The sequence below is a fragment of the Streptomyces sp. NPDC052012 genome (assembly GCF_040689265.1).
Lineage (GTDB): Bacteria > Actinomycetota > Actinomycetes > Streptomycetales > Streptomycetaceae > Streptomyces.
In genome coordinates this window covers 86,099-142,920 of record NZ_JBFAXA010000013.1, presented here as the reverse complement: position 1 = coordinate 142,920, position 56,822 = coordinate 86,099, and the positions used below count along the sequence as shown (strand labels likewise).

Below are 56,822 nucleotides of genomic sequence, written 5' to 3'. Positions count from 1 at the left end.
ACTACCCGAGCCGCCACGACCTGCCCGGGCAGCTGCGCGAGACCCCGCTGCCCGACTCCCACCTCATCGGGACGAAGGTCGGCGGCTGGCCCGCCTGGACGCAGCCCGCCGACTGGCCCGACTGCGACAGCGGACACCGCATGGAGCACCTTCTGACCATCACCGGCGACATCCAGCTGGGCGACTGCGGCGGCGTCTACTTCTTCCACTGCCGCCGGTGCCCCGGCCTGCCCTGGGACTGGCGCTTCGACTGCCACTGACCCACAGGGCAGAGGGAGTGCCCGGGTGCCGGGCGCTCCCGGCCCGTCACGGGCTGGAGACGGCCAGTGCGTGACCTCCGAGCACCACGGCGGTGATCAGGCAGACGACGGTGACACCGGCGGCCACACGCCGCCCCGGACGCCACCGGCGCGGCAGGCAGAGCACCAGTACCGCCGCGACCCACGCGACGGACACCACCCGGGGGAGCCACGTCGCGGCCCGGTCGTTGACCAGGTGACAGTGCTCGGCCCGTGGCCCGCCCACGCCGAAGTAGAACAGACAGTCGTTCCCGAAGTTCTCCGACAGCAGCGCGGTGAGCCCCCACCACACCGTGGTGAGGACGGCCGCGCCCACCGCGACGGCGAGGAACGAGCACCCGCCCGGACCACGCGACGCGACCGCGTCCGCACGCCGCCTGCTGATCACCTACTGACCACCTACTGATCACCGGCTCGTCTCACCGGCCGGCGGCCAGGCCCCTGACCCGCGGTCGTCTCAGTAGCCGAAGTTCTGCGTCCACCACGGGCCGCCCGAGCCGAAGTGCACGCCCACGCCCAGGGTCTTGAAGTCGCAGTTCAGGATGTTCGCCCGGTGGCCGGGGCTGTCCATCCAGGCCTGCATCACGGACGCGGCGTCCACCTGGCCGCGGGCTATGTTCTCGCCGCCCAGGTCGGCTATCCCGGCCCGCTGCGCGCGGTCCCACGGGGTGTCGCCGTCGGGATCGGTGTGGTCGAAGAAGCCCCGCCGGGCCATGTCCTCGCTGAACGCCGCGGCCAGGTCGCCCAGGGCGCTGTTTGCGGTGACCGGGCGGCAGCCGGCCTTCGCCCGTTCCTCGTTGACCAGCGCGAGGACCTGCGCGGCGGCCGCGGCCTCCGTCGCCGTCGCCACCGGGTTCTTCGCCCGCTCCGACTTCCCCGGCTTCTCCGCCTGCTCGGGCGCGGCCTCGCGGGTCGGCGCCTCCTCGGGCTCCTTGCTCGGCGTCTGTACGGGCTGCTTCTTCTCCGGCGTCTTCGTCGGCGCGGCCTCGGGGGTCGACGGGGACGGGTTCGGCGACGTGGAGCGCTCGGAGTCACGGCTCGCCGGGTTGCCGGCCTCGCGGCCCGGGCTCTCCAGACTGCCGGAGGTGCCGCCCTGCTCGGTGGGGGAGTTGGTCGGCGAGTCCCCCGCCTGCACGCTGTCGCCGGCGGTGCTGCCGCCGCCCAGCTTGTAGTTCTCCAGCCCCGGCACCGCGCCCGTGGCGACCGCGACCGTGCCGAGGGCGACCGCGGCGGAGACGCCGAGCAGGCCGGTGCGGACGGGCGCCGGGCCCTTCTTCCGGCGCCGGTGCACACCCGCACGCGGGGCGCCCGCGTCGGGTGCGTAGGTGTCGTCCGGGAAGGGGGCGCTGCGGAAGGCCCCGCCGGTGAAGTCGCGGTTCGAGAAGCTGCTGTCGGAGAAGCCGGTGGCGGTCGGCAGCCTGCTGGTGGACCAGCCGTCGTCCAGGAGGCCGCGGTCCGCGAGCCCGCGGTCCGGGGAGTGGCCGGCGTCCGCGTGGTGTCCGGTGTCCGGGAAGCGGCTGTGCGAGAAGCCGCCGCTGTCGGAGGAGTTCGGGAAGCCCGAGAAGCCGGTGCCGGCGAAACCGCCCTCCGCGACCGCACCGCCCGAGAAGTCGTCCGAGAGCCCGTGCCCGGCGAAGGCGGCCGTGCCGGCGCTTGCCGCGCCGTCGTCCGTCGCGAAGAGGTAGGCCTCGCTCTTCGCGTACGTCTCGGCGTACGCCTCCGGGTTCAGATACGGCGCGATGCCCATCGTGGGCGTGGTGTCGTCCGGCTGAGCGGTCAGCGGGTCGTAGCCGCCGTCCAGGGAGCCGTCGTGATGAGTGACCCCCGTGGCGCGGCCCCTGGCGGCGCGGCCGGCGGCGGAGCGTCGGTGGCGTCCCATGTCCTGGCCTTCCTCGTCCTTGCGGTCGACTCGTCCTCGCGATCAACACGAAACTCACACGAACGAGTGAGTTTCATATGAGATTCATTGGGTCGGGACGGTACCGCATGGCGCCAGGGGATGGAGTGTCCGGTGTGACATTGTCCGGTTAGGTTGCAGTCATGAGCGAGGATGTGCGACTGGTCGCCTGGGTGCGAGGCCGTGTCCAGGGTGTGGGTTTCCGCTGGTTCACCCGCGCCAAGGCGCTGGAGATCGGCGGCCTGAGTGGTTTTGCTCTCAATCTGGGCGACGGGCGGGTCCAAGTGGTCGCCGAGGGCTCCCGTGACCGCTGTGAAGGCCTTCTCGACTGGCTCCAGGGCGGCGACACGCCCGGGCGCGTGGACGGGGTCACCGAGATCTGGGACACACCTCGCGGCGGCTACGACGGCTTCGCCATCCGCTGACCCCGCGGTCCGTCGGGGGCGCGGCCGGCCCCGGCGGACCGGTCCTTCGGCTCCGCAGAACGGAAAAGTCCTGGTGGTTGCCAAGGAGGGCTTGCCGTGGGAGGCTCCAGCCGCAAAGATGATCGCCACGCCCCGAGGACCCGCAGGAGTCGCGGCGCCGCCGAATCCGGCCGTGCGCACCCGGTTGTCCGCCAATACGGGGCGTGATCGTGTTGACCGTCAAACTTTTTGGTGAGACGCTGAAAGCCCCGCGCACCTTAGCTGTTTGGCATGGCTGAACGGCAGCACAACTCCAGGCCTGCCAAGCACCGCGGGTGCGAATCCCTCACGACCCACACCGCATCGGTCGGTCACTCAGTGTGGAGGACCATCCATCATGGCAAAGGCGCTTCTCGGTTACGTCGGCGGCTCCGACCCTCGACTCCTCGCCGAGATGCGACGGCTCCAGCAGCGCGTCCAGGACCTGGAATCCGAGCTCGTACGCATCCAGGCCGAGAACGACGCACTGACGGCTGCCGCTTCTCACGACAGGATCATGGAGAGCGTTGACGCACACCAGGCGGAGCCTGCGCTCACCTGATCACTGCACCGCTCCACAACAGCACAGCAGTGGTCGGGCCGCCCGTCACAACCGCCACGTTGTTCAGAAGTGCAAGGGACGCCTCGGCGTCCCTTCTTTCTTGCCCTCCCGCGCCCCCGCGCCCCGGGCCCGCCCGTCGAGGCGGTGCTTGTTGTCCCGCGCATCCTTTCACCGTCTTTAACGTCTGGTCTGCCCTGCACGTTCACCCGTGAAACCGCGCGTTCATGGAGTGAGACATCCCCCGCCGGGTAGAGTCCGGCGGCGTGCACCTCAAGGCCCTGACCCTCCGCGGCTTCAAGTCGTTCGCCTCGGCGACCACGCTCCGGTTCGAGCCGGGCATCACGTGTGTCGTGGGACCGAACGGCTCGGGCAAGTCCAACGTGGTGGACGCGCTCAGCTGGGTCATGGGCGAGCAGGGCGCCAAGTCGCTGCGCGGCGGCAAGATGGAGGACGTCATCTTCGCCGGCACCACCGGCCGCCCCCCGCTCGGCCGTGCCGAGGTGTCGCTGACCATCGACAACTCCGACGGGGCCCTGCCCATCGAGTACGCCGAGGTCACCATCACGCGGATCATGTTCCGCAACGGCGGCAGCGAGTACCAGATCAACGGCGACACCTGCCGCCTCCTCGACATCCAGGAACTGCTCTCCGACTCCGGCATCGGCCGCGAGATGCACGTCATCGTCGGCCAGGGCCAGCTCGACTCCGTGCTGCACGCCGACCCCATGGGCCGCCGCGCCTTCATCGAGGAGGCCGCCGGCGTCCTCAAGCACCGCAAGCGCAAGGAGAAGGCGCTGCGCAAGCTGGACGCGATGCAGGCCAACCTCGCCCGCGTGCAGGACCTCACCGACGAACTGCGCCGCCAGCTCAAGCCCCTGGGCCGGCAGGCCGCCGTCGCCCGCAGGGCCGCCGTCATCCAGGCCGACCTGCGCGACGCCCGCCTGCGCCTCCTCGCCGACGACCTCGTACGGCTCCGGGAGGCGCTCAAGGCCGAGGTCGCCGACGAGGCGGCCCTGAAGGAACGCAAGGAGGCCGCCGAGCAGGAGCTGAAGAAGGCGCTCCAGCGCGAGGCCCTGCTGGAGGACGAGGTCCGCCGGCTCACCCCGCGCCTGCAGAACGCCCAGCAGACCTGGTACGAGCTCTCCCAGCTCGCCGAGCGCGTCCGCGGCACGATCTCGCTGGCCGACGCCCGCGTGAAGAGCGCCACCTCCGCACCGCCGGAGGAACGGCGCGGTCGCGACCCCGAGGAGATGGAGCGCGAGGCCGCCCGCATCCGCGAACAGGAAGCCGAGCTGGAGGCTGCCCTGGAGGCGGCCGAGCGCGCCCTGGAGGACACGGTCGCCCACCGTGCCGAACTGGAGCGCGAACTCGCCCAGGAGGAGCGGCGGCTGAAGGACGCCGCCCGTGCCATCGCCGACCGCCGAGAGGGCCTCGCCCGCCTCAAGGGCCAGGTCGGCGCCGCCCGTTCCCGCGCCGCCGCCGCCCAGGCCGAGATCGAGCGCCTGGCCGCCGCCCGCGACGAGGCCCAGGAGCGGGCCGTCGCGGCCCAGGAGGAGTACGAGGCGCTCAAGGCCGAGGTCGACGGCCTCGACGCCGGTGACGCGGAACTCGCCGGACAGCACGAGGCGGCCAAGCGCCGGCTCGCCGAGGCGGAGACGGCCCTGGCCGCCGCCCGCGAGGCTGTCACCGCCGCGGAACGCAAGCGCGCCGCCACCCAGGCCCGCCACGAGGCCCTGGCCATGGGCCTGCGGCGCAAGGACGGCACGGGCGCACTCCTGACCGCGAAGGACCGCCTCACGGGCTTGCTGGGTCCCGCCGCGGAACTGCTCACGGTGACACCGGGCTACGAGGTCCCGCTGGCGGCAGCCTTCGGCGCGGCGGCAGACGCGATCGCGGTCACCAGCCCGTCCTCGGCGGCCGACGCGATCCGCCTGCTGCGCAAGCAGGATGCCGGCAGGGCAGCTCTGCTGGTGGCAGGTCCGCAGGAGGATGAAACACAGGGCGCCGCAAGCTCCCTCAGGGGCGCGGGGAACCGCACGACCAGCCACAACGCACCCGCACCCGCCGACCTCCCCGCCACCGCCCTCCCCGCAACGCGCCTCATCACCGGCCCCAGCGACCTGATGCCGGCCGTCCGCCGCCTCCTCCACGACATCGTCGTCGTCAGCACCCTCGAAGACGCCGAGGACCTGATCTACACCCACCCCCACCTCACCGCCGTCACCGCCGAAGGCGACCTCCTCGGCGCCCACTACGCCCACGGCGGCTCCGCGGCCGCCCCCAGCCTCCTCGAAGTCCAGGCCTCCGTGGACGAGGCCGCCGCCGAACTGGAGGAACTGGCGGTCCGGTGCGAGGAACTCGCACAGGCACAGGCCGCCGCGGCGGAACAACGCAAGGAGGCCGCCACCCTTGTCGAGGAACTGGGCGAACGCCGCCGCGCCGCCGACCGCGAGAAGAACACCGTCGCCCAGCAGCTCGGCCGCCTCGCCGGCCAGGCGCGCGGCGCCGCCGGTGAGGCCGAGCGCTCCACCGCGGCGGCCGCCCGCGCCCAGGAAGCCCTGGACAAGGCCCTCACCGACGCCGAGGAACTCGCCGAACGGCTGGCCGTCGCCGAGGAGATGCCGTTCGAGGAGGAACCCGACACCTCCGTACGCGACCGGCTCGCGGCCGACGGGGCCAACGCCCGGCAGACCGAGATGGAGGCCCGCCTCCAGGTCCGTACGCACGAGGAGCGGGTGAAGGGACTCGCGGGGCGGGCCGACTCCCTCGACCGGGCCGCCCGTGCGGAGCGCGAGGCGCGCGCGCGTGCCGAGCAGCGCAGGGCCCGGCTGCGCCACGAGGCCGCCGTCGCCGAGGCGGTCGCCTCAGGCGCCCGGCAGCTGCTCGCGCACGTCGAGGTGTCCCTCGCCCGCGCCGATCAGGAGCGCACCGCCGCCGAGGCCGCCAAGGCCCACCGCGAGCAGGAACTCGCCCGCGCCAGGACCGAGGGGCGCGATCTCAAGGCGGAACTCGACAAGTTGACGGACTCGGTCCACCGCGGCGAGGTGCTCGGCGCCGAGAAGCGGCTGCGGATCGAGCAGCTGGAGACGAAGGCGCTGGAGGAACTGGGTGTCGAACCGGCCGGGCTGATCGAGGAGTACGGCCCGCACCAGCTCGTGCCGCCCTCGCCCCCCGCCGAGGGCGAGGAGCTGCCGGAGGACCCGGAGCACCCGCGCAACCGGCCCCGCCCCTTCGTGCGGGCCGAGCAGGAGAAGCGACTGAAGGCCGCCGAGCGCGCCTACCAGCAGCTCGGCAAGGTCAACCCGCTCGCCCTGGAGGAGTTCGCGGCGCTGGAGGAACGCCACCAGTTCCTCAGCGAGCAGCTGGAGGACCTGAAGAAGACCCGCGCGGATCTGCTCCAGGTCGTCAAGGAGGTCGACGAACGCGTCGAGCAGGTCTTCACCGAGGCCTACCGGGACACTGCCCGGGAGTTCGAGGGTGTCTTCTCCCGCCTGTTCCCGGGCGGCGAGGGCCGCCTGGTGCTGACCGACCCGGACAACATGCTGACCACGGGCGTGGACGTCGAGGCGCGTCCGCCGGGCAAGAAGGTCAAGCGGCTCAGCCTGCTCTCGGGCGGCGAACGGTCGCTGACCGCCGTCGCGCTGCTCGTGTCGATCTTCAAGGCGCGGCCCAGCCCGTTCTACGTGATGGACGAGGTCGAGGCCGCCCTCGACGACACCAACCTCCAGCGGCTGATCCGGATCATGCAGGAGCTCCAGGAGGCCTCGCAGCTGATCGTGATCACGCACCAGAAGCGCACGATGGAGGTCGCCGACGCGCTCTACGGCGTCTCCATGCAGGGTGACGGCGTGTCCAAGGTCATCAGCCAGCGTCTGCGCTAGAACGGCGCAGCATCTTCAAGTTCTGAACACATGGTGGGTGAGCTGCGGGTAAGCGGCCCGTAAGGGGCTGTCTTATTGCTCACAATCTCGCCGCCGTCTCACCTATTGACTTCAAAAGTTGAAGGAATAGTCTCTGCAACGTCGCTTTTACCTTCAGGTACGTTCAGGTGGACCCGTGACCAGCACAGCGCAGAGCCCGAAGACAGGAGCCGCCTCGGCTCATCCCGATCACCTCGGGCATGTCATCTTCATCGCGGCGGCAGCCGCCATGGGCGGTTTCCTCTTCGGCTACGACAGCTCCGTGATCAACGGCGCCGTCGAGGCCATCCGCGACCGCTACGACATCGGCTCCGCCGCGCTCGCGCAGGTCATCGCCATCGCTCTGATCGGCTGCGCCGTCGGCGCCGCGACCGCCGGCCGTATAGCCGACCGCATCGGACGCATCCGGTGCATGCAGATCGCCGCGGTGCTGTTCACCGTCAGCGCCATCGGCTCCGCCCTGCCCTTCTCGCTGTACGACCTCGCCTTCTGGCGCGTGGTCGGCGGCTTCGCCATCGGCATGGCCTCCGTGATCGGGCCCGCCTACATCGCCGAGGTCGCCCCGCCCGCCTACCGCGGCCGCCTCGGCTCCTTCCAGCAGGCCGCGATCGTCGTCGGCATCGCCGTCTCCCAGCTGGTCAACTGGGGCATCCTGAACGCCGCCGACGGCGACCAGCGCGGTGAGCTGCTCGGCCTGGAGGCCTGGCAGCTGATGCTCGGCGTCATGGTCGTCCCCGCCGTCCTGTACGGCCTGCTCTCCTTCGCCATCCCCGAGTCGCCCCGCTACCTGATCTCCGTCGGCAAGCACGAGCGCGCCCGGGAGATCCTCGCCGAGGTCGAGGGCAAGGACATCGACCTGGACGCCCGCGTCACCGAGATCGAGACGGGTATGCACCGCGAGGAGAAGTCCAGCTTCAAGGACCTGCTCGGCGGCAGCTTCTTCTTCAAGCCGATCGTCTGGATCGGTATCGGCCTGTCGGTCTTCCAGCAGTTCGTCGGCATCAACGTCGCGTTCTACTACTCCTCGACGCTGTGGCAGTCGGTCGGCGTCGACCCGACGGACTCGTTCTTCTACTCCTTCACCACGTCGATCATCAACATCGTCGGCACCGTCATCGCGATGATCTTCGTCGACCGGATCGGCCGCAGGCCGCTCGCGATCATCGGCTCGGTCGGCATGGTGATCGGCCTCGCGCTGGAGGCCTGGGCGTTCTCCTTCGACCTCGTCGGCGGCAAGCTCCCGGAGACCCAGGGCTGGATCGCTCTGATCGCCGCCCACGTATTCGTTCTCTTCTTCGCCCTGTCGTGGGGTGTGGTCGTGTGGGTCATGCTCGGCGAGATGTTCCCCAACCGGATCCGCGCCGCCGCGCTCGGTGTCGCCGCCGCGGCGCAGTGGGTGGCCAACTGGGCCATCACCGCGAGCTTCCCGTCGCTGGCCGACTGGAACCTGTCGATCACCTACATGATCTACACCGCGTTCGCCGCGCTCTCCATCCCGTTCGTCCTGAAGTTCGTCAAGGAGACGAAGGGCAAGGCGCTGGAGGAGATGGGCTGACCGGCCCCGCACCACCGAAGAACCCGAGGAGGAAGGCTCCAGTCCCCGCTGCCCCACTCCTCGTACCCCCCACCACCGCCCCGGCCGGGTCCGCCCGCGCCGGGGCGGTGCCCTGTTCCGGTACGACCCGGCCGTGTCAGCGACTCAGCCGTCCAGCCGGGGCACGACCCGCTCCGCGAACAGCTGCAGGCTCCGCCACCCCTCGTCCACCGGCATCCCGCCCGCCAGCGGATGCAGGACGTATGTGTCGTGCCCCAGCGCCAGACACTCCTCCGGCGTGACGATCCGGTACACGCCCTCGGCGCGCAGCTCCTCCACCGTGGCCGCCGCCGACCGCACCGCCGAGCGGCTCCCGGACGGCTGCCAGGAGGCATAGGTCCGCGCCTCGTGCAGGAAGTGCGCCCCGCAGCGCGCCCAGGCCCGCTCCGGGTCCTCGGCGAGGTGCAGCAACGGCGTCTCGGCGGCCGGCATCATCGTCCAGCCCTCGGTGCCGTACTCCACGAGCCGCGCCTTGTAGTACGCCTCCAGCTCCGGCAGATGCGCGCTGGGGAAGAACGGCAGCCCGAAGCGGGCGGCGCGGCGCGCGGCGGCCCGGGAGGAGCCGCCGACCAGCAGCAACGGGTGCGGATCGGAGTACGGACGAGGGGTGACGCGTACGGTCCGGCCCCGGTGGGTGAACTCCTCGCCGGTCCACGCGGTGAGCAGGGTGTGCAGCAGCTCGTCCTGGAGCCTGCCGCGCTCGGTGAAGTCCACGCCGAACAGGGCGTACTCCTCCGGCCGGTACCCGATCCCGGCGACCGTGATCAGCCGGCCGCCGCTGAGCAGGTCCAGTACGGCGATCTCCTCGGCCAGCCGCAGCGGGTCGTGCAGGGGGCCGATCATCGCGGAGACGGTGACGCGGAGACGCCGGGTCGCCCCGAGGACGGCGCCCGCGAAGGCGAAGGGCGCGGACAGCCAGTTGTCGGGCACCCCGTGGTGCTCCTCCGTCTGCACGGTGGTGATCCCGCGGTCGTCTGCGTACGCCGCCATCTCCAGGGCGGCCCGGTAGCGGGCGGCGAGCTCGGCGGGGGAGGCGCCGGGGGCGACCAGGTTGAACCGTACGACCGTGACGGGCATGGCCCTCGTCCCCTCCGCGCCGAGCCGGTGACTGTGGGGCGGACCGTAGCTGACGTGTCGTCAGATCGCCAGGTCGCCGGCACCCTGCGCCACGGTCCGTCCGGGGGCGTCGCCATCGGTCCGTCCGGGGTGCCCATGGCTGATACTGGACGCGTTATGGACATCGTCATCCTTGCTGTAGTCATCGCCGTGGTCGTGCTCGGCGCGCTCGGCGGGCTCATCGTCGGCAGCCGGCGCAAGAAGCCGCTGCCTCCGCCGCCGCCCGCCGCGCCCGACATCACCGCCCCTCCGGCCGAGCCGCACGTCGGCGACGAGGCCGAGACGCCGCGGGAGGAACCGCGGCGCACCATCGAGGAGGTTGATCTTCCGGACGGCGGCGGCGCGCCCGTCGCCGTCGAGGAGCCCCCCACCGTCGAGGCTCCGCCGATCGAGATCCCGGAGCCCACCGCCGGCCGGCTGGTCCGGCTGCGCGCCCGGCTCTCCCGTTCGCAGAACGCCCTGGGCAAGGGCCTGCTCACCCTGCTGTCCCGCGAGCACCTCGACGAGGACACCTGGGAGGAGATCGAGGACACCCTGCTCACCGCCGACGTCGGCGTGCAGCCGACGCAGGAGCTGGTCGAGCAGCTGCGCGAGCGTGTGAAGGTGCTCGGCACGCGCACGCCCGCGGAGCTGCGCGGGCTGCTCCGCGAGGAGCTGATCAAACTGGTCGGTCCCGACATGGACCGCACCGTGCACACCGAGAACGCGGCCGGCGGTCCCGGCATCGTGATGGTCGTCGGCGTCAACGGCACCGGCAAGACCACCACCACCGGCAAGCTCGCCCGCGTCCTGGTGGCCGACGGCAACACCGTCGTCCTCGGCGCCGCCGACACCTTCCGTGCCGCCGCCGCCGATCAGCTGCAGACCTGGGCCGAGCGGGTCGGCGCGCACACCGTGCGCGGCCCCGAGGGCGGCGACCCGGCCTCCGTCGCGTTCGACGCGGTCAAGGAGGGCATCGAGATGTCCGCCGACGCCGTGCTCATCGACACCGCCGGCCGGCTGCACACCAAGACCGGCCTCATGGACGAGCTCGGCAAGGTCAAGCGCGTCGTGGAGAAGCACGCCCCGCTCGACGAGGTGCTGCTCGTGCTGGACGCCACCACCGGTCAGAACGGTCTCGTCCAGGCGCGGGTGTTCGCCGAGGTCGTCGACATCACCGGCATCGTGCTGACCAAGCTGGACGGCACGGCCAAGGGCGGCATCGTGATCGCGGTCCAGCGCGAGCTGGGCGTCCCGGTCAAGCTGATCGGCCTCGGCGAGGGCGCGGACGACCTCGCGCCGTTCGAGCCGGAGGCCTTCGTGGACGCGCTCATCGGGGACTGAGCCCCGGGGTACGTCCACCGACAGCGACAGCGAGGAAGCGCCCGCTCCGGAGACATCCGGGGACGGGCGCTTCGCCGTGCGCGGGGGAGGTGTGCGACGGGGGCGCGCGGTGGGGCGTGCGGCGCTACGCCCGTGACCGGTGGGCCACGTAGGCCAGCGTGCCCAGAAGCAGGCGGGCCTCCGGGGGGCGGGAGGCCGAGTCCAGGGCGGGGGAGCGGAGCCAGCGGACCGGGCCCAGGCCGGCGCGGTCGGAGGGCGGGGCCGTGATGTGGGTGCCGGGGCCGAGTCCACGCAGGTCGAGGGCGGTGGGGTCGTCCCAGCCCATGCGGTAGAGCAGCTCGGGCAGCGCGGCCGCCGCGCCGGGGGCGACGAAGAACTGGGCGCGGCCGTCCGGGGTGGCGGCGACCGGCCCGACGGGCAGGCCCATGCGCTCCAGCCGGGCCAGCGCGTGACATCCGGCGGGCTCGGCCACCTCGAGCACGTCGAAGGTCCGGCCGACCGGCAGCATCAGCGACGCGCCCGGGAACTCGGCCCAGGTCCTGGTCACCTCGTCCAGCGTCGCCCCCGCGGGGATCACCGGCGCGAAGTCCAGCGGATGCGCGCCCGGTGCCCGGCAGCCGGCCCGGCCGCACGAGCACGCACCGGCCGCCGTGCGGGCGCCCGGCACCACGTCCCAGCCCCACAGCCCGGTGTACTCCGCCACCGCGGTGCCGTCCGACGGGCGGCTCCGGCGACGCGAGCCGGACCGGATGTCGCGGATGCCCCGACTGATACCGATCGTGAAGCCCATGCCCCCTCCAACGGGTCCGACGCACCGGTGGTTACGCAGCGGACAGAGATTGTGACTCTCCGTCCTCAGCTTCCCCGCGCCGCTCGATTCAGTCAGCGCCTTGACGCGCCAAGGGTGGTGCGCGGAGCGCCGTGCGCCCCTGCGTACGTCGCTGCACCCACTCCTGGCTGTCCTATGTCAAGTGAATCGTGCGCCGGCGACCTTGAGTTCATACGAAGGGGTGGCGAATGGTGGCGATTGCGCATCCGCCATGGCTGGACGGGTGATCGTAGGATTACTTTGAGTGCACGGCTTCTTGGGGCACATGCACTCGTGGGTATGCCGGAGGCAACTCGGCTTTCCGTTCGAAGGGTGACAACCGCCGGACGGGCGGCCTCGACAACCGGCATTCTGATAGGGCTTGGCGCACTCGGCGACAAGTGGTCTTCAGGGATGGGGGCGTTCCAGTGAGCGGCAACGGCGGTAGCGGAGCGAACGCTGCGAGTGCGGAGAAACGCCCGAACGAGCTCCTCGCCTCGTGGTTCGTCCGCAGCGGCTGGTCCAAGGGCGAGCTCGCCCGCCAGGTCAACCGCAGAGCACGCCAGTTGGGCGCCAACCACATCTCCACCGACACCTCCCGCGTGCGCCGCTGGCTGGACGGCGAGAACCCGCGCGAGCCGATCCCCCGGATCCTGTCCGAGCTGTTCTCCGAACGCTTCGGTGTCGTCGTCTCCGTCGAGGACCTGGGCCTGCGCAACACCCGCCCGGCACCCTCCGCGACCGGCGTCGACCTGCCCTGGACGGGCCCGCAGACCGTGGCCCTGCTCAGCGAGTTCTCGCGCAGCGACCTGATGCTGGCGCGGCGCGGCTTCCTCGGGAGCTCGCTGGCCCTCTCCGCGGGCCCGTCCCTCATCGAGCCCATGCAGCGCTGGCTCGTCCCGACCCCCTCGGCGCCGCAGCAGCGCCCCGAGCCCGAGCCGGTGTCCTCCTCCGCCCGCGCCCGCGGCCGGCTGTCCAGGCCGGAGCTGGACCTGCTGGAGACCACCACCGTGATGTTCCGGCAGTGGGACGCCCAGTGCGGCGGCGGCCTGCGCCGCAAGGCGGTCGTCGGCCAGCTGCACGAGGTGACCGACCTCCTCCAGGAACCCCAGCCCGAGGCCACCACCCGCCGCCTGTTCAAGGTCGCCGCCGAACTCGCCGAACTGGCCGGCTGGATGTCGTACGACGTGGGGCTCCAGCCCACCGCGCAGAAGTACTTCGTGCTCGCGCTGCACGCCGCCAAGGAGGCGGGCGACCGGCCGCTCGGCTCCTACATCCTGTCCAACATGAGCCGCCAGATGATCCACCTCGGCCGCCCCGAGGACGCCCTGGAGCTCATCCACCTCGCCCAGTACGGCAGCCGCGACTGCGCGAGCCCGCGCACCCAGTCGATGCTGTATGCGATGGAGGCCCGCGCCTACGCCAACATGGGCCAGCCCGGCCGGTGCAAGCGCGCGGTCAGGATGGCCGAGGACACCTTCGCCGAGGCCGACGAGTGGGACGAGCCGGACCCCGACTGGATCAAGTTCTTCTCCGAGGCCGAGCTCTACGGGGAGAACTCCCACTCCTTCCGCGACCTCGCCTATGTCGCCGGCCGCAGCCCCACCTACGCCTCCCTCGCCGAGCCGCTGATGAAGCGGGCCGTGGAGCTGTTCTCCCAGGAGGCCGGCGAGCACCAGCGCTCGTACGCCCTCAACCTGATCGGCATGGCCACCGTGCATCTGCTCCAGCGCGAGCCCGAACAGGGGGCGGTTCTGGCCACCGAGGCCATCAAGGCGGCCAAGAAGGTCCGCTCGGAGCGCGTCAACACTCGTATCCGAAAGACGGTGGACACCGCCGCCCGTGACTTCGGCACGGTGGCCGAGGTCGTCGATCTCACCGAACGACTCGCCGTCGAGCTGCCCGAGACCGCGGAGGCGGTCTGACCTTCCCCGCGGAGATTCGCGGAACCCCAAGGCCCCGGCCGCGGCCGGCCCTCCCGAACTGCCCGACTCGGCTCCCCCATGCCAGTCATTCGGAAGGCCGGCCGCGGCCGGCTTGCGTTCCCCGCGGGGAAGATTGCGCCACGATAACGATCGGCGCCCCCGGCATCTGCCAGTTCACCGACGCGTAACACACCCGGTGCCTTCGTCACGGCGGCGAAACAACGAGGGGCTTCCACCGAAACCGCGCTGCGCCAATCTCATGGCGCATAACCGGCCCACCCCTCATGGCCCGCTCAGGCTTCGCCCGCACGGGGCCGTACCAACGACGAGGAGACGCCGATGGCTCCAGCCATCACGCTTGCCGCAGAGACCGAGCTCTCTGCCGCCAACACAGGCTTCATGCTCATCTGCTCCGCCCTGGTGATGCTCATGACCCCGGGCCTGGCCTTCTTCTACGGAGGCATGGTCCGCGTCAAAAGCACCCTGAACATGCTGATGATGAGCTTCATCAGCCTCGGCATCGTCACCGTCCTGTGGGTGCTGTACGGCTTCTCGCTCGCCTTCGGCACCGACTCCGGCAGCCTCATCGGCTGGAACTCCGACTGGGTCGGCCTCAGCAACATCGGCCTGACCGAGCTGTGGGACGGCTACACCATCCCGGTCTTCGTCTTCCTGGTCTTCCAGCTGATGTTCGCCGTCCTCACCCCGGCGCTGATCAGCGGCGCCCTCGCCGACCGGGTGAAGTTCACCGCCTGGGCGCTGTTCGTCGCCCTGTGGGTCACGGTCGTCTACTTCCCCGTCGCCCACTGGGTCTGGGGCAGCGGCGGCTGGGCCTTCGAGCTGGGCGTGATCGACTTCGCCGGTGGTACGGCCGTCCACATCAACGCGGGTGCCGCCGCGCTCGGCGTCATCCTGGTCATCGGCAAGCGCGTCGGCTTCAAGAAGGACCCGATGCGCCCGCACAGTCTGCCGCTGGTCATGCTCGGTGCCGGTCTGCTGTGGTTCGGCTGGTTCGGCTTCAACGCCGGCTCGTGGCTCGGCAACGACGACGGCGTGGGCGCGCTGATGTTCGTCAACACCCAGGTCGCCACCGGCGCCGCCGTCCTCGGCTGGCTCGCCTACGAGAAGATCCGCCACGGCGCGTTCACCACCCTCGGCGCCGCCTCCGGCGCGGTCTCCGGTCTGGTCGCCATCACCCCGGCCGGCGGCGCGGTCTCCCCGCTCGGCGCGATCGCCATCGGCGTCATCGCCGGTGTGCTGTGCGCCATGGCCGTCGGCCTGAAGTACAAGCTCGGCTACGACGACTCCCTGGACGTCGTCGGCGTCCACCTCGTCGGCGGCATCCTCGGCTCCCTGCTCATCGGCTTCTTCGCCACCGGCAAGGGCCAGTCCGACGTCGCGGGCCTCTTCTACGGCGGCGGCCTGGACCAGTTCTGGAAGCAGTGCGCCGGTGTCTTCGGTGTCCTCGCCTACTCGCTGGTCGTCTCCGCGATCCTCGCCTTCCTCCTCGACAAGACGATCGGTATGCGAGTCTCCGAGGACGAGGAGGTGGCCGGCATCGACCAGGCCGAGCACGCCGAGACCGCATACGACTTCAGCGGCGCCGGCGGCGGCGCGGCCCGGACCGCCGCCACCGCCCCCGTCGCCCCGGCCGAGTCCAAGAAGGTGGACGCATGAAGCTCATCACCGCCGTCGTGAAGCCGCACCGGCTCGACGAGATCAAGGAGGCCCTGCAGGCCTTCGGCGTACAGGGTCTGACCGTCACCGAGGCCAGCGGCTACGGCCGCCAGCGCGGCCACACCGAGGTCTACCGCGGTGCCGAGTACACCGTCGACCTGGTGCCCAAGATCCGCATCGAGGTGCTGGTCGAGGACGACGACGCCGAACAGCTCATCGAGGTCGTCGTCAAGGCGGCCCGTACCGGCAAGATCGGTGACGGCAAGGTCTGGTCGATCCCGGTCGAGACGGCCGTACGGGTCCGGACCGGCGAGCGCGGCCCGGACGCGCTCTGACACACGGGAACAGGAGTCGCTGGGTGACGAGTACGGACGTGACGAAAGAAGCAGAGGACTCGGGACCCAGCGGCTACGCGGCGGCCCGGCTGCGCCTCCTCACCGAGGGGGCGCGGTCCGGGCCGCCGCGCCGTGCCGGCCTCGCCGACCTCACCGACGAATGGCTCACCGGGCTGTTCGCGGCGGGCGCGGAAGGGCTGCGCGGCGTGTCCCTGGTCGCCGTCGGCGGCTACGGGCGCGCGGAGCTGTCGCCCCGCAGCGACCTCGACCTGCTCCTGCTGCACGACGGCGGCGACCCCAAGGGCGTCGCCGCCCTCGCCGACCGGCTCTGGTACCCGGTGTGGGACCTGGGCCTCGCCCTCGACCACTCCGTGCGCACCCCGGCCGAGGCCCGCAGGACCGCCGGGGAGGACCTCAAGGTCCAGCTCGGCCTGCTCGACGCCCGGCACATCGCCGGCGACCTGGGCCTCACCACCGGTCTGCGCACGGCCGTCCTCGCCGACTGGCGCAACCAGGCACCCAAACGGCTTCCGGAGCTGCAGGAACTGTGCGCCGACCGCGCCGAGCGCATGGGGGAGCTGCAGTACCTCCTGGAGCCCGACCTCAAGGAGGCCCGCGGCGGGCTGCGCGACGCCACCGCCCTGCGCGCCGTCGCCGCCTCCTGGCTCGCCGACGCCCCGCGCGAGGGCCTCGCCGACGCCCGCCGACGCCTCCTCGACGTCCGGGACGCGCTCCATCTGACCACCGGCCGCGCCACCGACCGGCTCGCGCTCCAGGAGCAGGACCAGGTGGCGGCCGAGCTGGGCCTGCTCGACGCCGACGCCCTGCTGCGGCAGGTGTACGAGGCGGCCCGCGTCATCGCGTACGCCTCCGACGTCACCTGGCGCGAGGTGGGGCGCGTGCTGCGCTCGCGCGCCGTGCGGCCCCGGCTGCGCGCCATGCTCGGCGGCGGGAAGCCCACCGCCGAGCGGTCCCCGCTCGCCGAGGGGGTCGTGGAACAGGAGGGCGAGGTGGTGCTCGCCCGCACCGCGCGCCCCGAACGCGACCCTGTGCTCCCCCTGCGCGCCGCAGCCGCCGCCGCCCAGGCCGGACTCCCGCTCTCCCTGCACGCCGTACGGCGCCTCGCCGCCACCGTGCGCCCCCTGCCCACGCCCTGGCCCGCCGAGGCACGTGAGCAGCTCGTGACCCTGCTGGGCTCCGGCCGCCCCACCGTCGAGGTGTGGGAGGCGCTGGAGGCCGAGGGCCTGATCAACCAACTGCTGCCCGACTGGGAACGGGTCCGCTGCCGCCCCCAGCGCAACGCCGTCCACCTGTGGACCGTGGACCGGCACCTCATCGAGACCGCCGTCCGCGCCTCCGAACTCACCCGCCGCGTCAGCCGCCCCGACCTGCTCCTCGTCGCCGCGCTGCTGCACGACATCGGCAAGGGCTGGCCCGGCGACCACTCCGTGGCCGGGGAGACCATCGCCCGGGACGTCGCCGCCCGCATCGGCTTCGACCAGCGCGACGTCACCGTGATCGCCACCCTCGTACGCCACCACCTGCTGCTCGTGGAGACCGCCACCCGGCGCGATCTGGAGGACCCGGCCACCGTCCGCGCGGTCGCCGACGCCGTCCGGTCCCAGGGCACCCTGGAGCTGCTGCACGCCCTCACCGAGGCGGACGCCCTCGCCACCGGACCGGCGGCCTGGTCGTCCTGGCGTGCCTCCCTCGTCACCGACCTGGTGAAACGGGTCTCCGCGGTGCTCTCCGGGGAGGTTCCGGACGTGCCCGAGGACACCGCACCCACCGCCGAACAGGAGCGCCTCGCCCTGGAGGCCGCCGCCACCGGCGGGCCCGTGCTGGCCCTGCGGGCCCAGACCGAGCCGCCCACCGGGCAGGAACCCTCCGGCGACCCGGAGCCGCTCGGCGTGGAACTCCTCATCGCCGTGCCCGACCAGCCGGGCGTGCTGCCGGCGGTGGCCGGCGTGCTCGCCATGCACCGCCTGACCGTACGCACCGCCGAGCTGCGTGCCGTCGGCCTGCCCGACGGCGTCGACGGCTCCGTCCTGCTGCTCGACTGGCGGGTCGCCGCCGAGTACGGCTCCCTGCCCCAGGCCGCCCGCCTGCGCGCGGACCTGGTGCGTGCCCTGGAGGGCACCCTGGACATCGCGGCCCGCCTCGCCGAACGCGACGCCGCCTACCCGCGCCGCCGGGGCGTGGTCCCGCCCCCGCCCCGCGTGACCGTCGCCCCGGCCGCCTCCCGCCTGGCCACGGTCATCGAGGTCCGCGCCCAGGACGCCCCGGGGCTGCTCTTCCGCATCGGGCGGGCACTGGAGGACGCGGGAGTACGGGTGCGCAGCGCGCATGTGAGCACGCTGGGGGCGAACGCCGTGGACGCGTTCTACGTCACCGGTCCGGAAGGGGCCCCGCTGCCCGGTGAGGAGGCCGTGACGGTGACGGGGAAACTGGAGGAGACCCTGCGTGGGTGAGGACACCCCGGCGACTTGTGCGTCCGGGATACCCTGGAGGGCGATTCCCTAGCCACCGACTCCGAGGACCGACGCCGCCGTGTTCGATACTCTTTCCGATCGCCTCTCAGCGACCTTCAAGAACTTGCGCGGCAAGGGGCGCTTGAGCGAAGCGGACATCGACGCCACGGCGCGCGAGATCCGTATCGCGCTCCTTGAAGCGGACGTGGCCCTGCCGGTCGTCCGCTCCTTCATCAAGAACGTCAAGGAGCGCGCCCTCGGCGCGGAGGTCTCCAAGGCGCTCAACCCCGCCCAGCAGGTCCTCAAGATCGTCAACGAGGAACTGATCACCATCCTCGGCGGCGAGACGCGCCGGCTGCGCTTCGCCAAGCAGCCGCCGACCGTGATCATGCTGGCCGGTCTGCAGGGTGCCGGCAAGACCACCCTCGCGGGCAAGCTCGGCAGGTGGCTCAAGGAGCAGGGGCACTCCCCGCTCCTGGTCGCCGCCGACCTCCAGCGCCCCAACGCCGTCAACCAGCTCAGCGTCGTCGCCGAGCGCGCCGGCGTCGCGGTCTACGCGCCCGAGCCGGGCAACGGCGTCGGTGACCCGGTCAAGGTCGCCAAGGACTCCATCGACTTCGCGAAGTCCAAGGTCCACGACATCGTCATCGTCGACACCGCCGGCCGCCTCGGCATCGACCAGGAGATGATGCAGCAGGCCGCGGACATCCGGGACGCGGTCTCGCCGGACGAGATCCTGTTCGTCGTCGACGCGATGATCGGTCAGGACGCGGTCAACACCGCCGAGGCCTTCCGCGACGGCGTCGGCTTCGACGGCGTGGTGCTGTCCAAGCTCGACGGTGACGCCCGCGGTGGTGCGGCCCTGTCCATCCGCCAGGTCACCGGCAAGCCGATCATGTTCGCGTCGAACGGCGAGAAGCTCGACGACTTCGACGCCTTCCACCCGGACCGGATGGCCTCCCGCATCCTCGACATGGGTGACCTGCTCACCCTGATCGAGCAGGCGGAGAAGACCTTCGACCAGGCCGAAGCCCAGAAGATGGCCGAGAAGCTGGCCTCCAAGAAGGGCCAGGACTTCACCCTCGACGACTTCCTGGCCCAGATGGAGCAGGTCAGGAAGATGGGCTCCATCTCCAAGCTGCTCGGCATGCTCCCGGGCATGGGCCAGATCAAGGACCAGATCAACAACCTCGACGAGCGGGACGTCGACCGCACCGCCGCGATCATCAAGTCGATGACCCCGGGCGAGCGCCAGGACCCGACGATCATCAACGGCTCGCGCCGCGCCCGTATCGCCAAGGGTTCCGGTGTCGAGGTCAGCGCCGTGAAGAACCTGGTCGAGCGGTTCTTCGAGGCCCGCAAGATGATGTCCCGCATGGCCCAGGGCGGCATGCCGGGGATGCCCGGCATGCCCGGGATGCCGGGCATGGGCGGCGGCCCCGGCCGGACCAAGAAGAAGCAGAAGCAGGCCAAGGGCAAGCAGCGCTCCGGCAACCCGATGAAGCGCAAGCAGCAGGAGCAGGAGGCCGCCGCGCGCCGCGCCGCCGCGGCCGAGGGCGCGGGCGCCTTCGGACTGCCGCAGCAGGGCGGCAAGGACTTCGAACTCCCGGACGAGTTCAAGAAGTTCATGGGCTGACCGACCGGCGCCCCGGGGTCCTGCCCCGGGGCCTTCCGGGTCCGGGTCAGCGGGTACGTGCGATCAGATAGCGGAACACGTTCGGCATCCACACGGTGCCGTCCGGCCGCTGATACGGGTGCAGCGCCTCCGTGAGCTCCTTGTCGACCTGCACCTGGTCCGTGGCGCTGATCGCCGCGTCGAACAGCCCCGTCGACTTCAGGCCACGCACCGCGCTGCCGACATCGGCATACCCGAACGGGCAGGCCACCCGTCCGGAGCCGTCCGGCCGCAGACCCGCCCGCTGGGCGACCTCCTCCAGATCGTCGCGGTGGGCGGAACGCCAGGTGCCGCGCAGCGGTTCCGCCAGCTTCGTGGCCACGCGGAGCACGGACGCCGTGGTGCACCGCTCCGGCGGACCCCAGCCGGCCAGCACCACGGCCGCTCCGCGCTCGGCGAGCGGCGTCGCCTCCGCGAGCAGCTCACCCAGCCCCTCCGCGTCCCCCGAGCGGCAGCCGATCGGCTCGAAGGCGGTGACCACGGTGTACCCGGGCGTGTCCGCGCGGGCGGTGTCCCCGGGAGAGCCGGCCACGATCCGGGTCCCGGTACGCGCGCGTGCCTCACGGTGGTCCGGAAGCAGCCGCTGCCGCGCGAGGTCGAGCCGGTCGGTGGAGGTGTCGACACCGGTGATCGTGGCGCCGCGCGAGGCCGCCATCAGCAGCGCCAGCCCGGAGCCGCAGCCGAGTCCCAGCAGTCGTGTCGCGGGTCCCACGTCCAGTCGCTCGTAGACGGCCTCGATGAGCGGTACGAGCATCCGCTCCTGTATCTCCGACCAGTCACGCGCGCGTGCACGCAGGTCCACGCGGGGGACGGCCCCCGTGTGAGGCAGGTGCTGCCGCACGAGCGTAGGTGTCATAGGTAAGCGCCCCAATCAGCCGAGAATTGCCGCCGTGCCGGTTTCCATGGCCCCCGTGCAGTGCGCTCGCACTACCCCCGTATGTCAGGTAACTCCCCCCTCGACCCGGCGTCCAGTGGAATGCGGCGGCGGCTTGGGAGTTGCTCGTGCCAGTGGCAAGAATTCACATTCCGGCAATCCGGAGGCGCCCCGACGGCGCCGGAGGCGGGGCCGGTGCCGGTCGCAGGAGGCGGGCCCGGTAATCTCGCGGCCGAGGCGCGTGCCGTCCGGGACGTGACCTTCCGCCGCGAGAGCGACCGAAACACCTCTTGCGCATCAGCGGGACACCGCTGCCCCGCCGTGCGGACACCGTGTACGCGCTGGGCCGTACGTCAGCCTACGCACCGGCTTGGGACGAGCTGCGAGGCTTCTCCACAGATCGGCGCACCCGCCCTCGTCGGGACGCATCAGCGGCAACTGACGGGTACGTGCAAATTATTTGGGATGCCCCGGAATCGGAACACAGAGGCACCCAGGCTCGTTGTCATTACGTGAGCACGACACAGACACCACCTGTACTCGCCGCAGAGCTGGCGCAGGCGTGGGCCGACATTCAGCGGCACCACCCCGAGCTGCCCGATCTTGCCGCGCCCGAGTCCCTGATCGGGGAGTCGTCGTCCGCGTGCGGTCACGAGCTCTCCTTCGAGCGACTGCTGCACGAGGCAGTCCACGGCATCGCCGCCGCGCGCGGCGTTCGCGACACATCCCGTGCCGGCCGCTACCACAACCGCAGATTCCTCGCGATCGCCGAGGAGCTGGGCCTGGACCACCCCGACGAGCCGCACCCCAGCAGCGGCTTCTCGCTGGTCACGCTCACGCCCGAGGCGAAGCGCCGGTACCGCCCGACGATCGAGCGGCTCCAGCGCGCCCTGAAGGCCCACTCCGCCGCGACGGCGGGCGACACCGCGCGCAGTTTCCGGGGTCCGGCCGCCCGGCACGGCTCCTCCGGGGGCGGCGTCCGCGTCAAGGCCGTCTGCGACTGCGGCCGCAACGTCCGCGTCGTCCCGTCCGTCCTCGCCCAGGCCCCCATCGTCTGCGGCGGTTGCGGCAAGCCGTTCCGCATCCCGGAGGTAGCCGGCGCGGCGTGACGCCGGCCCTACGGATCCCGGCAACTCGTGGCTGCCGGAACCACCGGGGAACGTCGTCAGACGACCGGACACCGCTCCGTCGGCCGGGGGTGTGCCTGCGCGTCGTGCACGCCCGTGCCGTTGACCTACGGGTGCGCGGGCTTGCCGTGCGCGCTCGTGCCGTCGATCCGCGCGGGCCTACGGCCGGGCGGGTGCGCTTGTGCCGGCGGATGGGTCGGTCAGGCGGGGCGCGGCCAGGGCGTCGATTCCGGGCAGTCGTGCCGCAGGGCGGCACGGGTGGGCGTGCACGGTGCCTTCTCGGCGCCGGGCTGCGCGATCGGCACCCGGCCCGCCGGAACGCCAGGTGCCGATGCAGCATGCCCACCCTCACCCAACCCCTCGGCTCAAGGCGACCCGCAGGGTATGGCACAATGGCTAGCTGTACTCGACAGCCGCACAGGACCCCTCTCTCCTCCGGCTGACGCGTCCATCGGGCACTCGGGTACCGCAACCCCACGCGGCCATCTCGCCGTGCCCAACCACGTCAAATCCAGGAGAACCCACTCCCGTGGCAGTCAAGATCAAGCTGAAGCGTCTGGGCAAGATCCGTTCGCCTCACTACCGCATCGTCGTCGCCGACTCCCGTACCCGCCGTGACGGCCGGGCCATCGAGGAGATCGGCAAGTACCACCCGACGTACAACCCGTCGGTGATGGAGGTCGACAGCGAGCGTGTGGCGTACTGGCTCTCTGTCGGCGCCCAGCCGACCGAGCCCGTGCTCGCCATCCTCAAGAAGACCGGCGACTGGCAGAAGTTCAAGGGCGAGCCCGCCCCGGCGCCTCTGCTGCAGCCGGAGGAGAAGCCCGCGCGTCCGTCGTTCGAGGCGATCAGCGGCGAGGACGAGGGCAAGGGTGAGGCCATCACCCAGAAGAAGAAGGCTGAGAAGAAGGACGAGGCCTCCGCCGAGTCCGCGTCGACCGAGGCCTGAGCATGCTCGAGGAGGCTCTCGAGCACCTCGTGAAGGGCATCGTCGACAACCCTGACGATGTGCAGGTCGCCTCGCGCAACCTGCGCCGCGGACGTGTGCTCGAGGTCCGGGTCCACCCGGACGACCTCGGCAAGGTGATCGGCCGCAACGGCCGCACCGCACGCGCTCTGCGTACCGTCGTGGGCGCCATCGGCGGCCGCGGGGTCCGCGTCGACCTGGTCGACGTGGATCACGTCCGCTGACGCTTATCGCATCCGGCTCGGGCCGGGGAGGGCCACTGGGCCGTCCCCGGCCCGCAGTCGTACCGGCACCGTCAAGGCAGCCGGCCGTAGATCAGGAGAACCAAGCACCGTGCAGCTGGTAGTCGCTCGCATCGGCCGCGCCCACGGCATCAAGGGCGAGGTCACCGTCGAGGTGCGCACCGACGAGCCGGAACTGCGGCTCGCCCCCGGCGCCGTCCTGGCCACCGACCCGGCCTCCGCCGGACCGCTGACCATCGAGACGGGCCGCGTCCACAGCGGCCGTCTCCTGCTGCGCTTCGAGGGCGTGCGCGACCGCACCGCCGCGGAGGCGCTGCGCAACACCCTCCTGATCGCCGAGGTCGACCCCGACGAGCTGCCCGAGGAAGAGGACGAGTACTACGACCACCAGCTGATCGACCTCGACGTCGTCACCGAGGACGGCGAGACGGTCGGCCGGATCACCGAGATCTCGCACCTGCCCACCCAGGACCTCTTCGTGGTCGAGCGCGCGGACGGCAGCGAGGTGTTCGTGCCGTTCGTGTCGCAGATCGTCACCGAGATCGACCTGGAGGAACAGCGGGCCGTCATCGACCCGCCGCCCGGGCTCATCGACGACCGCGCCGAGATCGCCTCCTCCCGTGACGAGGACGCCGACGTATGAGGCTCGACGTGGTCACGATCTTCCCCGAGTACCTCGAGCCGCTGAACGTCTCCCTCGTCGGCAAGGCACGCGCGCGTGGACAGCTCAACGTCCATGTGCACGACCTGCGCCGCTGGACCTACGACCGGCACCACACCGTCGACGACACCCCGTACGGCGGCGGCCCCGGCATGGTGATGAAGACCGAGCCCTGGGGCGACGCGCTGGACTCGGTCCTCGCGGACGGCTACGAGACCGGCTCCCACGAGCCCGCCCTGATCGTCCCCACCCCCAGCGGACGCCCCTTCACCCAGGAGCTCGCCGTCCGGCTCTCCGAGCGCCCCTGGCTGATCTTCACCCCGGCCCGCTACGAGGGCATCGACCGGCGCGTCGTCGACGAGTACGCGACCCGGATGCCGGTGTACGAGGTGTCCATCGGCGACTACGTGCTGGCCGGCGGCGAGGCGGCCGTCCTCGTGATCACCGAGGCCGTGGCCCGGCTGCTGCCCGGCGTGCTGGGCAACGCCGACTCGCACCGGGACGACTCCTTCGCGCCCGGCGCCATGGCGAGCCTCCTGGAGGGCCCCGTCTACACCAAGCCACCCGTCTGGCGGGAGCGGGACATCCCCGAGGTGCTGCTCAGCGGCCACCACGGAAAGATCGCCCGCTGGCGGCGCGACGAGGCGCTCCGGCGCACCACGGCCCACCGGCCCGACCTCATCGAGCGCTGCGACCCCAAGGCGTTCGACAAGAAGGACCGCGAGATGCTGTCCGTCCTGGGCTGGGAACCGGACCCGGCGGGCGAGCCGTACGGCCGATTTTGGCGCAGGACCGACGGCGTGGAAGAATAGGCCGCTGTTGTGCGTCGTCCGGCGTGCGCCCCTGCCGCAGGGGGACACGACGCCCGCCCCGAGCCGCACACCTGTGATCCGATCTCTAGTTGCCGTTGATGACCTGCGGCATCAGCGAAGAAAGCAGACGAAATGTCTCACCTGCTCGACTCCGTCGACTCCGCGTCGCTGCGCAGCGACGTCCCGGACTTCCGCCCCGGCGACACCGTCAACGTCCACGTGCGCGTCATCGAGGGCAACCGCTCCCGTGTGCAGCAGTTCAAGGGCGTGGTGATCCGCCGCCAGGGTGCCGGCGTGCGCGAGACCTTCACGGTCCGCAAGGTCTCCTTCTCCGTCGGCGTCGAGCGCACCTTCCCGGTGCACACCCCGATCGTGGAGAAGATCGAGCTCGTCACCAAGGGTGACGTCCGCCGCGCCAAGCTGTACTACCTGCGTGAGCTGCGCGGCAAGGCGGCGAAGATCAAGGAGAAGCGCGAGAGCTGAGCGCTTCCCGCGGTGACAGCGGGGCCGGATAGCATCTGGCCCCGATGGACACCGAAGCACAGCCCACGGAGCGCGACCGCTCCTCCCGCCCGGCCGATTCCGAGGAGATCTCGGACACACCGGGCCCGGAGGAACGGTCGCGTTCCGCGTTGCTGTCGCGCCTCGCGGCCTGGGTGCCCGGCGGGCGGATCACCCTGGCCCTGCTGCTCTGCCTGCTGTCCCTGCTGACGCTCAACACGTTCGTCGTACGCCCGTTCCAGATTCCCAGCGGGTCGATGGAACCGGGATTGAGGGTCGGGGACCGTGTTCTCGTAAATAAGTTGGCATACCGTTTCGGAGCCGGGCCGCAGCGCGGTGACGTGGTTGTGTTCGACGGCTCCGGGTATTTCGGGGAAGCCGACTACGTCAAGCGCGTCGTCGGCGTGGGCGGTGACCATGTGGTCTGCTGCGACCAGGAGGGGAGGATCCGGGTGAACGGCCGTTCGGTCGACGAGTCGGGCTTCCTGTTCCCCGGCGACAGCCCCTCCACGGTGCCCTTCGACGTGGTCGTGCCCGAGGGACGCCTGTTCGTCCTCGGTGACCACCGCGCCGGCTCCAGCGACTCCCGCGACCACCTCGGCTCGCCCGGCGGCGGCATGATCCCCGTGGACGAGGTGATCGGCCGGGCCGACGGGATCGTCTGGCCGTTCGACCACGCCACCCGGCTGCACCGCCCCGACGCGTACGCGCGCGTGCCGTCCGCGTCCACGCGCGTGCCGTCCGCCGCGGCGGACGCGGCGCTCACCGCGGGGGGCGCGCATGGGTAATCGCGGCAAGCCCCGCGGCGTCCCCGAGACCGCCGCGGAGAACCTGCTGCCCACGGGGTCCCGCCGCGCGGCACGCCCGGCCGGCGGACGCAGCCGCGCCGAACGGCGCAAGCTCCAGCGCAAGGTCAAACGGCGCCGCAGGCGCAGCGCGGTCAAGGAGATACCCCTCCTCATCGGCGTCGCCGTCCTGATAGCCCTCGTCCTGAAGACGTTCCTCGTCCAGGCCTTCGTCATCCCGTCCGGCTCCATGGAGCAGACGATCCAGATCGGCGACCGGGTCCTGGTCGACAAGCTCACCCCCTGGTTCGGCTCCAAGCCGCAGCGCGGGGACGTCGTCGTCTTCAAGGACCCCGGCGGCTGGCTCCGGGACGAGCAGACCGTGCCCAAGAAGGAAGATCCCGTAGGGATCAAGCAGATCAAGGACGGGCTCACCTTCATCGGACTGCTGCCGTCCGACAACGAGAAGGACCTCATCAAGCGGGTCGTCGGTGTCGGCGGCGACCGCGTCCAGTGCTGTGACGCGCAGGGCCGGGTCACCGTCAACGGCGTACCGCTGAACGAGGACTACCTGTACCCGGGCAACGCACCGTCCACCACACCGTTCGACGTCACCGTGCCCGAGGGCCGGCTCTGGGTGATGGGTGACCACCGGGCCGACTCCGCCGACTCCCGCTCCCACCAGAACACCGACTACGGCGGCACCGTCTCCGAGGACGAGGTGGTGGGCCGGGCCATGGTCATCGCCTGGCCGCTCGGCCACTGGAGCACCCTCGAGGAGCCGAAAACCTACGCCTCCGTGTCGGACGCGACCTCCGGGTCGACTGCCGCCGCCCCGCCGTCGCATAGGGTTGCCCCCGACGATCCGAACGGAATTGCTCAGCTCCCGAGCCCTGCGGAACTCCCGCTCGTTATGGGAGTGGTGGGCCTGCGCCGCGCATGGGGCAGGCGGCGGCACAGAGTAAGGAGTTGGCGTGGGGGATGTGGCGGTAGGCGCACGGTCCGGACAGGGCGGCGAGGAGCACCGCGGGCGCCCCGTGGAGTCCGTCCGGGCGACGGACGGCGCCGTGACCTCCGGGAGTGACACCCCGGGCGCCAGCGGCGGCGGTCCGGGCGACGGGCGGCCCCCGACGGCGCAGGGCGGGGAGGGCGGCGGCGCCCCCAAGGCGAAGAAGCCGCGCTCCTTCTGGAAGGAGCTGCCCATCCTGATCGGTATCGCGCTGGTGCTGGCGCTGCTGATCAAGACGTTCCTGGTGCAGGCGTTCTCCATCCCCTCCGACTCGATGCAGAACACCCTCCAGCAGGGTGACCGGGTCCTGGTCGACAAGCTCACCCCCTGGTTCGGCTCCGAGCCCGAGCGCGGCGAGGTCGTCGTCTTCCACGACCCCGACAACTGGCTGGCGGGCGAGCCGACGCCCACGCCGAACCCGCTGCAGAAGGTGCTCAGCTGGGTCGGCCTGATGCCGTCCGCGGAGGAGAAGGACCTGATCAAGCGGGTCATCGGCGTCGGCGGCGACACGGTCGAGTGCAAGGGCACCGGACCGCTGAAGGTCAACGGCAAGGCGCTGAACGAGCCGTACGTCTACCCCGGCAACACCCCGTGCAGCCAGGACGACCAGGGCGGCCAGTTCAAGGTGAAGGTCCCCGAGGGGCACATCTGGGTCATGGGCGACCACCGGCAGAACTCCCGGGACTCGCGCTACAACCGGGCCGACAAGAACAACGGCATGGTGCCGGTGAAGGACGTCGTCGGCCGGGCCATCGTCATCGCGTGGCCGATCAACCGCTGGGACAACCTGCCGGTTCCGGAGACCTTCGACCAGCCGGGCCTGGACACCCGGTCGTCGGCCGCGGCCGCCCTGTCGGTGGCACCGCAGGGGCTGGCGCTCGCGGGTGCGGTGCCGCTGGTGCTGTGGCGGCGCAGGCGGAGCGAGGACCGCTGAGTCCCGTGCCGGCAAGGCCCTGGTGGCGGCGTGGTCTTGACCCGGTGATGGGCTGACCGGGCCCGGTACTGCCGGGTAGGGTGCGGCCCATGAGTGGTCAGAGCACGACGCGTACGGCCCCCAGCGGCGGCGGCACCGGCAGGGGCCCGGCGGGCAGCCGGACCGGGCAGCGGTTGTCCGGGCTGGCCGTGGCGCTGGGCATGGTGCTGTTCCTCGGCGGCTTCGCCTGGGGAGCCGTGGTGTACCGGCCGTACACCGTGCCCACCACGTCGATGGCGCCGACGATCGGCGCAGGGGACCGCGTGCTGGCGCAGCGCGTCGACAGCGGTGACGTCCGGCGCGGTGACGTCGTGGTCTTCAAGGACGCGACCTGGGCGGACGTACCCGTGGTCAAGCGTGTGGTCGCCGTCGGCGGGGACACCGTCTCCTGCTGCCAGGACGGCAAGCTGAGGGTCAACGGCAAGGAGATCGACGAACCGTATCTCGCCGAGGACACCGCCGAGAGGCTCGCGAACTTTCCGTCGGTGACCGTCCCGAAGGGGCGGCTGTTCCTGCTCGGTGACGAGCGGTCCGGCTCGGTGGACTCCACCGCCCACCTCACCGACGCGGCCAACGGCACCGTCTCCCGCGGGGCCGTCCAGGGCCGGGTCGACGCCGTGGTCTGGCCGATGGACGGCATGCTGCCGACGCCCACCGGTTTCGAGGAGCTCGGCGCCCTGTCGTCGCCCGGCCCGCTGCGCACGATGGTCGCGCTGGTGATCGCCGGGGCCGTCCTCGTCCTCGGCGGCGCCGCGTACGGGCCGATCGCGAAGCGGGCGGAGACGTCCCGGGGGCGGGCCAGGGCCGGGGCTCAGGCGAACGCGGAGCCGTCCCGTGGCCGCTGAGCCGGCCGCCCCGGTGGCCGACTCGTACGAGGGCGGCCTGCGCAGGGTGGCCCGCGTGGTGCTGCTCGACCCCCAGGACCGCATTCTGCTGCTGCACGGCCACGAGCCGGGCGATCCGGCCGACGACTGGTGGTTCACCCCCGGCGGCGGCGTGGAGGGCGACGAGACCCGCGAGCAGGCCGCCCTGCGGGAACTCGCGGAGGAGACCGGCATCACCGACGTGGAACTCGGGCCCGTGCTGTGGCGGCGCAGATGCTCCTTCCCGTTCGCCGGCCGCCGCTGGGACCAGGACGAGTGGTACTACCTCGCCCGGACCTCGCAGACGGCCACCGCGGCCACGGCGCTGACCGAGCTGGAGCGGCGTAGCGTCGCCGGTGCGCGCTGGTGGACGTGCCCGGAACTGAGCCGGGCGCATGAGACGGTGTATCCGACCAGACTCGCCGAGCTGCTGCGCACGCTGCTCGACGAAGGTCCCCCGGCCGGACCCGTGACCCTTGACACCGAAATCGTCTAGGGGCTGACGGGACTGGCGCACAATGGTGGGATCGCACGGCTGAAGGGGAACATGCCATGAGCGCCGAGGACCTCGAGAAGTACGAGACCGAGATGGAGCTCAAGCTCTACCGGGAGTACCGAGATGTCGTCGGTCTGTTCAAATACGTGATCGAGACCGAGCGGCGCTTCTATCTGACCAACGACTACGAGATGCAGGTGCACTCGGTTCAGGGTGAGGTGTTCTTCGAGGTCTCCATGGCGGACGCGTGGGTGTGGGACATGTATCGGCCGGCCCGCTTCGTGAAGCAGGTGCGCGTTCTTACGTTCAAGGACGTGAACATCGAGGAGCTCAACAAGAGCGATCTCGAGCTCCCGAGCGGGTGACGGAGTTATCCACAATCGCTGAGTTCTGCACCAAGATCCACTTGGTGGCGGCGGGTGCGTGACGGTTGGCGCCGGAGGTGGTGCCGACATGAACGCACAGCAGGCACGCAGTGCACTCGGCAGGTACGGCGAGACGCTGGCCGCACGGCGGCTGGCGGAGGCCGGGATGACGGTCCTGGAGCGCAACTGGCGCTGCGGCAGGACCGGCGAGATCGACATCGTGGCCCGGGACGGGGACGTGCTGGTCGTCTGCGAGGTGAAGACCCGCAGGGCAGGGCCTTTCCAGCACCCCATGGAGGCCATCACGCCGGCCAAGGCGAGCCGGCTGCGGGGCCTCGCGGAACGCTGGCTCCAGCAACACGGAGGCGCCCCACCGGGAGGCGTCCGCATCGACCTGGTCGGCATCCAGCTCCCGGCCCGCGGCGCACCCCGGGTCGAGCACGTGCGGGGGGTGGCCTGACATGGGCTTCGCCCGCACATGCTCGGTCGCCCTGGTGGGCGTCGAGGGCGTCGTCGTAGAGGTCCAGGCCGACCTGGAACCGGGCGTGGCCGCCTTCACCCTGGTGGGCCTCCCGGACAAGAGCCTGACGGAGAGCAGGGACCGGGTCCGGGCGGCGGTGGTGAATTCGGGGGCCGAGTGGCCGCAGAAGAAGCTCACCGTCGGTCTCAGCCCGGCGTCGGTGCCCAAGGCCGGCAGCGGCTTCGACCTGGCGGTCGCCTGTGCGGTGCTCGGCGCCGCCGAACGGATCGACCCGAGGGTGCTCGCCGACATCGTGATGATCGGCGAGCTGGGACTGGACGGCAGGGTGCGGCCGGTCCGGGGCATCCTGCCGGCCGTGCTCGCCGCGGCCGACGCGGGATACGAGCAGGTCGTCGTGCCCGAGTGCGCCGCCGCGGAGGCATCCCTGGTGCCAGGGGTCTCCGTCCTCGGCATCCGCAGCCTGCGCCAGCTGATCGCTGTGCTCACCGACGAACCCGTCCCCGAGGAGGAACAGCAGGAACTGGGCCGGCCCGATCCGCTCCTGGCCGGGCTCCGCGTCCCCGGAACCGGCGCCGCGACCGGCATGCACAGCGTCGGCGCGGCCCACCACGACCAGGGCCACGACCTCGCGGACGTCGTCGGCCAGATCTCGGCACGCACGGCCGTGGAGGTGGCCGCCGCCGGAGGACACCACCTGTTCCTCGAAGGGCCGCCCGGGGCAGGCAAGACCATGCTCGCCGAGCGGCTGCCGACGATCCTGCCCCGGCTCGAGCGCCAGGAGTCACTGGAGGTCACCGCGGTGCACTCGGTGGCGGGCCTGCTGCCCCCGGGCAAACCGCTGATCGACGTGGCCCCCTACTGCGCACCGCACCACTCGGCCACGATGCAGGCGCTCGTCGGCGGCGGCCCGGGCATCGCCAGGCCCGGAGCGGTATCGCTGTCGCACCGGGGAGTCCTCTTCCTGGACGAGACACCGGAGTTCAGCAGCCATGCACTGGACGCCCTGCGCCAGCCCCTGGAAGCCGGACATGTCGTCATCGCTCGCAGCGCGGGGGTCGTGCGCTTCCCGGCGAAGTTCCTGATGGTGCTGGCCGCCAACCCCTGCCCGTGCGGGCGCTTCTCGCTGAGGGACGACCTGTGTGAGTGCCCGCCCTCGGCGATCCGCCGCTACCAGGCCCGGCTGTCCGGCCCGCTGCTCGACCGGGTGGACCTGCGCGTGGAGGTCGACCGGGTCACGCGGAGCCAACTGACGGCGACCGGTGCCCGCGGCGAATCCACCAGCCAGGTCGCCGACCGGGTCCGGGCCGCCCGGGAGCGCGCCGCCGCGCGGCTCACCGGCACCCCCTGGCGTACCAACAGCGAGATCCCCGGGCGGGACCTGCGCAGCCGCTGGCATGCCGCATCCGGGGCGATGGACGAGGCCGAGCGGAGCCTGGAGCGGGGCGTGCTCACCGCACGCGGGCTCGACCGGGTCCTCCGGGTCGCCTGGACCGTCGCCGACCTGGTGGGCCATGACCGCCCCGACGCCACGGACGTCGCCCTGGCCCTGCAATTGCGCACCGGGGTCCCGCGGGGTGTGCCCATGGCCATCGGAGCGCTGACGTGAGTCCCGTCGACTCCTTCGACGAACCCGACGACGACCTGCTCGCCCGTGTCTTCCTCACCCGTGTCCTCGAACCCGGTGACGAGATCGGGGGGCGGTGGGTGCGGGAGTTCGGGGTGCGGGGAGTGGTGGGGCGGCTGCGGGAGCTCGGAGGGCCGTTGCCAGGGGTCAGCAGGAAGCGGTGGGACGGGCTGGTGGCTCGGGCCGAGCGGGCCGTGCCGAGGGAGGATCTCGCCGTCGCCCAGGAGGCCGGCGTGCGGTTCGTGGCGCCGGGGACGGCCGAGTGGCCCCGGCAGCTCGACGATCTGGGGGACGCCCGGCCGCTGGGGCTGTGGGTGCGGGGGCGCGCCGATCTGCGGATGTGGGCCCTGCGTTCCGTCGCCGTCGTCGGCGCCCGCGCCTGCACCGAGTACGGCGCCCACATGGCCGCCACCCTCTCCGCCGGCCTCGCCGAACGCGGCTGGGTCGTGGTCTCCGGCGGCGCCTACGGTGTCGACGGCGCCGCCCACCGCGGTGCCCTCGGCGCGAACGGCGCCACCATCGCCGTCCTCGCCTGCGGAGTCGACCGGCCCTACCCGCGCGGCCACACCGCGCTGATCAACAGGATCGCGGACCAGGGACTCGTCCTCGGCGAGCTGCCGCCCGGCGACCATCCGACCCCCAGCAGATTCATCCTCCGCAACCGCGTGATCGCCGCCCTCACCCGCGGCACCGTCGTCGTCGAGGCCGCCCACCGCAGCGGCTCCCTGGTGACCGCCAGGGCGGCCAGGCGCCTCGGCCGTCACACGATGGGAGTACCCGGACCGGCCACCAGCGGGCTCTCCGCCGGAGTGCACGAGCTGCTGCGGCAGGACGCCGTGCTGGTCACCGACGCCGCCGAGGTCGTCGAGCTCGTCGGCGGCATCGGCGAACTCGCCCCGGAGCGGCGCGGCCCCGTGCTGCCGCGGGATCTCCTGGAGGCCGGTGCCCGCCAGGTGCTCGCCGCGCTGCCCGCCCGCGCATCCGCCTCGGTGGCCGAGATCGCCCGCGGCGCACAGACCTCCCAGGACGACGCGGTCGCGAGACTGTACGAACTACGAGCACTTGGTTACGTCGAACGACACGACGACGGCTGGAAGTTGACACGCCAGGCCATGATCTCGGTCCGCGGTGATCCGAGCGCGCGCTGACCGAGCGTGTTCGGCCGTCCGGGGGAACCCCGACACGCCTGGGAAAATAAGCCAGTTGGGACACCCGGGTGATCACGCAGAGCGACGGGTGTGCCCCGGCGGGACGGCCCACGGAACGAATCTGCGCACGCCCCCGCCCCCGTTCTTCGCGCACCGCGACGCCGCAGTCACGCTACGCTCACGAGGATCCCGACACGGACAGGCAACTCGACATCAGACAGACAGCCCACCCGGGCAGCACCATCCACGGCAGAACGGCACAAGGCGACGAATGCCCCAGCACACCTCCGGGTCCGACCGGGCGGCGCTCCCCCCAGCCGCCCGCGACGGTGGCAGCGTGCGGCCGCCCGCTCCCTCGACGCTCGACGAGCTGTGGCGGTCGTACAAGGAGACGGGGGACGAGCGGCTGCGCGAGCAGCTGATCCTGCACTACTCGCCGCTGGTGAAGTACGTCGCGGGCCGGGTCAGCGTGGGACTGCCGCCCAATGTCGACCAGGCGGACTTCGTCTCCTCCGGGGTGTTCGGACTGATCGACGCGATCGAGAAGTTCGACGTCGACCGGGAGATCAAGTTCGAGACGTACGCGATCACCCGGATCCGGGGCGCGATGATCGACGAGCTGCGCGCGCTGGACTGGATCCCGCGCTCGGTGCGGCAGAAGGCCCGCAACGTGGAGCGGGCGTACGCGACCCTGGAGGCGCGGCTGCGGCGCACGCCGACGGAGGGCGAGGTCGCGCGTGAGATGGGCATCGCGGTGGACGAACTGCACGCGGTTTTCAGCCAGTTGTCGCTCGCGAACGTGGTCGCTCTGGAGGAGCTGCTGCACGCCGGCGGGGAGAGCGGCGACCGGCTGAGCCTGATGGACACGCTGGAGGACACCGCCGCCGACAATCCGGTGGAGGTGGCCGAGGACCGGGAGCTGCGGCGGCTTCTGGCGCGGGCGATCAACACGCTGCCCGAGCGGGAGAAGACCGTCGTCACGCTGTACTACTACGAAGGACTCACCCTGGCCGAGATCGGCAACGTGCTCGGGGTGACCGAGAGCAGGGTCAGCCAGATCCACACCAAGTCCGTCCTCCAGCTGCGCGCGAAACTGGCCGGCTTCGGTCGCTGAGCGGGCGCCGCCGGCCTGCGGTTCCCGGAGAGTGACTCCCGCCATGCGGGGGGCGTCCGTACAGTGGTTGACGTGCCAAGGATTCGAGCGGCCTCCGTGGCCGAGCACCGGTCGATGCAGCGAGCCGCCCTGCTGGACGCTGCACGCTCCCTGCTGTCCGAGGGTGGTACGGAGGCGCTGACCTTCCCGGCCCTCGCCGAGCGCACGGGACTCGCGCGCTCGTCCGTGTACGAGTACTTCCGGTCGCGGGCAGCGGTCGTCGAGGAACTGTGCGAGGTCGACTTCCCCGTCTGGGCGGCCGAGGTCGAGGCGGCGATGGCCGCGGCCGACGGCGCCGAGGCCAAGATCGAGGCGTACGTACGCCGGCAGCTCGCCCTCGTCGGGGACCGCCGGCACCGGGCCGTCGTGGCCATCTCCGCGAGCGAACTCGACGCGGGCGCGCGGGAGAAGATCCGCGCGGCACACGGCGGGCTGATCGCGATGATCGTCGAGGCGCTCGCCGAACTGGGCCACGCCGAGCCCCGGCTCGCGGCCATGCTCCTCCAGGGTGTCGTCGACGCGGCCGTCCGCCGCATCGAGCTGGGCGCGGCGGAAGACCCCGAGACGATCACGGAGGCGGCGGTCTCGATGGCGCTGCGGGGCGTACGAGGCTGACCGCCGCGGGCTCGGCCCGCTCGGCGGTGGGTGACCGAAGGCCCCCCGGCTCGTCACCCCGGCACCGGCACCCCCAGCACCGGCAGCAGTCTCGACGGACCCCGGTGGAGCAGCCATGGCGGCAGCAGGGTGAGGGGGTTCAGGTAGGTGCCGGCTCTCAGCAGGCCCCAGTGGACGCACGGGGCCGTGCAGTGGGAGCCGCCTGGCTCCACCACCCCGATCACCTCGCCCGCCCTCACCGCGTCGCCCTTCCTCGCCGACGCGCGCACCGGCTCGTAGGTCGTGCGCAGCGGGGGATCGCCCGTGCCGGACAGCTCCACCGAGACCACGCCCTTTCCGGCCACCCGGCCCGCGAAGGACACCCGGCCCGCCGCCACCGCCCGTACCGGCGTCCCCGGCACCGCCGCCAGATCGACACCGCGATGCCCCCGGCCGTACGGCGTCGCCGGCGGCTCCCAGCCGCGGAGCACCCGGGGACGTGACCCCACGGGCCACGCACGCCCGACAGCAGGAACATCCTCAGCCCCCTCGTCCCCCTCCCCCGACGCCAGCAGCTGCGCCGGGGGAGGGGACAGCAGCAGCGTGCATGTCAGGGCCAGCAGCACCGCCAGCCGGGTCACCGCTCTCGCACATCGCCTCACTCGCATGCCGCAAGCGTCCCGGAGATCCGCGATCATGGCCGGGACCTGTGGACCACCGGCGGCTTGTGGACAACGGCGTCACCCGGCGCCCCGCGGGTCCCGTACACTTCTGGTGGCGACCCGGGCCACCGGGTCGACTTCGCACGCCCCGACATCGGGACCGGTCACGGCCGCTCCCGCTGTCAGCGCCCCTCGGTCCTTCGTGGCAACGGCGCGTCGTGGGCGTCAGGCGCGGGAGCCGTCCGGCCCCCGCGGCACAACCGAGAAATTCAAGGAGATACGGCCATGGCCGTCGTCACGATGCGGGAGCTGCTGGAGAGCGGCGTCCACTTCGGTCACCAGACCCGTCGTTGGAACCCGAAGATGAAGCGCTTCATCTTCACGGAGCGCAACGGCATCTACATCATCGACCTGCTCCAGTCGCTGTCGTACATCGACCGCGCCTACGAGTTCGTCAAGGAGACCGTCGCCCACGGCGGCACGGTCATGTTCGTCGGCACGAAGAAGCAGGCGCAGGAGGCCATCGCCGAGCAGGCCACCCGCGTCGGCATGCCCTACGTCAACCAGCGCTGGCTGGGCGGCATGCTCACCAACTTCTCGACCGTCTACAAGCGCCTGCAGCGCCTGAAGGAGCTCGAGCAGATCGACTTCGAGGACGTGGCCGCCTCCGGCCTCACCAAGAAGGAGCTCCTGGTCCTCTCCCGTGAGAAGGCCAAGCTGGAGAAGACCCTCGGCGGTATCCGCGAGATGCAGAAGGTGCCCAGCGCCGTCTGGATCGTGGACACCAAGAAGGAGCACATCGCGGTCGGCGAGGCCCGGAAGCTCAACATCCCGGTCGTCGCCATCCTCGACACCAACTGCGACCCCGACGAGGTCGACTACAAGATCCCGGGCAACGACGACGCGATCCGCTCCGTCACCCTGCTCACCCGCGTGATCGCCGACGCCGTCGCCGAGGGCCTCATCGCCCGCAGCGGTGTCGCGACCGAGGGCAAGGGCGAGAAGGCCGCCGGCGAGCCGCTCGCCGAGTGGGAGCGCGACCTGCTCGAGGGCGAGAAGAAGGCCGAGGAGGCCCCGGCCGCCGAGGCCGCCCCCGCCGCCGAGGCCGAGAAGCCGGCCGAGGCCCCCGCCGCCGAGGCCGCCCCGGCCGCCGAGGGCGAGCAGGCCTGACCGTCCGTCAGCGTCAGCGATGACGGCGGGAGCGGGTACTCCTCACCCAGCGCCTTCGGCGCGGTGAAGTCCGCTCCCGCCGTTCACCCGTAGGTCGGCGGCGCGACGCAGAACTGCATACATATGTAGAGCACACAGCCGCAGATCTTCGATCCTCCAGACTTCGAGAAAGATTCACAGACTCATGGCGAACTACACCGCCGCCGACGTCAAGAAGCTCCGGGAGCTCACCGGCGCCGGCATGATGGACTGCAAGAAGGCGCTGGACGAGGCCGAGGGCAACGTCGACAAGGCCGTCGAGGCGCTCCGCATCAAGGGCCAGAAGGGCGTCGCCAAGCGCGAGGGCCGCTCCGCCGAGAACGGCGCCGTGGTCTCGATCATCGCCGACGACAACTCCTCCGGCGTCCTCGTCGAGCTGAAGTGCGAGACGGACTTCGTCGCCAAGGGCGAGAAGTTCCAGGCCGTGGCCAACGCCATCGCCGAGCACGTCGCGAAGACCTCCCCGGCCGACATCGAGGCCCTGCTCGCCTCCGAGATCGAGGCCGGCAAGACCGTCCAGGCGTTCGTGGACGAGGCCAACGCCAACCTGGGCGAGAAGATCGTCCTGGACCGCTTCGCGCAGTTCTCCGGCGGTTACGTCACCGCCTACATGCACCGCACGATGCCCGACCTGCCGCCGCAGATCGGCGTGCTCGTCGAGCTCGACAAGCCGAACGCCGAGGTCGCCAAGGGCGTCGCCCAGCACATCGCCGCCTTCGCGCCGAAGTACCTCTCCAAGGAGGACGTGCCGGCCGAGGTCGTCGAGGCCGAGCGTCGCATCGCCGAGGAGACCACCCGCGCCGAGGGCAAGCCCGAGGCCGCCCTGCCGAAGATCGTCGAGGGTCGCCTCAACGGCTTCTTCAAGGACGCCACGCTGCTCGGCCAGCCCTACGCGCTGGACAACAAGAAGTCCGTCCAGAAGGTCCTGGACGAGGCCGGTGTCACCCTGAAGCGCTTCACGCGCATCAAGGTCGGCATCTGAGTCCGTACCGCGACGGACGCGCGACCCGGATAGGGTCGACAGCAGTCGTCCGGACACGGCGTCACGCACGCGCGCGTGCCGGACGACAGCAGATCTGACGAGGAGGCCATTGCCGCACGGGATGCGAAACACGCCCCACCGGCAATGGCCTTCTTGTATGTGCAACACGTGAAAGAGGCGGGATCCGACCATGACCACCAAGGCTGAGAAGAGCGACGACGGCAAAGTACGCGGCCGGTTTCTGCTGAAGCTGTCCGGAGAGGCCTTCTCCGGTGGCGGGGGCCTGGGCGTCGACCCCGACGTGGTGCACGCCATCGCACGCGAGATCGCGGCCGTCGTGCGGGACGGCGCACAGATCGCGATCGTCATCGGCGGCGGGAACTTCTTCCGCGGCGCCGAACTGCAGGTGCGCGGCATGGACCGCGCCCGCTCCGACTACATGGGCATGCTCGGCACCGTGATGAACTGCCTGGCCCTCCAGGACTTCCTGGAGAAGGAGGGCGTGGACTGCCGCGTGCAGACCGCCATCACCATGGGCCAGGTCGCCGAGCCCTACATCCCGCTGCGCGCCGTACGGCACCTGGAGAAGGGCCGTGTGGTCATCTTCGGCGCCGGCATGGGCATGCCGTACTTCTCCACCGACACCACCGCCGCCCAGCGCGCCCTGGAGATCGACGCCGAGGCGCTGCTGATGGGCAAGAACGGCGTGGACGGGGTCTACGACTCCGACCCGAAGACCAACCCCGACGCGGTGAAGTTCGACCACCTCGGCTACGGGGAGGTCATCACGCGCGATCTGAAGGTCGCCGACGCCACGGCCGTCACGCTGTGCCGCGACAACAAGCTCCCGATCGTGGTCTTCGAGCTTCTGGCGGAGGGCAATATCGCCCGCGCCGTCAAGGGTGAGAAGATCGGCACGCTGGTGGGTGACCAGGTCAGCCACGGCTGATCACCCTGACCGGGGGATGGACAATGTCCCGCCGGTCGGGAACCGTGCAGAAAGAAGACGCGACGCAGCCGGCCGCCGCCGAGACAACGGAACCGCAGCCGGGCCTACTCAAGACACGCAGGAGCAAGTGGTGATCGAAGAGACCCTCCTCGAGGCCGAGGAGAAGATGGAGAAGGCCGTCGTGGTCGCCAAGGAGGACTTCGCCGCGATCCGCACCGGCCGTGCGCACCCGGCGATGTTCAACAAGATCGTGGCCGACTACTACGGCGCGCCGACGCCGATCAACCAGCTGGCCTCGTTCTCCGTGCCCGAGCCGCGCATGGCCGTGGTCACGCCGTTCGACAAGAGCGCGCTGCGCAACATCGAGCAGGCGATCCGCGACTCCGACCTGGGCGTCAACCCGAGCAACGACGGCAACATCATCCGGGTGGTGTTCCCCGAGCTGACCGAGGAGCGCCGCCGCGAGTACATCAAGGTCGCCAAGGGCAAGGGCGAGGACGCCAAGGTGTCCATCCGCTCGGTGCGCCGCAAGGCCAAGGACGCCATCGACAAGCTGATCAAGGACGGCGAGATCGGCGAGGACGAGGGCCGCCGCGCGGAGAAGGAGCTCGACGACACCACGCACAAGTACGTCGCCCAGGTGGACGAGCTCCTGAAGCACAAGGAAGCAGAGCTGCTCGAGGTCTGATGAACGACTCTTCCTGGGGAACCCCGCCGCAGACCGGGTACTGGGGGCCGTCCGACCAGGGGCCTGTCCAGGGGGCTGCCCCGGCGGGTCCCGCGTACGATGCGCACAACGCGCAGCAGACTCGCCCCCTGCCCTACGTGGCCGACGTGCCCGCGCACGGCGGAGACCAGGATGCGGACCGGGGGGCCGCCCGGCTGAGCGGCCCCCTGTTCCGAGACGAGACGACGCAGGCACGCACCCACCCGGGGGAGGTGCCGCAGAATCCGGAGCCCATGCCCGACGCCTCGCAGCCGGCACCTCGGCCGCCGAAGAAGAGCGCCGGGCGCGACCTCGGTGCGGCGATAGGCGTCGGGGTCGGCCTCGGTGCCGTGATCGTCGCCTCGCTGTTCGTCGTGAAGGCCGTCTTCGTCGGTGTGATCGCCGTGGCCGTGGTGGTGGGCCTGTGGGAGCTCACGAAGCGGCTCCAGGAGCGCAAGGGCATCAAGGCGCCGCTGGTGCCGCTCGCGCTCGGCGGTGCGGCCATGGTGATCTCCGGATACGTCGGGGGCGCCGAGGGCGCGTGGGTCGCCATGGCGCTCACCGCGCTGGCGGTGCTGGTCTGGCGGATGACCGAGCCGCCCGAGGGCTACCTCAAGGACGTCACGGCGGGCCTGTTCGCGGCGTTCTACGTGCCGTTCCTGGCGACCTTCGTCGCGATGATGCTCACCGCCGACGACGGCGCCTGGCGCGTGTTGACCTTCCTGCTGCTGACGGTCGTCAGCGACACCGGCGCGTACGCGGTCGGCTGGCGCTTCGGCAAGCACAAGCTCGCTCCGCGGATCAGCCCCGGCAAGACCCGCGAGGGGCTGCTCGGCGCGGTCTCCTTCGCCATGGTGGCGGGCGCCCTGTGCATGCAGTTCCTCATCGACGACGGCACCTGGTGGCAGGGCCTGCTGCTCGGCCTCGCCGTCGCGGCCAGCGCGACGCTGGGCGACCTCGGCGAGTCCATGATCAAACGCGATCTGGGCATCAAGGACATGGGCACCCTCCTCCCGGGCCACGGCGGCATCATGGACCGCCTGGACTCACTCCTGCCGACGGCGCCGGTGGTGTGGCTGCTGCTCGTGCTCTTCGTGGGGTCCGGCTGAACAGCCGTTCCACAGCACTCCCGACCCACCCCTTCCGGGCATATGATCACCGCACCGTGATCGTCGTGCACGGGAGGGGTGGGGTGTATGTGGGGGCGCAAGCGCACCAGACGTGACCAGGCGGACGAGAACCTGGAGGCGGTCGAGCAGACGCTGAGCTCGACCGACCAGGCCCATGAGGGGCTGATGGAACTGGTCGCCGCCACGCTGGGGGAGATCGAGGCCGTCCAGGCGCTGCTCGGCGGGCGGGACGGTGTGCCCGTCGACGCCATCAGCCCGCAGCTGGAGGCCGCCCTCTCGACGCTCGGCCGCCTGCAGGACGTGGCCCAGCAGTACCTGGACAACCGGGAGCGTGCCGTCGCCGAGCTGCGCAACGGCGTCGACGCGGCGCTGCCGTGGCTGGAGGTGATGGTGGAGCAGGCCGACGGCATGGCGGAAGCAGGCGAGGAACTCGTCGGCATGACGGAGGCTCTCGTCGAAGTCAGGATGAAGACCGAGCGCCTGCGCGCGGAACTGGTCCCCCTGCGCGAGCGGGTGTACGCCGCCGTGCGCGCGGCGCAGGACGAACTGCACGCCGCGCAGGGTGCGGGGGGCTGGTACGGCTGGCAGGCGGACCTCGCGGCGCTCGGCGACCGGCTGACCGCCCTGGACGAGGGCCGGGTCATTCCGACGCCCGAGTTCAAGATCGGCGACCGTTACCGCGAGGTCGAGCGCCAGGTGGCCACGTTGCGCGACGCGATGGCCCAGGCCGTCCGCTGACCGGAGAGGCCGCCGGGCCGGGCAGGGCCGTCGGCCTCCATGATCAAGGAAACGTCCCCCGAACGGTCGGAGCGGTCCCCGAGATGGCGGCACGCGGCGCTGAGGCACCGGCCGCGTGCCTGAGCGGGCGGGTTCAGAAGATCGGCGTCTGTGCTTCGACTTCGGCGAGCCCTTCCTCCATGGTCAGCGAGGGCAGCACGCGGACGCGGTTCCAGTGGGTGAGACGAGACTCCACCAGGAAGCGGTCGACGTTCTCGACCTTGTCGGACCGTACGACCACGACGATCGTGTGCTCGCGGTTGACGAAGGGGCCGGCCACGATCTCGACGCCTGCCTTCTGGGCGAGGTTCGGGGTGTCGGGGGCGGTCTGCAGCAGCAGGTCGCGCGTTGTCGCGTTGGAGGTCGGACAGACTTCCGGAGTGTGGGTCGCGATCAGGACGAAGTGCATCTCGGGTCCCTTCTACTCGAGGGTCCCCTGATCACAGCCTAGGCCGCCCCGAAGCGCCCTGCGAGATCCGATGCCGGCTCTCAGGCTTTGCAGAAGGGGAAGGACGTCCGGGCCATGCGCTCGCCTGCTCACCCGGCCCCACCGCCGACGGCAGTGACGGCAGCGCTGACGGCAACGACGGCGAACGGCAGTGGTACTCGACGGCACAGCACAGCATTGGCGTGGTACCGCCGTCCCAGCCCACCCATGCTTGCCCGCGTCTTCCAAGCACCGGTCCCAGGACTGCATGATCCAGAGATGGACGAGTACGCGTGGCCGACGGACCCTGAAGTGCCGGCTGCCGAGGACAGGCGGCGGAGTTGGGCGGCAACCGTGGCGGCCCTACCCGTGGGTCACTGGATCACCGGCAAGGTCGTCGGGCGCCGGCCATTCGGGGTCTTCCTGCGGATAAAGGGCGTGCCCGACGCCGTGGCGTTGGCGGAGATCACGGCCATGCCGCTCGGAATGAATCTCCCCGCCCTAGGGGCCCTCGTTCGTGGACAGGTCCTCTGGCACGTCGACCACAACCACCAGGTCAAGGTCCGGCTCGATGAGTGGCTGGCAACCGACGAGTGATCGCCGCTGGGCCGTCCCCGGGCCGTCCGAGGCCGCTCACGGGCGACCAGCGACGACCACCAGCGACAGGTGTGGCAGCCAACACCCGCAGGTCACCCGAGTCGATCTGCGACACTGGTACAGCCATGCCTAAGCCCGGAGAACTTACCTTTGTCGCGCCGCGCGGAGCCAAGCTGCCGCCGCGGCATCTTGCCGATCTCTCGCCTGCCGAGCGCAAGGAGGCGGTCGTTGCGGTCGGTGAGAAGCCGTTTCGTGCCAAGCAGCTGTCGCAGCACTACTTCGCGCGGTACGCGCATGATCCGGAGCAGTGGACGGACATCCCGGCCGGTTCCCGCGGGCGGCTGCGGGAGGCGCTGCTTCCCGAGCTGATGACCGTCGTGCGGCATCTGTCGACCGACCAGGGCACCACCCGCAAGACGCTGTGGAAGCTGTTCGACGGGACGCTCGTCGAGTCCGTGCTGATGCGGTACCCGGACCGGGTGACCATGTGCATCAGCTCGCAGGCCGGGTGCGGGATGAACTGTCCGTTCTGCGCGACCGGGCAGGCGGGACTCGACCGGAATCTGTCCACCGCGGAGATCGTGCATCAGATCGTCGACGGGATGCGGGCGCTCCGGGACGGGGAGGTGCCCGGCGGGCCCGCGCGGCTGAGCAACATCGTGTTCATGGGCATGGGCGAGCCGCTCGCCAACTACAAGCGGGTCGTGGGGGCCATTCGCCGCCTCACCGACCCCGAGCCGGACGGGCTCGGGCTGTCGCAGCGGGGGATCACCGTGTCGACGGTGGGGCTCGTTCCGGCGATTCACCGGTTCTCCGACGAGGGCTTCAAGTGCCGGCTCGCCATCTCCCTGCACGCCCCGGACGACGAGCTGCGCGACACCCTCGTCCCCGTGAACACCCGGTGGAAGGTGCGCGAGGTGCTCGACGCCGGGTTCGAGTACGCGGCCAAGTCCGGTCGGCGGCTGTCCATCGAGTACGCGCTCATCCGTGACATCAACGACCAGGCGTGGCGCGGTGACCGGCTCGGACGGCTGCTCAAGGGGCGGCCCGTGCATGTCAATCTCATCCCGCTGAACCCCACGCCCGGTTCCAAGTGGACCGCCTCGCGGCCCGAGGACGAGAAGGCGTTCGTGGAGGCGATCGCCGCGCACGGTGTGCCGGTCACCATCCGGGACACCCGTGGCCAGGAGATCGACGGGGCCTGTGGTCAGCTCGCCGCGAGCGAGCGGTAACCTGACCGGCGTACACCTTCATATTCCGACAGGGGAGCGCCACAGCGCTGAGAGTGCGGCACCGGCCGCAGACCCTCCGAACCTGGCCCAGGTCATTCTGGGTAGGGAGATCGGTCACCACTCGAGCTGTTGCGCCCTGCCCGGGACCCTCACGGGTGTCCCGGGCAGGGCCGCGTCTCTTCCTGGTCACTCCAGGAGGAATCCAGTGAGCATCACCAAGAAGGTCACCGTCCTGGCCGTCGGGCTGGGGCTGGTCACGCTGTCCGCGTGCGGGTCGTCCGACGGCGACGACCCGAGCGGCGGCGGGTCGAAGACCGTGACCCTGGTCAGCCACAATTCGTGGGCCGCGTCCGAGGACGTCGTCGCCGCCTTCGAGAAGCAGTCCGGCTACAAGGTCAAGGTCCTCGAGGACGGCGACGCCGGGCAGGCCGTCAACAAGGCGATCCTGACCAAGGACAACCCCCAGGGCGACGTCTTCTTCGGCGTCGACAACACCCTGCTGTCCCGCGCCCTCGACAACGGGCTGTTCCAGCCGTACGAGGCGAAGGGCTCCGACCTGATCCTGCCCGAGTACCGGGTGGACGGGGACAAGCACCGGGTCACCCCCGTCGACACCGGCGACGTCTGCGTCAACTACGACAAGAAGTACTTCGCCGATCACAAGCTCGACCCGCCCAAGACCTTCGACGATCTGATCAAGCCCGAGTACAAGGACCTCCTCGTCACCGAGAACGCCTCCACCTCCTCACCCGGCCTCGGCTTCCTGCTCGGCACCGCCGCGAAGTACGGCGACGACCGCTGGCAGGACTACTGGAAGAAGCTCAAGGCCAACGGCGTCAAGGTCGTCGACGGCTGGGAGCAGGCCTACAACGAGGAGTTCTCCGGTTCGGCCGGCGGCAAGAAGGCGAAGGGCGACCGGCCGCTCGTCGTGTCGTACGCGTCCTCACCGCCCGCCGAGGTGATCTACGCCGACCCGAAGCCGGACACCGCGCCCACCGGCGTCGCCGAGGGCACCTGCTTCCGCCAGGTCGAGTACGCGGGCCTGCTGAGCAACGCGAAGAATCCCGAGGGCGGCAAGGCGCTGCTCGACTTCCTGATCAGCAAGACGTTCCAGGACGACATGCCGCTGAACATGTTCGTCTACCCGGTGCGCGAGGGCGCCCAGGTGCCTCAGGAGTTCGTGAAGTTCGGGCCGCAGGCGAAGGACCCGGAGACCATGGACCCGGCGAAGATCGCCGACAACCGTGACCAGTGGGTCAAGTCGTGGACCTCGCTCGTCCTGAAGTGAGCCGGACCGCGCCGGTGAGCCGCGCCGCGGCCAGGTGGCGCGGGAACGCGGCGCGGCTCGGTCTGATGGCCGTGCCCGTCGCGTTCTTCGCCGTCTTCTTCGCCTACCCCGTCGCCGCGATCGTCGCGCGGGGGTTGAAGACCGACGGCGGCTGGCAGCTCGGGCGGATCGGGGACGTGCTGGCCCAGCCGGACATCCGGCACGTCCTGTGGTTCACCACCTGGCAGGCGCTCGTCTCCACCGCCCTGACCCTGGTGATCGCCCTGCCCGGCGCGTACGTCTTCGCCCGCTTCGAGTTCCCCGGCAAACAGCTGCTGCGGGCCGTGGTCACCGTGCCGTTCGTGCTGCCGACGGTGGTCGTCGGCACGGCGTTCATGGCGCTCGTGGGGCGCGGCGGACTCCTCGACGAGTGGTGGGGGGTACGCCTGGACACCACCGTGTGGGCGATCCTGCTCGCGCACGTCTTCTTCAACTACGCCGTCGTCGTACGGACCGTGGGCGGGCTGTGGGCGCAGCTCGACCCGCGGCAGGAGGAGGCCGCGCGGATGCTCGGCGCCTCCCGCTTCACCGCCTGGCGGACCGTCACGCTGCCCGCGCTCGTGCCCGCCGTCGCCGCGGCGACGCTGATGGTCTTCCTGTTCACCTTCACCTCCTTCGGTGTGGTGCAGATCCTCGGCGGGCCCACCTTCTCCACCCTCGAAGTGGAGATCTACCGGCAGACCTCCGAGATCTTCGACCTGTCCACGGCCGCCGTGCTGACGATGATCCAGTTCGTCGCGGTCGGCTCGATCCTCGCCCTGCACGCCTGGACCGTGCGGCGCCGGGAGACCGCGCTGCGGCTGGTGGACGCGTCCGTGACCGCGCGCCGGCCGCGCGGCGCCGGGCAGTGGACGCTGCTCGGCGGGGTGGTCGCCACCGTCGCCGTACTGCTCGTGCTGCCGCTCGCCGTGCTGGTGGAGCGCTCCTTCGGCGCCGCGGACCTCGGCTACTACCGGGCGCTGACCCGGGACGACGGCGGGGTGTTCCTGGTCGCGCCGATCCAGGCCGTCGCCAACTCGCTGCAGTACGCGGTCGCCGCCACCGTCATCGCCGTGCTGATCGGGGGGCTCGCCGCGGTGGCGCTGACCCGGAGGGACGCGGGGCGGCTGGTGCGCGGTTTCGACGCGCTGCTGATGCTGCCGCTCGGGGTGTCCGCGGTGACGGTCGGCTTCGGTTTCCTGATCGCCCTCGACGAGCCGCCGCTGGATCTGAGGTCCTCGTGGATCCTGGTGCCGCTCGCGCAGGCGCTGGTGGGCGTCCCGTTCGTCGTGCGGACCATGCTGCCGGTGCTGCGGGCGGTGGACGTACGGCTGCGGGAGGCGGCGGCGGTGCTCGGGGCGTCGCCGTGGCGGGCCTGGCGGGAGGTGGACCTGCCGATGGTGCGGCGAGCGCTGCTGATCGCGGCCGGGTTCGCCTTCGCGGTGTCGCTGGGGGAGTTCGGGGCGACGGTGTTCATCGCGCGGCCGGACAACCCGACGCTGCCGGTGGCCGTGGCGCGGCTGCTGGGGCGGCCGGGTGACCTCAACTACGGCCAGGCGATGGCCCTGTCGACGATGCTGATGATCGTGTGCGCGGTGGCGCTGCTGGTGCTGGAGCGGCTGCGGACCGACCGGACCGGGGAGTTCTAGATGCTGCTGAGCCTTGAGGGCGCGACCGTCCGCTTCGGGGGCAGGGCGGTGCTGGACACGGTGGACCTGTCGGTCGCCGAGCACGAGATCGTCTGCGTTCTCGGGCCCAGCGGCAGCGGCAAGTCGACGCTGCTGCGGGTGGTGGCCGGGCTCCAGCCCCTCGATGCCGGGCACGTGCTGCTCGACGGCCGCGACCAGTCCGGTGTGCCCGCGCATCGGCGCGGGGTCGGGCTGATGTTCCAGGACCACCAGCTGTTCCCGCAGCGGGACGTGGCCGGCAACGTGTCCTTCGGGCTGCGGATGCGCGGCGCCTCGCGCGGTGAACAGGCCGGTCGCGTGCGGGAGTTGCTGGATCTCGTCGGTCTGCCGGGGGCGGCCGGGCGGGCGGTCGCGGCCCTGTCCGGCGGTGAGCAGCAGCGGGTGGCGCTGGCGCGGGCGCTCGCGCCGAGCCCGCGGCTGCTGATGCTCGACGAGCCGCTCGGCCAGCTCGACCGGTCCCTCAGGGAGCGGCTGGTCGTCGAACTGCGCGAGCTGTTCGGCCGGTTGGGCACCACCGTGCTCGCCGTGACCCACGACCAGGGGGAGGCGTTCGCGCTGGCCGACCGGGTGGTGGTGATGCGGGACGGCCGGATCGCCCAGTCCGGCACACCGCTGCAGGTGTGGCAGCGGCCCGCGAACGCCTTCGTGGCGCGGTTCCTCGGCTTCGAGAACGTCGTCGAGGCGACCGTCGGCGCGGACGTCGCGGTGACGCCCTGGGGCAAGGTCCCCGTGCCCGCCGACGCCCCGCAGGGCGCCCGCACTCTTCTGATCAGGCCCGCCGGGGTGCGCCTGGTTCCCGCCGACGCCGGCCTGCGCTGCACGGTGGCCGCCCGTACTTTCCGCGGCACCCATGTCGCCGTCCACCTCCAGCCCGAGGACGCCCCGCGCCTGGAGGCCGCCTGCCCGCTGCGGGCGGCACCCGAGGTCGGCGACGAGGTCGGGGTCGAGTTCGACGCGGCGGAAATCGTGGTGCTGGGCTGATCACCGCGCTCGTAGGGTGACGTCATGACCACGCTCTCCCACGACCGCTACTGCGACGAAATCACCCACCGGACAGGGCAGTTCAGGGCCCTGCTGACCTCCGGGTCCGGCCTCTTCGCGACGGTGCCGACCTGCCCGGACTGGACCCTGGAGCAGCTGGTGCGCCATGTCGGACGGGCCCTGCTCTGGGTGGAGCTGCTGGTGCGCACCCGGGCCCAGGAGGAGGTCCCGATCGACGACGTACCGGGGACCGAGGGGCCCGGCACCCGCGGAGATGCCGCCGCGCTGGAGACGTGGCTGGCCGAGGCCGGTGCGGCGGCGGTGGCCGCGCTGCGGGAAGCCGGACCGGACACGCGCGTGTGGGCATGGTCCGGGATCCACACCACCGGGTTCTGGGCCCGGCGGATGACCCACGAGCTCGTCGTCCACCACGCGGACGCCATGCTCGCCGCGGGCCGGCCCTTCGCGCCGGTCGCGGCCGAGGTGGCCGCCGACGCGGTGGACGAGTGGCTGGAGATCGTGCAGTTCGTGCAGCGGGTCCTGCCGGACGGCCCGGCGAAGGATCTGCGCCGGCCCGGCGCCTCGCTCCACCTGCACGCCACCGACACCGCGCCCGGTCTGAACGCCGAGTGGCTGATCGAGCTCGGTGAGGACGGTGTCACCTGGCGCCGCGGGCACGAGAAGGCGAGCGTCGCCCTGCGCGGCCCGCTCACCTCCCTGCTCCTCGCCTTCTACCGGCGCCTGCCGCTGGACGCCCCGCGGCTCGAGGTGCTCGGCGACCGGAAGCTGCTGGAGTTCTGGCTGGAGCGGGCGACGTTCGGCTGAGACGGGCCACCGGCCGGGGCGGCACGACGGTGGCCCGCCCCCCCGCCCCCGGCACGGGCGGCACGAGGCCGGCCCGCCCCCCGGCAGGGGACGGACCCCAGGCAAGGGACGGGCCGGCGGAAGGGCGGGGCCGGATCAGCGGTCGCTGTCCGAGCCCCGGCGCCGCATGCCGAGGAAGACCGCGCCGCCGCCGACGACGACCAGCGCGCCCGCGACACCGGCGATCAGAGCGGTGTTGGAGCCGGCGCCGGTCTCGGCGAGGTTGGACTCGCCGACCGCGGGCGACGGGGCGTTGCTCGCGGTGTCCGCGGGAGCGCTGCTCTCGCTCTCCGGCTCCGAGGGGGCGGGGGTGCCGGGCTCCTCGGCCGGGGTCGAGGCGGAGTCCGACGGAGTGGGCGTCGGGCTCGGGGTCTGCTCCTGCTTCTTCTTGCACGCCGTGGCCGGGGTGGTCAGGTTCGGCTCGATGTCCGCGTCCACGTGGGGCTCGGCCTTGATGTGGATGCGGTACTCGGCGTTCGGCTTCCAGTCCTCCTCGAAGGTGAGGGTCACGCCGTCGCGGGAGCCCTTGACCACCTTCTCGCCGACCTTCTTCACGTCGGCGCCGTTGTTCTCCAGGAACACGCTGACGGTGGCCGGGATCCCCTTGGGGTCGACGTCGGTGACGGTGATGACACCGTTGTCACCGACACACTTGGCCTCGGCCGAGAAATCGCTGATGCCGGAGGCCGCCGCGGTGCCGGCGGCGCCGAGGGCGAGCGCGGCCGACGCGGAGGCGACGCCGAGAGCACGCACGGTACGTGTGACGGTACGGCGCGGGGCCGTACGACGGGATACGGACAGAACTGTCACGTTTGTCCTTCACTGGGATGCGCAAATGCGGGGGGTTGAGGGAGAGCTGACGGGACATCAGCTCTCCCAGGTGGCACCCAGGTTTATAAGCGCCGCATAAGTAGTGTCAACGCATATGCCGATCGCGGCCCCCGGCTTTGCCTTCTCATTAACCGCCCAGACGTTTCAACGCCCCGGGAGCCTCCTCGATCCGGTCCACCAGGGCGATCCGCGCCTCCATCGACCGCTCCCGCGCGAGCGCCTGCAGCAGCGGCCAGGCCGGCAGCTTCTCCGTCCAGTGCGCCCGGTCCACCAGCACCATGGGCGTCGGCTCCCCGCGCGACTCGTAGTAGTTGGGCGTCGCGTTGTCGAATATCTCCTGTACGGTCCCGGCGGCGCCCGGAAGGAAGACCACACCCGCGGTGCACCGGGCCAGCAGACCGTCCTCGCGGGTGGCGTTGGCGAAGTACTTCGCGATGTGCGACGCGAAGGCGTTGGGCGGCTCATGGCCGTAGAACCAGGTCGGGATGCCGACCGAGTGGTTGCCCTTCGGCCAGCGGGTGCGCACCTCGAAGGCGGCACGGGCCCAGTCGGTGACCGACGGGGCGAACGAGGGGGCCACCGCGAGGAGTTCGCACGCCTCGTCCAGCATCGCGTCGTCGTACGGGGCCGAGTAGGCGCCGAGGTTCGCGGCCTCCATCGCGCCGGGACCGCCGCCCGTCGCCACCGTGAACCCGGCCTGGGTGAGCGCGCGGCCCAGCCGGGCGGCACCCCGGTACTGCTCGGTGCCGCGGGCCATCGCGTGTCCGCCCATGACCCCCACCACCCGTGCCCCGCGCAGGAGTTCGTCGAGGGCGTCGGACATGGAGTCGTCGTGGACGGCGCGCAGCATCGAGGCGAAGATGTCGCCGTCGGCCCTGGTCCGCTGGAACCAGGCGTAGGCGAGGGCGTCCGGTGTCGCCTCGTAGCCCTTGTCGAGCGAGGCGAACAGGTCGCCGGGGGTGTAGAGATGACCCCGGTAGGGGTCGAAGGGCAGTCCGGGCACGGGCGGAAGCACGAGCGCGCCGTCGGCGCGGAGCTTCTCCGCCGCCTCGGCGCGCATCCGGCAGCCCAGGAACACCGCCTCCGCGGTGTCCGTGGTCAGCAACTCCCGTGTCCGGTCGGTCAGATCGACGGACTGGACCCGGAAGCCGGAGAGGGTGCCGCGGGCCGAGACGATCGCGTCGAACTCCTCGATCGTCTCGATCTCGCGGTCACCGTGATGGGCGGCATGGGCGGGAGAGGTCTGCACCCGCCCCATGCTAGGCCCGTCGTGTTCTCAGCCCTCCACCGCGGACGGGTCCATCCAAATGACTTCCCAGGTGTGGCCGTCGAGGTCGTCGAAGGCGCGCCCGTACATGAAGCCGTAGTCCTGCGTCTCGCCGCTGGGGGAACCGCCCGCCGCGATCGCCTTGTCGATCAGCTCGTCCACCTTCTCGCGGCTCTCCGCGCTCAGCGCGATCAGCACCTCGCTGGACTTCGTCGCGTCGACGATCTCCTTCTTGGTGAACGAGGCGTACTTCTCCCTGGTGAGCAGCATCGCCACGATGGTGTCGCTGATCACGACCGAGGCGGCGGTCTCGTCACTGAACTGCTCGTTGATCGAGTAGCCGAGCTCCGTGAAGAACTTCTTCGAGGCGTCGAGGTTGTTGACGGGCAGGTTCACGAAGATCATCTGCTGGTACATGGTGGGGCCTCTCCCATTCGGTTCCGTAGCGTTCGAGTGGTTAGACCGAGGGCCCCCGCGGAAGTCATCGCTCCCGCGGGGATTTTTTCGAGCGGGTTTCAGCCGGCGAGCGGAAGCGCCGACAACTCGGCCACGAACAGCGTCAGGGGAGCGAACAGGGCGACGAGCGCGGCGGACCGCAGCGCCGCGGCCTTGCGCAGGGTCGCGGCGGGAGCGCCGAGGCGCAGCAGCGCGTCCGTGGTGAGCGCGCGGGCCTGCCTGGCCTCGGCCGCGGCCGTCAGCAGGGTCGCCACCGCGCAGCCGGTCACCAGCAGCACCCCGAGGGTGGTGAGCGGGGCGACGGACGGGTCCTCGGTGTCGTACAGCGAGGTCATGGCGTACGCGGCCGACGTGACCGCGCAGACCACGCCCAGCGGGCGGCCGATCCGGACGGCCTCCGTCATCAGCGTCCGCCCCGCCAGCAGGCGCAGGGCGCCCGGGCGCACCGCCTGCAGCAGCCTGCCGCACAGGTGGGTGAGCCCCGGACCGGCCAGCGCGAGCCCGAGGGCGGTCAGCGCAAGGCCCGCCAGCGCGCCGGGCCCCCCGCCGGATGCGGAACCGTCGCTCGTACGGCTGACGAAGGCCTCCACGGCCAGTCCGACGGCCAGTACGGCGATGCCCCAGGGCAGACCGGACGGCGGCGCGAGGGGAGCGGCGGTGGCGGCCTCGGTGAGCGACTCCGGCGTGGCGGGCGAGGGGTCGGTCCGCGTGCCTGGGGCGGTGGCGACCGTCCCCGGGGCGGCTGATGTGGCACGGCTGCCCGTCGCCGGGGCGGTGGGCGTGGGCTCGGCGGTGAGCGTGGCCTCGGCGGTGGTGCCCGGCGTGCCGGTCGCGGCGGCGGTACCGGCCTGGTCCGGTGGCGGCGTCTCGGCCGTGCGCCGGTCGCGTGCCGCCGGGCCGAGGTGCTTGCCGAAGCGCCCGTACGCCCCGAAGGTCTCCCGGACCGCCGTGCGCCGGTACGCGCCGAACCGGCCGTACGCCCGCGCCATGCGGGACCCGCCGGCCGCCTGCTCGCGCGGCCGCAGCGACACCGCCACGGCCGCCGACGCGCTCAGCGGGACCATGGCGAGCAGGGTGAGGGCCGCCGGGAGTGGCAGCGGCTGCTCCGCGGCGAGGAAGTCGGTGGCAGCCCCGTCGAAGGGCATGCCGGTGAGATCACCGCGCAGGTGCAGGAAGACCAGCAGCGCGATCAGCGAGCCCAGCGTGCAGGCCAGGGCGGTGGTCGTCGCGGAGATCGCCATCAGGCGGGCGGGACCGAGACCGAGCGCCGACAGACCGGGCCGGGGCCGGGTCGCGGGGTCGGTACGCGCCACCGCCACCGCGAAGTACACGGTGGCCGCGAGCGGGGCCGTGCACCAGGCCAGGCGCAGCGCGGAGGCGGACGGGGTGTCCGGGTGGTTCAGCGCGTGACCGAGGGCGCCCAGGAGCAGGAAGCCCGTGCCCGCCGAGGCCGCGGCGACCAGGAGGCGGCGCAGCTGGACGGCGGGCCGGGCGCTTCGGGTCAGACGGAGAGCGAGCACGCGGCCCGGCCCTCCGTCTCGGCGGTCTCGGCGACCGGTGGCAGATGGACGGTGCGTACGCGCCGTCCGTCGAGCAGGGACACGGTGCGGTCGGCGAGCGCCGCGGTGTCCGGGTCGGCGGTGGCGAGGACGACCGTGATGCCGTGCGAGCGGGCCGCCGTGGTGAGCGTGCGCAGCACGTGCCGGCGGTCGGCGCGGTGCAGCGGGGCGGTCGGCTCGTCGGCGAACAGCACCGTGGGCGCCGGGGCGAGGGCGCGGGCGATGCACACCCGCTGCCGCTCGGCGTGCGTCAGCTCGTCGGGGTGCTCGCGGGCCTTGTCGCCGACGTCCAGGCGCTCCAGCCACTCCAGGGCCGCCGTCTTCGCCCGGCGGCGGCCGGTGCCGCGCAGCAGCAGCGGCAGCGCGGCGTTCTCCCAGACGTTCAGCTCCGGGACGAGGACCGGGACCGGGTCGATCCAGCCGAAGCGCTCCCGGCGCAGCCGCTCCCGGGCGACCGGGCCCAGGGTGTGCATCGGCCCGCTGTTGAACCAGACCTCGCCGCCGTGGACGGGGGTCAGACCGGCGAGGCAGCGCAGCAGTGTCGTTTTGCCGCTGCCGCGCGGGCCGCCGACGGCGAGGATCTCGCCCTCCCTGACGCCGAGCGAGACCCCGCTCAGCCCGGGAGAGCCGTCCGCGTGCCGGAACTGCAGGGCACGTGCCCAGAGCACGTCGTTGTCCGGTGGGGCCACCATGGCGTACACCTCGGTTCGGATCGGAAATGCCGTGCGCGGTTCGTGTTTTCCCCCGTGCGGGGGAACGAAGGCAGGGCCGATCGGTCACTGGCACGCTAGGCAGGCGGCGGCGACACGCCGGACAGCACGCGGCCCCGGGCCGCCGTTTCTCACTCGAACGGGCGGCACCGGGGCCGGTGTTGATCATCCAGAAGGAAGATCGGAACCTCGGTCGGCCTACAGGCCGGTGTCCGTGGCCTAGAGCTTGGTCCAGGCCTCGGAGAGGGTCGCGCGCAGGATCTGCTCGATCTCGTCGAAGGTCTCCTGGTTGGAGATCAGCGGCGGGGCGAGCTGGACGACCGGGTCGCCACGGTCGTCGGCGCGGCAGTACAGGCCGTTCTCGTACAGCTTCTTGGACAGGAAGCCGTACAGGACGCGCTCGGTCTCCTCCTCGTCGAAGGACTCCTTGGTGTCCTTGTCCTTGACCAGCTCGATGCCGTAGAAGAAGCCGTTGCCGCGGACGTCGCCGACGATCGGCAGGTCGTAGAGCTTCTCCAGGGTCGAGCGGAAGGCGCCCTCGTTGTCCAGCACGTGCTGGTTGAGGCCCTCGCGCTCGAACAGGTCGAGGTTGGCGAGGCCGACCGCGGCGGAGACCGGGTGACCGCCGAAGGTGTAGCCGTGCAGGAAGGTGTTGTCGCCCTTGTAGAACGGCTCGGCGATGCGGTCGGAGATGACGCACGCGCCGATCGGGGAGTAGCCCGAGGTCATGCCCTTGGCGCAGGTGATCATGTCCGGCACGTAGCCGAACTTGTCGCAGGCGAAGGTCGTGCCGAGGCGGCCGAAGGCGCAGATGACCTCGTCGGAGACGAGCAGCACGTCGTACTGGTCGCAGATCTCGCGCACCCGCTGGAAGTAGCCGGGCGGGGGCGGGAAGCAGCCGCCGGCGTTCTGCACGGGCTCCAGGAAGACCGCGGCGACCGTGTCCGGGCCCTCGAAGAGGATCTGCTGCTCGATCTGGTCGGCGGCCCAGCGGCCGAAGGCCTCCGGGTCGTCGCCGAAGATCGGCGCGCGGTAGATGTTGGTGTTCGGCACCTTGTGCGCGCCCGGCACCAGCGGCTCGAAGGGGGCCTTCAGGGCCGGCAGGCCGGTGATCGACAGGGCGCCCTGCGGGGTGCCGTGGTAGGCGACCGCGCGGGAGATGACCTTGTGCTTGGTCGGCTTGCCGGTCAGCTTGAAGTACTGCTTGGCCAGCTTCCAGGCGGTCTCGACCGCCTCGCCGCCGCCGGTGGTGAAGAAGACCTTGTTCAGGTCGCCCGGGGCCTCGTTCGCCAGCCGCTCGGCCAGCTCCACGGCCTTGGGGTGGGCGTAGGACCACACCGGGAAGAAGGCCAGCTCCTGGGCCTGCTTCGAGGCGGTCTCCGCGAGTTCCGTGCGGCCGTGGCCCGCCTGGACGACGAACAGGCCGGCGAGACCGTCGAGGTAGCGCTTGCCCTTGTCGTCGTAGATGTAGGTGCCCTCGCCCCGGACGATGGTGGGGACGGGCGCGTTCTCGTACGAGGACATGCGGGTGAAGTGCATCCACAAGTGGTCGTACGCGGACTTGCTGAGATCGTTGGGGCGGTCGGTGCTCACGATTATCGGGTTCCCCACATGTAGGTCTGCTTCTTGAGCTTGAGGTAGACGAAGCTCTCGGTGGAGCGCACGCCGGGCACGGCCCGGATGCGTTTGTTGATGACCTCCAGAAGGTGGTCGTCGTCCTCGCAGACGATCTCGACCATCAGGTCGAAGGAGCCGGCGGTCATCACCACGTACTCGCATTCGGCCATGGCGGTCAGCGCGTCGGCGACGGACTCCACATCGCCCTCGACGTTGACACCGACCATCGCCTGCCTGCGGAAGCCCACGGTGAGCGGGTCCGTGACGGCGACGATCTGCATCACGCCCTGGTCGAGCAGCTTCTGGACGCGCTGGCGCACGGCCGCCTCCGACAGGCCGACGGCCTTGCCGATGGCCGCGTAGGGCCGCCTACCGTCCTCCTGCAGCTGCTCGATGATCGCGAGGGAGACGGCGTCCAGCTGGGGACTGCCGCCGTTTCGGGACTCGCGGGAGTCCTTCGGGTCTGCGCTTCGACTGGCCACGAGGTCACTGTGCACGACGTCTCGACAGTTTCGCAAGGCGTAGGCGATGAAATCCGTCGTTGAGGAGTCTGTAACGTGCGGATTTCGCAGAAGCGGGGCGGCTGGGGGTGTTGAAAACGTCAGCGCTCGGATTAGGGTGGGTGTCTCAGAGGTTGGACAGTTGGACACCTCGGACATCCACAAGGAGCACCAGGAGGGCCTGCAGTGAGCACCGAGCTGCGTCGTCTGCGCAACTACATCGGCGGTGAGTTCCGTGACGCCGCCGACGGACGGATCACCGAGGTGGTCAACCCCGCGACCGGCGAGGCGTACGCGACCGCTCCGCTGTCCGGACAGGCGGACGTGGACGCCGCCATGGCCGCCGCCGCCGAGGCCTTCCCCGGCTGGCGGGACACCACGCCCGCCGAGCGGCAGAAGGCCCTGCTGAAGATCGCGGACGCCTTCGAGGAGCGCGCCGAGGAACTGATCGCGGCCGAGGTGGAGAACACGGGCAAGCCCGTCGGGCTGACCCGCACCGAGGAGATCCCGCCGATGGTCGACCAGATCCGCTTCTTCGCGGGTGCGGCGCGGATGCTGGAGGGCAAGAGCGCGGGCGAGTACATGGAGGGCCTGACCTCCATCGTGCGCCGCGAGCCGGTCGGCGTCTGTGCCCAGGTCGCCCCCTGGAACTACCCGATGATGATGGCCGTGTGGAAGTTCGCCCCGGCGATCGCCGCGGGCAACACGGTCGTGCTGAAGCCGTCGGACACCACCCCGGCGTCCACGGTGCTGATGGCGGAGATCCTGGGCTCGATCCTGCCCAAGGGTGTCTTCAACGTCGTCTGCGGCGACCGTGAGACCGGCCGCATGATGGTCGAGCACGACGTCCCGGCGATGGCGTCCATCACCGGTTCGGTACGGGCCGGCATGCAGGTCGCCGAGTCCGCGTCCAAGGACCTCAAGCGGGTCCACCTGGAGCTGGGCGGCAAGGCGCCGGTCGTCGTCTTCGAGGACGTCGACATCGCCAAGGCCGTCGAGGACATCTCCGTGGCGGGCTTCTTCAACGCCGGGCAGGACTGCACGGCCGCCACGCGTGTGCTGGTCCACGAGTCGATCCACGACGACTTCGTGGCCGCGCTGGGGAAGGCCGCCGCCGACACGAAGACGGGCATGCCGGACGACGAGGACGTCCTGTTCGGTCCGCTCAACAACCCCAACCAGCTCAAGCAGGTCGAGGGCTTCATCGAGCGGCTGCCGGCGCACGCGCGTGTGGTGGCGGGCGGCAAGCGGGTCGGCGACAAGGGGTACTTCTACGCGCCGACCGTCGTCTCCGGCCTCAAGCAGGACGACGAGATCATCCAGAAGGAGGTCTTCGGGCCGGTCATCACCGTCCAGTCCTTCACGGACGAGGAGCAGGCCGTCGAGTACGCCAACGGCGTGGAGTACGCGCTGGCGTCCTCGGTGTGGACCAAGGACCACGGGCGTGCGATGCGGATGTCGAAGAAGCTGGACTTCGGGTGCGTGTGGATCAACACGCACATCCCGCTGGTCGCGGAGATGCCGCACGGTGGGTTCAAGAAGTCCGGGTACGGCAAGGATCTGTCGGCGTACGGGTTCGAGGACTACACGCGGGTGAAGCATGTGATGACGTCCCTGGAGGGCTGAGTCCAGTGCGCCGTAGGGGCGCGGGG

At 71.3% G+C, this 56,822-nt stretch carries 55 protein-coding genes and 1 riboswitch (1 of these 56 cut by a window edge); of the genes, 41 read left to right on the top strand and 14 right to left on the bottom strand.

What is annotated here, in order from left to right; genetic code table 11:
- Positions 1–260, top strand: the 3' end of a protein-coding gene (locus AB0412_RS21630) for a hypothetical protein (RefSeq protein ID WP_366404216.1). It extends 499 nt beyond the left edge of the window; the window shows 260 of its 759 coding nt (coding positions 500–759); the start codon falls outside the window, past its left edge; its stop codon occupies positions 258–260.
- Positions 261–306: 46 nt separating this feature from the next.
- On the opposite strand, the gene AB0412_RS21625 is transcribed toward AB0412_RS21630, so the two are convergent.
- The gene (locus AB0412_RS21625) at positions 307–687 is read right to left on the bottom strand and encodes a hypothetical protein (protein ID WP_366404215.1); all 381 of its coding nucleotides are present in this window, start codon (positions 685–687) and stop codon (positions 307–309) included.
- 69 nt (positions 688–756) lie between these two features.
- A complete protein-coding gene (locus AB0412_RS21620; RefSeq protein WP_366404214.1) occupies positions 757–2,178 on the bottom strand; it encodes a CAP domain-containing protein in 1,422 nt (473 codons plus the stop codon).
- A 161-nt stretch (positions 2,179–2,339) separates the two neighbouring features.
- Here AB0412_RS21620 and AB0412_RS21615 point away from each other — a divergent pair, with 161 nt between their 5' ends.
- The 4 genes from AB0412_RS21615 (at position 2,340) to AB0412_RS21600 (ending at position 8,676) form a co-directional block, all read left to right on the top strand.
- On the top strand, positions 2,340–2,621 hold the full coding sequence (locus AB0412_RS21615) for an acylphosphatase (RefSeq protein WP_366404213.1): 282 nt from the start codon (positions 2,340–2,342) through the stop codon (positions 2,619–2,621).
- Positions 2,622–2,997: 376 nt separating this feature from the next.
- Positions 2,998–3,201, top strand: a complete 204-nt coding sequence (locus AB0412_RS21610) for a hypothetical protein (RefSeq protein WP_142192916.1) — start codon at positions 2,998–3,000, stop codon at positions 3,199–3,201.
- A gap of 263 nt (positions 3,202–3,464) precedes the next feature.
- Positions 3,465–7,082, top strand: coding sequence for a chromosome segregation protein SMC (gene smc, locus AB0412_RS21605; protein ID WP_366404212.1), 3,618 nt, complete (start codon positions 3,465–3,467; stop codon positions 7,080–7,082).
- Positions 7,083–7,257: 175 nt separating this feature from the next.
- Positions 7,258–8,676 carry a sugar porter family MFS transporter gene (locus tag AB0412_RS21600; protein WP_366404211.1) on the top strand — a complete coding sequence of 473 codons (1,419 nt, stop codon included), beginning with the start codon at positions 7,258–7,260 and terminating at the stop codon, positions 8,674–8,676.
- A 144-nt stretch (positions 8,677–8,820) separates the two neighbouring features.
- Here AB0412_RS21600 and AB0412_RS21595 read toward each other — a convergent pair whose 3' ends face one another.
- Entirely contained in the window at positions 8,821–9,792 is a 972-nt protein-coding gene (locus AB0412_RS21595; RefSeq protein ID WP_366404210.1) for an LLM class flavin-dependent oxidoreductase, read from the bottom strand.
- 156 nt (positions 9,793–9,948) lie between these two features.
- Between AB0412_RS21595 and ftsY the strand changes: the two genes are divergently transcribed.
- On the top strand, positions 9,949–11,154 hold the full coding sequence (ftsY, locus tag AB0412_RS21590) for a signal recognition particle-docking protein FtsY (RefSeq protein ID WP_366404209.1): 1,206 nt from the start codon (positions 9,949–9,951) through the stop codon (positions 11,152–11,154).
- Positions 11,155–11,278: 124 nt separating this feature from the next.
- Here ftsY and AB0412_RS21585 read toward each other — a convergent pair whose 3' ends face one another.
- Positions 11,279–11,944 carry a bifunctional DNA primase/polymerase gene (locus AB0412_RS21585; RefSeq protein ID WP_366404208.1) on the bottom strand — a complete coding sequence of 222 codons (666 nt, stop codon included), beginning with the start codon at positions 11,942–11,944 and terminating at the stop codon, positions 11,279–11,281.
- A 446-nt stretch (positions 11,945–12,390) separates the two neighbouring features.
- Between AB0412_RS21585 and AB0412_RS21580 the strand changes: the two genes are divergently transcribed.
- The 5 genes from AB0412_RS21580 to ffh all read left to right on the top strand — a co-directional run bounded on the left by AB0412_RS21580 (position 12,391) and on the right by ffh (position 20,006).
- Positions 12,391–13,887 carry a hypothetical protein gene (locus tag AB0412_RS21580; RefSeq protein WP_366404207.1) on the top strand — a complete coding sequence of 499 codons (1,497 nt, stop codon included), beginning with the start codon at positions 12,391–12,393 and terminating at the stop codon, positions 13,885–13,887.
- A 339-nt stretch (positions 13,888–14,226) separates the two neighbouring features.
- Positions 14,227–15,564: an ammonium transporter gene (locus tag AB0412_RS21575; protein ID WP_366404206.1), complete on the top strand. Its 1,338-nt coding sequence runs from the start codon at positions 14,227–14,229 to the stop codon at positions 15,562–15,564.
- On the top strand, positions 15,561–15,899 hold the full coding sequence (locus tag AB0412_RS21570) for a P-II family nitrogen regulator (protein WP_366404205.1): 339 nt from the start codon (positions 15,561–15,563) through the stop codon (positions 15,897–15,899). Before AB0412_RS21575 ends, AB0412_RS21570 begins: the two co-directional genes overlap by 4 nt.
- 23 nt (positions 15,900–15,922) lie before the next feature.
- A complete protein-coding gene (locus tag AB0412_RS21565; RefSeq protein WP_366404204.1) occupies positions 15,923–18,370 on the top strand; it encodes a [protein-PII] uridylyltransferase in 2,448 nt (815 codons plus the stop codon).
- A gap of 79 nt (positions 18,371–18,449) precedes the next feature.
- On the top strand, positions 18,450–20,006 hold the full coding sequence (ffh, locus tag AB0412_RS21560) for a signal recognition particle protein (RefSeq protein WP_366404203.1): 1,557 nt from the start codon (positions 18,450–18,452) through the stop codon (positions 20,004–20,006).
- A 46-nt stretch (positions 20,007–20,052) separates the two neighbouring features.
- On the opposite strand, the gene AB0412_RS21555 is transcribed toward ffh, so the two are convergent.
- On the bottom strand, positions 20,053–20,901 hold the full coding sequence (locus AB0412_RS21555; protein WP_366404202.1) for a methyltransferase domain-containing protein: 849 nt from the start codon (positions 20,899–20,901) through the stop codon (positions 20,053–20,055).
- A 530-nt stretch (positions 20,902–21,431) separates the two neighbouring features.
- Here AB0412_RS21555 and AB0412_RS21550 point away from each other — a divergent pair.
- The 17 genes from AB0412_RS21550 (at position 21,432) to AB0412_RS21470 (ending at position 34,741) form a co-directional block, all read left to right on the top strand.
- Positions 21,432–22,028: a hypothetical protein gene (locus AB0412_RS21550; protein ID WP_366404201.1), complete on the top strand. Its 597-nt coding sequence runs from the start codon at positions 21,432–21,434 to the stop codon at positions 22,026–22,028.
- A 547-nt stretch (positions 22,029–22,575) separates the two neighbouring features.
- Positions 22,576–22,995 (top strand): 30S ribosomal protein S16, encoded by a 420-nt coding sequence (gene rpsP, locus AB0412_RS21545; RefSeq protein ID WP_260828656.1) that lies wholly within the window; start codon positions 22,576–22,578, stop codon positions 22,993–22,995.
- Between the two features lie 2 nt (positions 22,996–22,997).
- Positions 22,998–23,237 carry an RNA-binding protein gene (locus tag AB0412_RS21540; RefSeq protein ID WP_003973401.1) on the top strand — a complete coding sequence of 80 codons (240 nt, stop codon included), beginning with the start codon at positions 22,998–23,000 and terminating at the stop codon, positions 23,235–23,237.
- Between the two features lie 109 nt (positions 23,238–23,346).
- Complete coding sequence (gene rimM / locus AB0412_RS21535; RefSeq protein ID WP_366404200.1) at positions 23,347–23,898, top strand: ribosome maturation factor RimM; 552 nt, start codon at positions 23,347–23,349, stop codon at positions 23,896–23,898.
- Entirely contained in the window at positions 23,895–24,728 is an 834-nt protein-coding gene (trmD, locus tag AB0412_RS21530; RefSeq protein WP_366404199.1) for a tRNA (guanosine(37)-N1)-methyltransferase TrmD, read from the top strand. Before rimM ends, trmD begins: the two co-directional genes overlap by 4 nt.
- Positions 24,729–24,860: 132 nt before the next feature.
- Positions 24,861–25,211: a 50S ribosomal protein L19 gene (rplS, locus tag AB0412_RS21525; protein WP_366404198.1), complete on the top strand. Its 351-nt coding sequence runs from the start codon at positions 24,861–24,863 to the stop codon at positions 25,209–25,211.
- 44 nt (positions 25,212–25,255) lie between these two features.
- Positions 25,256–26,017: a signal peptidase I gene (gene lepB, locus AB0412_RS21520; protein WP_366404197.1), complete on the top strand. Its 762-nt coding sequence runs from the start codon at positions 25,256–25,258 to the stop codon at positions 26,015–26,017.
- The gene (gene lepB / locus AB0412_RS21515) at positions 26,010–27,098 is read left to right on the top strand and encodes a signal peptidase I (protein ID WP_366404196.1); all 1,089 of its coding nucleotides are present in this window, start codon (positions 26,010–26,012) and stop codon (positions 27,096–27,098) included. The genes lepB (AB0412_RS21520) and lepB (AB0412_RS21515) overlap by 8 nt, the downstream gene beginning before the upstream one ends.
- The gene (gene lepB, locus AB0412_RS21510) at positions 26,989–27,957 is read left to right on the top strand and encodes a signal peptidase I (RefSeq protein WP_366404195.1); all 969 of its coding nucleotides are present in this window, start codon (positions 26,989–26,991) and stop codon (positions 27,955–27,957) included. The genes lepB (AB0412_RS21515) and lepB (AB0412_RS21510) overlap by 110 nt, the downstream gene beginning before the upstream one ends.
- 89 nt (positions 27,958–28,046) lie before the next feature.
- Positions 28,047–28,841, top strand: a complete 795-nt coding sequence (gene lepB / locus AB0412_RS21505; RefSeq protein ID WP_366404194.1) for a signal peptidase I — start codon at positions 28,047–28,049, stop codon at positions 28,839–28,841.
- The gene (locus AB0412_RS21500; RefSeq protein WP_366404193.1) at positions 28,831–29,355 is read left to right on the top strand and encodes an NUDIX hydrolase; all 525 of its coding nucleotides are present in this window, start codon (positions 28,831–28,833) and stop codon (positions 29,353–29,355) included. Before lepB (AB0412_RS21505) ends, AB0412_RS21500 begins: the two co-directional genes overlap by 11 nt.
- Positions 29,356–29,411: 56 nt before the next feature.
- On the top strand, positions 29,412–29,720 hold the full coding sequence (locus AB0412_RS21495; protein WP_003993268.1) for a DUF2469 domain-containing protein: 309 nt from the start codon (positions 29,412–29,414) through the stop codon (positions 29,718–29,720).
- A 58-nt stretch (positions 29,721–29,778) separates the two neighbouring features.
- The gene (locus tag AB0412_RS21490; RefSeq protein WP_366404192.1) at positions 29,779–30,180 is read left to right on the top strand and encodes a YraN family protein; all 402 of its coding nucleotides are present in this window, start codon (positions 29,779–29,781) and stop codon (positions 30,178–30,180) included.
- A gap of 1 nt (position 30,181) precedes the next feature.
- Positions 30,182–31,807 carry a YifB family Mg chelatase-like AAA ATPase gene (locus AB0412_RS21485; RefSeq protein WP_366404191.1) on the top strand — a complete coding sequence of 542 codons (1,626 nt, stop codon included), beginning with the start codon at positions 30,182–30,184 and terminating at the stop codon, positions 31,805–31,807.
- Positions 31,804–32,973 (top strand): DNA-processing protein DprA, encoded by a 1,170-nt coding sequence (gene dprA, locus AB0412_RS21480; protein ID WP_366404190.1) that lies wholly within the window; start codon positions 31,804–31,806, stop codon positions 32,971–32,973. Before AB0412_RS21485 ends, dprA begins: the two co-directional genes overlap by 4 nt.
- Positions 32,974–33,244: 271 nt before the next feature.
- A complete protein-coding gene (gene whiG, locus AB0412_RS21475; protein WP_366404189.1) occupies positions 33,245–34,087 on the top strand; it encodes an RNA polymerase sigma factor WhiG in 843 nt (280 codons plus the stop codon).
- 96 nt (positions 34,088–34,183) lie between these two features.
- Entirely contained in the window at positions 34,184–34,741 is a 558-nt protein-coding gene (locus tag AB0412_RS21470) for a helix-turn-helix domain-containing protein (protein ID WP_366404253.1), read from the top strand.
- A gap of 53 nt (positions 34,742–34,794) precedes the next feature.
- Here the strand turns inward: AB0412_RS21470 and AB0412_RS21465 are convergent, their stop codons facing one another.
- Entirely contained in the window at positions 34,795–35,388 is a 594-nt protein-coding gene (locus AB0412_RS21465) for a M23 family metallopeptidase (RefSeq protein WP_366404188.1), read from the bottom strand.
- 279 nt (positions 35,389–35,667) lie between these two features.
- Between AB0412_RS21465 and rpsB the strand changes: the two genes are divergently transcribed.
- The 6 genes from rpsB to AB0412_RS21435 all read left to right on the top strand — a co-directional run bounded on the left by rpsB (position 35,668) and on the right by AB0412_RS21435 (position 41,096).
- A complete protein-coding gene (gene rpsB / locus AB0412_RS21460) occupies positions 35,668–36,552 on the top strand; it encodes a 30S ribosomal protein S2 (protein WP_366404187.1) in 885 nt (294 codons plus the stop codon).
- 184 nt (positions 36,553–36,736) lie between these two features.
- Positions 36,737–37,573, top strand: a complete 837-nt coding sequence (gene tsf, locus AB0412_RS21455; RefSeq protein ID WP_366404186.1) for a translation elongation factor Ts — start codon at positions 36,737–36,739, stop codon at positions 37,571–37,573.
- 190 nt (positions 37,574–37,763) lie between these two features.
- Positions 37,764–38,522, top strand: a complete 759-nt coding sequence (gene pyrH, locus AB0412_RS21450; RefSeq protein ID WP_260828486.1) for a UMP kinase — start codon at positions 37,764–37,766, stop codon at positions 38,520–38,522.
- Between the two features lie 130 nt (positions 38,523–38,652).
- A complete protein-coding gene (frr, locus tag AB0412_RS21445) occupies positions 38,653–39,210 on the top strand; it encodes a ribosome recycling factor (protein WP_055623354.1) in 558 nt (185 codons plus the stop codon).
- Positions 39,210–40,337 (top strand): phosphatidate cytidylyltransferase, encoded by a 1,128-nt coding sequence (locus tag AB0412_RS21440; protein WP_366404185.1) that lies wholly within the window; start codon positions 39,210–39,212, stop codon positions 40,335–40,337. Before frr ends, AB0412_RS21440 begins: the two co-directional genes overlap by 1 nt.
- A gap of 87 nt (positions 40,338–40,424) precedes the next feature.
- Positions 40,425–41,096: a hypothetical protein gene (locus AB0412_RS21435; RefSeq protein ID WP_366404184.1), complete on the top strand. Its 672-nt coding sequence runs from the start codon at positions 40,425–40,427 to the stop codon at positions 41,094–41,096.
- Between the two features lie 133 nt (positions 41,097–41,229).
- Here AB0412_RS21435 and AB0412_RS21430 read toward each other — a convergent pair whose 3' ends face one another.
- Positions 41,230–41,544, bottom strand: coding sequence for a hypothetical protein (locus AB0412_RS21430; RefSeq protein ID WP_366404183.1), 315 nt, complete (start codon positions 41,542–41,544; stop codon positions 41,230–41,232).
- A 297-nt stretch (positions 41,545–41,841) separates the two neighbouring features.
- Here AB0412_RS21430 and AB0412_RS21425 point away from each other — a divergent pair, with 297 nt between their 5' ends.
- The 6 genes from AB0412_RS21425 (at position 41,842) to AB0412_RS21400 (ending at position 48,191) form a co-directional block, all read left to right on the top strand.
- Positions 41,842–42,159: a hypothetical protein gene (locus AB0412_RS21425; protein WP_366404182.1), complete on the top strand. Its 318-nt coding sequence runs from the start codon at positions 41,842–41,844 to the stop codon at positions 42,157–42,159.
- 125 nt (positions 42,160–42,284) lie between these two features.
- A complete protein-coding gene (gene rlmN / locus AB0412_RS21420) occupies positions 42,285–43,391 on the top strand; it encodes a 23S rRNA (adenine(2503)-C(2))-methyltransferase RlmN (RefSeq protein ID WP_366404181.1) in 1,107 nt (368 codons plus the stop codon).
- A 20-nt stretch (positions 43,392–43,411) separates the two neighbouring features.
- Positions 43,412–43,517, top strand: a riboswitch (TPP riboswitch).
- Between the two features lie 79 nt (positions 43,518–43,596).
- Positions 43,597–44,679: a thiamine ABC transporter substrate-binding protein gene (locus tag AB0412_RS21415; protein WP_366404180.1), complete on the top strand. Its 1,083-nt coding sequence runs from the start codon at positions 43,597–43,599 to the stop codon at positions 44,677–44,679.
- 65 nt (positions 44,680–44,744) lie between these two features.
- Positions 44,745–46,346, top strand: a complete 1,602-nt coding sequence (locus AB0412_RS21410) for an iron ABC transporter permease (protein WP_366404252.1) — start codon at positions 44,745–44,747, stop codon at positions 46,344–46,346.
- Positions 46,347–47,366 carry an ABC transporter ATP-binding protein gene (locus AB0412_RS21405; protein ID WP_366404179.1) on the top strand — a complete coding sequence of 340 codons (1,020 nt, stop codon included), beginning with the start codon at positions 46,347–46,349 and terminating at the stop codon, positions 47,364–47,366. It begins immediately after the preceding gene.
- Positions 47,367–47,390: 24 nt separating this feature from the next.
- Positions 47,391–48,191, top strand: coding sequence for a maleylpyruvate isomerase family mycothiol-dependent enzyme (locus tag AB0412_RS21400; RefSeq protein ID WP_366404178.1), 801 nt, complete (start codon positions 47,391–47,393; stop codon positions 48,189–48,191).
- Between the two features lie 135 nt (positions 48,192–48,326).
- On the opposite strand, the gene AB0412_RS21395 is transcribed toward AB0412_RS21400, so the two are convergent.
- From AB0412_RS21395 to AB0412_RS21365, 7 genes are all read right to left on the bottom strand, one after another.
- Positions 48,327–48,983, bottom strand: a complete 657-nt coding sequence (locus AB0412_RS21395) for an LAETG motif-containing sortase-dependent surface protein (RefSeq protein WP_366404177.1) — start codon at positions 48,981–48,983, stop codon at positions 48,327–48,329.
- Positions 48,984–49,188: 205 nt separating this feature from the next.
- Positions 49,189–50,310: a Rossmann fold nucleotide-binding protein gene (locus tag AB0412_RS21390; protein ID WP_366404176.1), complete on the bottom strand. Its 1,122-nt coding sequence runs from the start codon at positions 50,308–50,310 to the stop codon at positions 49,189–49,191.
- A gap of 27 nt (positions 50,311–50,337) precedes the next feature.
- Complete coding sequence (locus AB0412_RS21385) at positions 50,338–50,745, bottom strand: VOC family protein (protein WP_366404175.1); 408 nt, start codon at positions 50,743–50,745, stop codon at positions 50,338–50,340.
- A 98-nt stretch (positions 50,746–50,843) separates the two neighbouring features.
- A complete protein-coding gene (locus tag AB0412_RS21380; RefSeq protein WP_366404174.1) occupies positions 50,844–52,304 on the bottom strand; it encodes a hypothetical protein in 1,461 nt (486 codons plus the stop codon).
- A complete protein-coding gene (locus tag AB0412_RS21375) occupies positions 52,286–53,035 on the bottom strand; it encodes an ATP-binding cassette domain-containing protein (RefSeq protein WP_366404173.1) in 750 nt (249 codons plus the stop codon). Before AB0412_RS21375 ends, AB0412_RS21380 begins: the two co-directional genes overlap by 19 nt.
- 237 nt (positions 53,036–53,272) lie before the next feature.
- Positions 53,273–54,646 carry an aspartate aminotransferase family protein gene (locus AB0412_RS21370; RefSeq protein ID WP_366404172.1) on the bottom strand — a complete coding sequence of 458 codons (1,374 nt, stop codon included), beginning with the start codon at positions 54,644–54,646 and terminating at the stop codon, positions 53,273–53,275.
- Positions 54,647–54,648: 2 nt separating this feature from the next.
- Complete coding sequence (locus tag AB0412_RS21365) at positions 54,649–55,167, bottom strand: Lrp/AsnC family transcriptional regulator (RefSeq protein ID WP_260829031.1); 519 nt, start codon at positions 55,165–55,167, stop codon at positions 54,649–54,651.
- A gap of 189 nt (positions 55,168–55,356) precedes the next feature.
- Between AB0412_RS21365 and AB0412_RS21360 the strand changes: the two genes are divergently transcribed.
- Complete coding sequence (locus tag AB0412_RS21360) at positions 55,357–56,796, top strand: gamma-aminobutyraldehyde dehydrogenase (RefSeq protein WP_366404171.1); 1,440 nt, start codon at positions 55,357–55,359, stop codon at positions 56,794–56,796.
- Positions 56,797–56,822 lie beyond the last annotated feature (26 nt).

Bases quoted from the DNA above. Each gene is read 5' to 3' on its own strand.
- AB0412_RS21620 (WP_366404214.1), bottom strand. From the start codon at position 2,178: ATGGGACGCCACCGACGCTCCGCCGCCGGCCGCGCCGCCAGGGGCCGC.
- AB0412_RS21615 (WP_366404213.1), top strand. From the start codon at position 2,340: ATGAGCGAGGATGTGCGACTGGTCGCCTGGGTGCGAGGCCGTGTCCAG.
- AB0412_RS21610 (WP_142192916.1), top strand. From the start codon at position 2,998: ATGGCAAAGGCGCTTCTCGGTTACGTCGGCGGCTCCGACCCTCGACTC.
- AB0412_RS21595 (WP_366404210.1), bottom strand. From the start codon at position 9,792: ATGCCCGTCACGGTCGTACGGTTCAACCTGGTCGCCCCCGGCGCCTCC.
- ftsY (WP_366404209.1), top strand. From the start codon at position 9,949: ATGGACATCGTCATCCTTGCTGTAGTCATCGCCGTGGTCGTGCTCGGC.
- AB0412_RS21585 (WP_366404208.1), bottom strand. From the start codon at position 11,944: ATGGGCTTCACGATCGGTATCAGTCGGGGCATCCGCGACATCCGGTCC.
- AB0412_RS21575 (WP_366404206.1), top strand. From the start codon at position 14,227: ATGGCTCCAGCCATCACGCTTGCCGCAGAGACCGAGCTCTCTGCCGCC.
- AB0412_RS21570 (WP_366404205.1), top strand. From the start codon at position 15,561: ATGAAGCTCATCACCGCCGTCGTGAAGCCGCACCGGCTCGACGAGATC.
- AB0412_RS21555 (WP_366404202.1), bottom strand. From the start codon at position 20,901: ATGACACCTACGCTCGTGCGGCAGCACCTGCCTCACACGGGGGCCGTC.
- AB0412_RS21540 (WP_003973401.1), top strand. From the start codon at position 22,998: ATGCTCGAGGAGGCTCTCGAGCACCTCGTGAAGGGCATCGTCGACAAC.
- trmD (WP_366404199.1), top strand. From the start codon at position 23,895: ATGAGGCTCGACGTGGTCACGATCTTCCCCGAGTACCTCGAGCCGCTG.
- rplS (WP_366404198.1), top strand. From the start codon at position 24,861: ATGTCTCACCTGCTCGACTCCGTCGACTCCGCGTCGCTGCGCAGCGAC.
- lepB (WP_366404197.1), top strand. From the start codon at position 25,256: ATGGACACCGAAGCACAGCCCACGGAGCGCGACCGCTCCTCCCGCCCG.
- lepB (WP_366404196.1), top strand. From the start codon at position 26,010: ATGGGTAATCGCGGCAAGCCCCGCGGCGTCCCCGAGACCGCCGCGGAG.
- lepB (WP_366404194.1), top strand. From the start codon at position 28,047: ATGAGTGGTCAGAGCACGACGCGTACGGCCCCCAGCGGCGGCGGCACC.
- AB0412_RS21495 (WP_003993268.1), top strand. From the start codon at position 29,412: ATGAGCGCCGAGGACCTCGAGAAGTACGAGACCGAGATGGAGCTCAAG.
- AB0412_RS21485 (WP_366404191.1), top strand. From the start codon at position 30,182: ATGGGCTTCGCCCGCACATGCTCGGTCGCCCTGGTGGGCGTCGAGGGC.
- whiG (WP_366404189.1), top strand. From the start codon at position 33,245: ATGCCCCAGCACACCTCCGGGTCCGACCGGGCGGCGCTCCCCCCAGCC.
- AB0412_RS21465 (WP_366404188.1), bottom strand. From the start codon at position 35,388: ATGCGAGTGAGGCGATGTGCGAGAGCGGTGACCCGGCTGGCGGTGCTG.
- rpsB (WP_366404187.1), top strand. From the start codon at position 35,668: ATGGCCGTCGTCACGATGCGGGAGCTGCTGGAGAGCGGCGTCCACTTC.
- tsf (WP_366404186.1), top strand. From the start codon at position 36,737: ATGGCGAACTACACCGCCGCCGACGTCAAGAAGCTCCGGGAGCTCACC.
- pyrH (WP_260828486.1), top strand. From the start codon at position 37,764: ATGACCACCAAGGCTGAGAAGAGCGACGACGGCAAAGTACGCGGCCGG.
- AB0412_RS21440 (WP_366404185.1), top strand. From the start codon at position 39,210: ATGAACGACTCTTCCTGGGGAACCCCGCCGCAGACCGGGTACTGGGGG.
- AB0412_RS21435 (WP_366404184.1), top strand. From the start codon at position 40,425: ATGTGGGGGCGCAAGCGCACCAGACGTGACCAGGCGGACGAGAACCTG.
- AB0412_RS21430 (WP_366404183.1), bottom strand. From the start codon at position 41,544: ATGCACTTCGTCCTGATCGCGACCCACACTCCGGAAGTCTGTCCGACC.
- AB0412_RS21425 (WP_366404182.1), top strand. From the start codon at position 41,842: ATGGACGAGTACGCGTGGCCGACGGACCCTGAAGTGCCGGCTGCCGAG.
- rlmN (WP_366404181.1), top strand. From the start codon at position 42,285: ATGCCTAAGCCCGGAGAACTTACCTTTGTCGCGCCGCGCGGAGCCAAG.
- AB0412_RS21410 (WP_366404252.1), top strand. From the start codon at position 44,745: ATGGCCGTGCCCGTCGCGTTCTTCGCCGTCTTCTTCGCCTACCCCGTC.
- AB0412_RS21405 (WP_366404179.1), top strand. From the start codon at position 46,347: ATGCTGCTGAGCCTTGAGGGCGCGACCGTCCGCTTCGGGGGCAGGGCG.
- AB0412_RS21400 (WP_366404178.1), top strand. From the start codon at position 47,391: ATGACCACGCTCTCCCACGACCGCTACTGCGACGAAATCACCCACCGG.
- AB0412_RS21385 (WP_366404175.1), bottom strand. From the start codon at position 50,745: ATGTACCAGCAGATGATCTTCGTGAACCTGCCCGTCAACAACCTCGAC.
- AB0412_RS21375 (WP_366404173.1), bottom strand. From the start codon at position 53,035: ATGGTGGCCCCACCGGACAACGACGTGCTCTGGGCACGTGCCCTGCAG.